The sequence below is a fragment of the Trichocoleus sp. DQ-U1 genome (assembly GCF_039961925.1).
Taxonomy (GTDB): domain Bacteria; phylum Cyanobacteriota; class Cyanobacteriia; order Cyanobacteriales; family FACHB-T130; genus FACHB-T130.
This window is the reverse complement of record NZ_JAMPKB010000029.1, coordinates 1-55,408: the sequence shown is the minus strand read 5'-3', so window position 1 is coordinate 55,408 and position 55,408 is coordinate 1. Positions and strand designations below refer to the sequence as shown.

Genomic DNA, 55,408 nt, shown 5'->3' with positions numbered 1-55,408 from the left:
TAAATCAAATTTCCCCTAACTCGTCGTCCTCTATCCCAACCCACTTGCATCAGTGCATAGCGGTTTTGCGTGTCGTCAAATACCGTGTCGAGACGAATATCACCGTGAGAAGGCTTGAACTGGGCGTATCGTTGAATTACTTGCTTTACAATGTCCCGTTCTTGAGTGGTGGTATCCATTGCTTCACCTCTTGCTCCGCTACATCTACAATAAGCAATTTCATCGGTAACTCACGCATCACCAACTCACCAATCGGTTCGCTGAAAATCCCGTCAAAAGTTGTGTCTGCAATAGCGAGATACAATTCACGATCTGGATCGACCTGTTCAAGTAGAAGTCGATAAAGAACGTATTGACCAATCGCTTGCTCCAAATCAGCAATTGCCGAGGTGCCTCGAAATTCCTTAATCTCAACTGCAATTCGACTACTACCGCGTTTCGCACCAATAAATCGCCCTGCAATACCGCTTACGGCATCTAAACTTGCTGCTAAGTCGATAAACAGAAATCGCTCACCATAGGATATAACGTAGGGATCGTCCGTGATTTCCCAACCCTCTTTGATGAGAGCTTGCCTGATGATGTTATGGATCGCATCTCGTTGAGGCATGACTTAATCGGTCACAAGCCGCATGACTAGCTTATGGTACGCTACGCGAACTGACTTGTCAGCGCAACACGATCGCATCCTTGCTAAGTTTTCGCTGCACGTAGACAGCAGTGCGATCGCATCCTCAAACAAATGCAAGCGATCGCTCTTGGTGGAAGATTTCCTGTCTTATCTTACGCTCACCTGACGCTTGAATACTGTCTCGCTTAACCAACCACTATTCGGGTATTGGTGGATTACTTCAACTTGGTACTTGCCAGGGGTAAGCTTGTTAAGAGTAGCTTCATAGCGGAAATTGCCGACCATGAGGATACATCCACCAGTCTCACGTGGACGGATGGTAACGCGCACTGTTACTTTCTTGCCTTTGCGTTCCGCCGCACCGCTGAGCTTCTGGCAAGGAGTTGAGGCAGATAAGTCTGTACGAACCGTAATATTTCCCGCACCACCTTTTGCACTCACCAAAGGACGTTCTAACACTTGTCCAGGCGTACCCGGCTGAACGATGAAACGAAACCAGTCAGCTTGAGAAGGGGTGTTCGTTGAGGACACATTTAAGGGATTGGACGCCAAAAAAGAAGCGAATACACTGGCGAGTAGCAGAGTCTTCATGGTCGGTTGCTATTAATAAAAGGAAAAAGATGGGAGCGTGCGATGCTTTAACCTTTATGACACTCAGCATCACTTCTCAGTTCCCTTCAACAGCGATCGCCTCCATCACCCGCACTTGCGATCGCAACCTCAAATAAACTTGCGCGAACTGACTTGTCAGCGCAACGCGATCGCTCTTGGTAGAAGATTTCCTGTCTTATCTTACGCTCACCTTACGCTTGAATACTGTTCCACTTGGCCAACCATTATTCACATAATCGTGGATTACTTCAACCTGGTACTTGCCAGGGGTAAGCTTGTTAAGAGTAGCTTCATAGCGAAAATTGCCGATTGTAGCGATACATCCACCCTCAGGTTGACGGATGGTAACGCGCACTGTTACTTTCTTTCCTTTGCGTTCCGCCGCACCGCTGAGCTTCTGGCAAGGATCTGATGCAGATAGGTCTGCACGAATTACAATACTACCTGCGCCACCTTTTGCACTCACCAAAGGACGTTCTAACGCTTGCCCTGAGGTACGTGGTTGAGCAATGAAACGAAACCAGTCGGCTTGAGAAGGCGTGTTCGTTGAGGACACATTCAAGGGATTAGACGCCAAAAAAGAAGCGAATACACTGGCGAGTAGCAGAGTCTTCATGGTCAAGTTGCTATTAATAAAAGAAAAAAGATTGGAGCGTGCCATGCTTTAACCTGTATGACACTCAGCACGACTTCTCAGTTCCCTTCAACAGCGATCGCCTCCATCACCCGCACTTGCGATCGCAACCTACAAATAAACTTGCGCGAACTGACTTGTCAGCGCAACGCGATCGCTCCATCACGGTGCCATCAATTTCATGCAACCATACCAAATAGGTTTCGAGTAGTTGAGCCGCATGAAATACAACTGGATCAAAATTCTGCGCTGGTTTGCGATTGGAGTTCTCATTACTTTAGCAATCTGGCTGCTCAACAAATATGGGATTGAGCAAGTTCGAGAACAGGTGGATCGGTTTGGCATCTGGGCACCCGCGATCGTGTTTGGGCTGCGCTTTACCAGTATCATCGTGCCAGTGCTTCCAGGTACTGCTTACGCGATTTTAGCAGGAGGTCTGTTTGGGTTCGCTCAAGGATTGCTAGTCGTTGCGTTGGCAGATTTAGCCTCCTGTACGTTCAATTTCTATATTGCTCGTCGTTACGGACGGGGTTTAGTAGAGCGATTTGTCGGTCAGCAATTTATGGAAAAAGTCGATCGCCTCGCTCAACAACATTTAGAAGGCAACTTTTTCCTGATGACGGGTCTTTTGATGACCGGACTGTTTGATTTTGTCGCTTATGCTGCCGGAATGACCAGAATGAGTTGGCAAAGCTATTTCTTAGCTCTCGTCGTCAGCATTCTGATTGCCAAACCGCTTTGGGTCGCTGCTGGTGCTGGAATCTTTGAAGGCAGTCAGTTACTCTTAGGCTTTGCGATCCTCGGAGCATTCGGCATCGGCATCGTCACCGCTATTGTCCAACGCCAGTCGAAGCAATGACGATCCGCTAGGTGCTGAATGGCGGCGATCCGATAAACGCGATCGCATCCTCGAACAAACTTGCGCGAACTGACTCTTTCAGCGCTAGGCTAACGCCTCGCTTCGCTGTTTTCATGCCCAAAGGGCTGTACGCGATCGCTCATAATAGAATACAGAATGTCAAGTCAGAGCAATACACTATGTCATCGGCAGCGATCGCTACACTATTAAAGATGATGGAGTCTTTGCCTGTTGATGTACAAGAGCAAGTTGCAGAGCATCTTCGGGAGTACATTTATGACTTGCAAGATGAAAATCGATGGAATGAATCGTTCCAGAGAACGGAACAAAAACTCGTTGCTGCTGCAAAACGTGCCAAACAGGAGATTGCTGAAGGGCAAGCTACTGTGATGGACTATGACCAACTATGAAGTCGGCAGTTCTTCCCTCATTTTGGGTGGAATATCGGCAGTTAAGCAATGATGTTAGGCAGAGTGCCAGGAAAGCTTATCGTCTGTGGGCAAAAAATTCATTTCACCCATCTTTGCATTTCAAGTGCATCAACAGTCAAGAGGATATTTGGTCTGTTAGAGTAACACGAGGTTATCGGGCGCTTGGAGTATTAGAAGGCGATACAGTTACATGGTTCTGGATCGGTAGCCACGACGATTATGAGCGGTTCTTCTCGTAAGTTGTATCAGGTCAATATTCGGCTATGCGAACTGACGAGTCAGCGCAACGCGATCGCATATTAACCCTAAGATCGCTTGAGAAACGTACTCGCAACTTTCCCATAGAGAAAACACATTTAAATAGTAGTGGGGCAGCGATTATATATAATCGCTGCCCCACACAGAGTATTAACTATTTCTTGCGTTACTTACGCAGGAAGCAATACTGTGTCAATGACGTGGATGACACCATTATCAGCAGCAACATCCGCTGTTGCAACTGTTGCATCATTCACTTTGACGCCACCATTGGAAGCATCAATTTTCACATCTGAACCCTGAACTGTAGTAGCTGACTTCAGCTTAACTACGTCAGCTGCCATCACTTTGCCGGAAACGACATGATAGGTCAGGATTTGCTTAAGCTTCGGAATATCTTGAAGCAAAGAATCTACTGTACCTGCGGGAAGTTTAGCGAAAGCTTCATCAGTAGGCGCAAATACAGTGAAGGGACCAGCGCCTTGTAGTGTATCAACCAAACCAGCAGCTTTGACGGCAGCAACTAGGGTGTTAAATGAACCAGCCTGAACGGCGGTATCAACGATATTAGCCAAGTTTTTTACCTAGTTTTTTGTCTCTTGTTAACAACTATAAAGTTTATTTTAATAAATTGTCTGTACCTTTAGGCATATCCCCAATTTGTTGAGTCGAGAGCCACACAAATACTAGATATCGTTTATACTAACAAAGTCATAGATTTGATTTAGGTTAAGTTGAGTTTATGCAAAAGTTATAGGATAAACTTCAACTTTATTTAAGAAGATTACTGAGCATTTTTATAACAATAATTACTGAGAGAGCCTACATTACTGCAAATGCAGTTGAGGCACCAGTCCCTCATATTTTTAATATAAATTTATGTAGTTTTATTCTACTCTTGCTAGACTAACTTGCTCGGCTGCATTTAGCAAATGTAAAACGCTGGAAACCTGAAGCAGCGATTCAGCGAAAGCAGATTTTCGGTTCTGTATTTTCTGTTCTGTAAGAGTAAGTGTGATTGGGAAAAGCCCAGCGCCTGTCTGAAGAGATGCCGAAAGTTGCTAAGCGCGATCGCACTCTTCTTAGATGAAGCCTAGATCGTTGCTTGCACTAAAGGAATCTCAAAGATTTCCGTACCCATAGAAAAGCACCGCAAGGTAAATTGCGGTGCTTTTCCTTCACTTGTCCTTATTTAGCAGATGCAAGCAGCTCTGATACCGATGCGTGTGCCAACACAACGCCCGGTTCGCGTTGGAAAGCATTGTAGTATTTCCGGGCAAATTCATTGCCTAGCTCTGACGGCGTCAGCAGCGTGCGGGCATTGGTAATCAGATTTTGGATATCATCCAGCGATACAGGTTCATCGCTAGAGAGCATTTCATCAATTTGCACAACCAGCTCAGAAAGGCGATGCAGCCACGCAAATTGTTCGTGCTCAATCACGAGTTTCAGGAGTTCTGTGTTGGATACCCGTCCGCGCACCTGTTCGTAAGTGATGCGTTCTGTGTCAAGCAACACCCGGTGGAGGTGCAACAATTTGTTCCGCAGATCGCGCAGATATTGATGTTGATGTATTCGTTGTAGCAGTGTGTTAGAAGTCAATGGAACCCATCCTCCCGTTACGATAATCTTCAATTGCTTGAACAATTTCTGCTTCGGTATTCATCACGAATGGCCCGTAGCGGACAACTGGCTCGTTTAGCGGTACGCCAGCAATGAGCAACACGTCCAATGGCGATCGCGCATCTGATGGATTTGAAATTGCTACTTCTTCACCATCTTGTGCAAACAACACCATCTGCCCATCTCCTGCACGTTCCTTGTCTGCACCAAACAAACCTTCTCCATCTAGCACGTATGTAAAGGCATTGTATTCTTTTGGCACAGGCTGAACCACTGTTCCGCCCGGTTGGAGCGTGAAGTGCAGGTACATTATCGGAGTCTGCATTGCGATCGCTGACTTCACTCCCAGCGCTTCTCCAGCGATCGCTTTTACCGTTACCAAGCCATCATCAGTCTGAGCAGTGGGAATTTGCTCCGCCGAGATTTCCTGATAACGAGGTTTCATCATCTTGTCCCGCCGAGGCAGATTCACCCAAAGTTGCAGTCCGTGAAGCCGTCCGCCAGACCGAGCAAATTCTCGCTCTGGCATTTCTGAATGGACAACACCCGCTCCTGCTGTCATCCACTGCACATCACCAGCACCCAACTGTCCTGCATGACCCTGTGAATCTTTGTGTTCCAAGCGCCCTTCAAGGACATAGGAAACCGTCTCAAAGCCCCGATGGGGATGATCCGGCGCTCCTTTTGCTTGACCCGGCTCAAAATCAACCGGCCCTAATTCATCAAGGAGGAGGAAGGGGTCGAAGTGGGAAAAGGCACTTTTAGGGAATGGGCGGCGCACAAGCATCCCTTCACCTTCCAGCGTTTCGACACTGTTAATGATGCCTGCAACCGTTCGCATCGTTCGTATTTGAGTCGTCATCAACTGTCTCCTTGATGCCTTAGTTATCAGTTTAATAAGAACCCTGGCGAAGAATATGCGGATAACCAGCACTTGCAGAGTATGAAATTCTATCTAAATGGGGTCATCAACCCCAGTCGGCAAGAAGCTGGTGCCTGGTTCAACTCAAGACCAAGCCGTTTTGTTCTTTATCAGAGCCAACCATCATTCCTCTCATTTACTTTGATTGCTCCTATATGTGATTAGTCATATATTAGCATAAGATCGTAAGTAACCAATAGAGCTTCCACTACTTCATTCTTCGGAAAACCGTCTATGTCTCTAGCACACGCAATTTTGGGTTTACTTCAGCAAGAAGAGAGGACGGGTTACGACCTGAAAACAAGCTGCTTCGATCGATGTATTGCTCACTTGTGGCCCGCAGACCAAGCACAAATCTACAGAACCCTCGATAAACTGGTTGGGCAAGGGTGGATTACCTGTACTGTAGAGATTCAGAGCGATCGCCCAAATCGCAAAGTTTACAGCGTGACGGAGGCAGGACAAGCCGAATTAATCCGATGGCTGCAATGCCCTCAGCCCTTGCCAACCGTGCGAGATCCCTTGCTCGTGCAGTTGCATTTTGCGGCGCAGTTACCGGATGAAGCTATCCTTCAACTATTAGAGGAGCAACTAACCGCACGCCGCCAAAAGCTAGCTGAGTGTGAAAATATTGACTTGCCAACCCTAAGCGATCGCTCTGCGAGCCGCGAGCAGATTCTGCAACGGCTCGGACTAGAATTAGCGATCCGCAGAGAACAAACTTACATTGATTGGCTCAAGACTGCTATAGAAGCGATCGGGAACGCATAATGAATCAACTAGAGGTAAAAACCAACGCCTCTATCTCGTCTTCCACTTCGCTAATCAGATCCTGCAATTGCCACCAATCGCAAGATTCCCTTGGTATCTGCTTTTGTTGTTCCAAAAGCTCGGAAAGCTGTGCGTTTAGCCGCTTGAATTCAGCAGTAATCCATTGAATCTTCATTTGACGGGCATCGGTCATAACTCTGAGTTCCCTTTACTGTGATTCTTCTTACAGGTTTGAATCAGTTAAACGGGAAAAATCACTCTAGTAAGTACACTATCCAAACAAGTCCACCCAAAATCGCTAAATTTCTTGATCAAAGGCAGACTCTAATCCTTTTCGGATAAGGTACGAGCTTGCCTAAACTCCTTGAAAAAGGGAGAAAATATTCTTTTTTTTAAAAACGGTAGTGAGAATCCTGATTTCTCCCCGATACTCCTTGCAAAGAGAAAAGATAGCTTCTTTTTTCAAGCGATCGCATAGGTGGATGCGCCCAGTCATTCCTGTGCGATGCGATCGCTCCCTTGGCAGAGTTTGGGGGTATCTGATGTGTAGCCTCACCAAAGGAGAAGAGGATTAGCCAAAAAACAGCAAATATTAATTTCTTTTTTCCAAACTAAAATCCTTGCTCTATAAGGATTTTAGAACTTATCGGCAAAGCATAGGCTTTCTAGCGCTTCGGGAAACACAGTAATTTGAAGTGAAGATACCTATTACTGACCCAAAAGCGTAGTTATCAAGAATGCACTCACTCAATTTTGGAAAAAACTCAAACATGAAAAATTTGACCAAGACAATTGCATTCACTATTTGCTCTCTCTGGCTTGTGAGTTGTGGTAACTCGCTTCCCAATGCTTCTCAGCAAAATCAACCAAATAACGCCCCAGAAACGAAGGCGGATTCTTCTAATAAAGTTGAACCAGATAGCGAAGTCAAAGCTAATTCTTCTAATAAATCTCAAACAAATACCGAAATTAGCACTGATTCTTCTAATAAAAGTCAAACGAATACCCAAGTTAAACGCGATAAAAATAAGCAAGTTTCAACCAAGCAGCCAACCATTGGTACCGTCACAAACATGGTACAAGGTGACCTCAAATGCTACGTCACCCTAGTAGATGAAAACAGAATCGAGAGGAATGTTGGCGCATCATTTGAAGTCTGCGAACAAGAAAAAACTTTTTTGAATAAGAAAGTTCGTAACTCTTATGAAATCCTCTCCGTTAATGATTGCGAAAGCATCGAACCTTGCGGCAAAAGCAAAAAAGAATCCCTCATCACTAAAATGGAGATTGTCGAGGATGGAAACTCTCAAGCTCCAACTGACTCACAAACTCTCAGTAATGGTGAGTGGACAATAACGGTTGGTAATGCAAAATCTTGGTCAGGAGTCAATGGAACGGGAAATCTTAGCTACCGTGGTTGTGATGCTAACGGAAAATGCATCAATTTAACTGGAGGTAAAATCACTTGTCGGGATGGAAGTTGTACCACAGGCTGGGCGAATGGGGATTATTTTTACATTCTTGAGACACCAATCAGCAATCCCGATCAGCCTGAAGGAGCTGACTCTTCAACAACCTTAACAGTAAAGAAAGGAGCTGAGGTGATTCTAACAGCTAAAGGATTGAAAGCCGTATCTCCCTAACAATTCTCCCAACCCAAAGTTGAGTTATAAACGGTTATTTCTAGCTTGAGTTTTAGGGAAAAGAACGCAAGGAGAAAGCGCTAGTATGCCAAAGATTTACCAAGGGCATTGGCATACTAGCAAGCCTTGCAGAAGGAAAGGCTTGTGGGAGCAATTATTAAATAATCGCGCTGATGATGAGCGTTACTGCAAGTGCGTAACAAAAAATAGCTGTAGCGCGATCGCCAATTCTACGCCTAATGAGGAGTGTCTTTCGGGTTTGCCAAAACCAACTAGGTTTTGTGTAGGTGACAAAGACGAGAAAAATGGCTGTAACTAAGTAAATTGGGTTCATCTCAAGCCACACTCCCTTAGTCGTGACATACAGACGCGATCGCTCTTTAAAAAAAACCATCTCAAAGACTTCAACCGTAAAATCCCAAATTCCGGAGTTCTTGTGCAATCGCCCAGAAACCGCGTTCAGCCTTCAATAGCGTGTAGTCGCAATCCTAGCATTTGAATGGTGAGCTAACCCTTCAGATACCCGACTCCGTAAGAGTTTTCGGGTATCTCGCCTTCAGGAATCATTTAGGGGCGCTATAGTACAAATAAATTGTTGTTAGTGGCTACTGGCAAGGACGCGAACTGACAAGTCAGCGTTAGGCTAACGCCTCGCTTCGCTGTTTTCATGCCCAAAGGGCTGTACGCGATCGCTGCCAGTCTTCTACCATCCAAAATTTGAAATCTAAAATCTAAAATGGTATAAGCAGGCTGAGTTTTAACAAAAATGTAGTTTATTGTGACAACAATTTGCTACACTCCAACTTCTGAAGTTCAAATAAACACAGATTGAGCGAATGCGGAAGGGGGTCGTGAAGTGGCTGATGATGAACGCACACTAAACGCAGAACAGATTCATCTGAGGGACTTTTCCTGGTCTTTCTGGTTTACTTTGCCCCTCTATCCTTTTGGCAGTCGGCGGACAATCCGCAAAGAAGTTGTTCAGGATACAATCTGGACTTTTGACCAGCTTCAGGGCATCTTCTACGTTGTCGTGCCGATTCGCATGACGGTCGTTAAGCTAGATGAAGGGGGTTTGCTCGTCTATGCGCCGGTTGCGCCGACTCCTGAGTGTATCCGGCTTGTCAAAGAATTGGTAGCAGAACACGGAGATGTCAAGTACATCATCCTACCCACGATTTCTGGACTAGAACACAAAGTCTTCGTGGGTCCCTTTGCTAGATGTTTTCCGCTTGCACAGGTTTTTGTGGCTCCTTCTCAGTGGAGTTTTCCCCTCAATCTCCCCCTCAGTTGGCTGGGTTTGCCTTCCAAACGCACTCAGGTACTTCCACAAGACAGCAGCACTACCCCCTTTGCCAACCAGTTTGACTACGCGATACTAGGTCCCATCTACCTGGGACCGGGTAAGTTCGCGGAAGTTGCATTTTTTCATGCGCGATCGCGCATGCTACTTGTAACCGACTCGGTAATTTCCATACCAGAAGATCCGCCGGCAATTGTCCAATTAGACCCCTATCCTTTGCTGTTCCATGCCAAGGAGCAAGCGTCTGATATCGTTGCCAACACTCAGGCAAATCGCCGGAAGGGATGGCAGCGCATCTCCCTATTTACTTTGTATTTCCAACCAGGCGTGCTAGAAGTACCGAAATGGGGTGAAGTGTTTCGCAATGCTCTCAAAGCACCGGAACGTTCTAAGAAAGCTTATTTCGGTTTGTTTCCCTTTAGATGGAAGCCAGATTGGAAGCGGTCGTTCGATGCGCTGCGAGGAGATGGTCGTCTGTTTGTGGCACCAATTCTACAAACTTTGATTCTCAACCGCGCACCGAAAGAAACTATCGAATGGGCAGATAAGGTAGCAAGTTGGGACTTTCAGCGAATTATTCCCTGCCATTTTGACTCGCCAATTCAAGCAGAACCGCATCAGTTTCGACAAGCATTCTCCTTCCTAGAAAAGCGCCCTTCTCAAAGTGCAGGATTGTTCACCAGTAGCACTTATCCCTTGCCAGAGCAAGATTTTCAGTTACTAAAGGTACTGGATAAAGGTTTGAATAAGCTTGGCATCGTACCACCAGCAAAGGAAAAGGTATAGGAAAAAGAGCAATGCGTAAAGTTATCCTGTTCATTGCATCCAGTTTAGACGGTTATATTGCGCGGCAGTCTGGCGACATTGATTGGTTATTTACAGACCAAGATTACGGCTATTCAGAATTCTTCGCCAGTGTTGATACTCTTCTGATGGGTAGGAAAACTTACGAGCAAGTGCTGACTTTCGGTGAGTATCCTTACAAAGGTGTAAAAAGCTATGTGTTTACAAAAAATCCTCTCTTTCCAGCAGATAGCAATGCTGAAGTTATCAGGGAAGACATCACGGAATTTGTAGAGCAATTGCGTCAGGTAGATGGAAAGAATATCTGGTTAGTTGGCGGATCTCAACTGACTCATGCCTTGATGAGTCAGAACCTAGTAGATGAGCTAATTCTTTCAATACATCCAACGATATTGGGTGAAGGAATTCCATTATTTGATAATGGAACAATTTCTCAATCTTTGAATCTTACTAAATGTCAAACTTATGATTCTGGTCTTGTGCAACTGTCTTATGATGTAGTGCATTAAAGTGAGTAAATGGCAATAGAAATCGATGCGCTGTTTCAATTCTTGCTGCAATGCAAATTGGCACAGGTTTTATCAACGCTTGATTCCTTTAAATCGTTCTTGCGCTGTTTTAAACGCTTCTTGCATCACAGACTGAATTTTCTGAGGATCGGGTTTTTTACCCCCCATTAAGTCACCAAAATAAACGCAGGCACCTTCGCCCAATGACCAGGTGTAGGCAGCTGCCCAGGAAGCAGCGATCGCGCTCCCAAAACCCGGTAAGAATTTAATTAACTCCCGTCCGATTGCCCTTGCTAGGAAACCGCTGGCGATCGCGCTAACGACCCCCCCCGCCTGCGATGGACTCAGGGTTTGCCCGTACAATTTTCCTAACAAACCGACCATTGAGACTTGCAAGGCAGTTAGGACAGGCATGGTGGCAAACGGCAACGGTACTGCCTCAATCGCAGCTGCCATGATAGAAAATGCCAACATATAACGGCGTCCAACATCCCGGTAGAGGTTGCCAATTTGTTCGCTAGCGCCCTTATCCAATAATTGATAAATCGCCCGCGCTTCCGCTTCTGGTAGGAGGTCTGCCAAGGTATCTCGCAACGCCTCTAAGCCATAAAATACCGGAGTGTAACCATCTTCTTCTAGGGTGAAGTCAATGATAACGGAGAGATCGCACACTCCGGCAAACGCTTGTTGAATGGCACCGAAAGCTCGGTTAACCTCCTCATAATCGGGTGGATAAGCGGGATGATCGTTAGTACCGGGAGGATAAACCTCATGCAAGCAGGTGACAGCTAGCAGACAGGGAATATCTGGATACTGCTGACGCAGCTGAGTCGTAATCTGTCGCAGTGTGTCGGTTGCAAAATCATTAATTTTGACCGTCAGAATCAGAATTCTGGCAGAACGGCTCTCCTGTTGCAAATCGCCAACCAACTCCTTAACGATCGCCTGAGTGTCCTGATTTACATCTCCCAGCCCGACCGTATCTGTAAAAATGAGCAAGGGCACGTCGCTAGAAGGATAAGCATACCGTTCCGTGTGTTGCGTGTGAGGACGAAATCCCTGACCGACAATCTCAGCAGAAACGCCCGTCAGCCCCCGCACAATCGAACTTTTCCCTGCTTGAGGTTTCCCAATCAAAAGGGCTTCTGTCGTGGGGAGTTCAGCTCGAACCGTCTCCAAAATCTCTGCAACCCGGTCTTCGCTGACACTAAACCACCCAACAGTCTTTTGTGCCACTTGTTCTACAGGTAGCAGTTGCCTCAAGCGTGCGGTTGCGTCGTTCCAAACACCCGCAATGCGGTTTTTGGGAGAATCATTGACCGACTCAGTCGTCACAGCATCCTTTGGTTCGCTAGGTTGCTGAGAATCCATTGACGACGAATCAGCATCACGTTGCTCAGTCATAGAGATTAAAACGGCGGATAGATTCAGATTACATCGTGTCTATCTTCTAGACTACAAGCAAGCTACTCGTCGCTCTCGCCGATCGGAAAACTAATATAAACCGATAGAAGCCTTCTGCGGACGCAGGCAGGTACAATCAGCATGCAGTGGGACGAGCAACGAGGGCACAGAGAAATCTGGGAGTAAAGCAGCTATGCAATTTGTATCCGATCCACCGATCTCGGTCAAAATCCGTAAGATGAACGAACGAGTGCGATGGCTTGCACCGAGTCTTGTGGAACGAGGAATCGATCAAACCCGGATGGTTTTAGACGATGGCGCTTCTGACACTCCGGAGTTCTCATTTTTAGTCGTGGGGGATAGTGGCTCCGGCTCCTATCGAGGATACAACCCCCAACGACAAATCGCAGAACTCATGCTTGCCCACCGCGAACAGAGCCGTTTCGTGTTGCACACCGGCGACGTGATCTATCTGGTTGGCTCCAGCGAATACTACCTAAAAAACTTTATTTCTCCCTACCGAGAGTTTTTGGTAGGAGGCGATCGCCCGGAACGCATTGCCTACGATCAAATGGTCTTCAATATGCCGTTCTTGCCGGTGCCAGGGAACCACGATTACTATGACCTACCCTTTATCTATGGTTTAATCGCCCAGGCTTCGCTGCCCTTACGCCGCCTGCTGCGCTCTCAGTTAGACTTGGACATTGGCTGGCACGGTTCGGGTCAAGGGAATGCCTATGCACGAGCGTTTCTTGACTACCTCAAAGCGTTCAATAGCGAGAGCGAATTGGCTCGTCATCTAGATCGTCATTACACTGCCAAGACGGATACAGGTCGCTGTCTTTCTTATCAACCGGGACGCTTCACCCGCTTACCTAACCGCTATTACACGTTTCGCAGCGGTGGAATTGATTTCTTTGCACTCGATTCAAATACTTTCAATGCGCCAATCCCCCTGCCAACGACTCAAGAGGGGGACGACTACCGTAGCGAATTAGAAAATCGTCGGTCTGACTTGGAACGGCAGAAACTTCAAATCATGGAAGCCTCAGCTCTACTGAGTTCCGGGCGACCTGAAGAGGCTGAACAGCTGGATGACAATCAAGCCAAGCTAGAGCAAATCGACGAACTGTTGATTGACATCAACAAGCAACTGGCAGCGGACGAAACAACAGTCACTGACGTTGAGCAGCTGGACTGGCTGCGGCAAAGGCTGATCGAATCTTGGAATACTGCCGAGGTGCGCGGGCGGGTCATTTATTTCCACCATCCCCCCTACGTCACGGAGGCGACGAAGTGGCACCAGGCGCAAACTTTAGCGGTTCGCCACCGCCTCCGCCGGGTGTTGGATGCGGTGAAGCAAGCAGTCGGAAACCAGGCGGAGGGGCGTCCGCTGGTCGATCTGATTCTAAACGGTCACGCTCACTGCCTGGAATATCTCCAAACTGGCGATACCGGATACGGGGACTCCAATATCAATTGGATTGTTTGTGGTGGCAGCGGTCACAGTCTCCGCCGTCAGCGGTCTGAGGGAGCGGAATTGACGGAGAATTTTGGGGGTATCAAGGGCGATGATACTCGGTTGGTGGCAAAATCGCTGCTTTTTGTCGGTCGTCACGGTCAGGGGTTGCAGAAGCGACGACCTTACTCATTTTTGCGAATTGATGTCTTTGACGGTTGCCCCCCGAAGTTCAAAGTCCGACCGTTTATCGCAGAGCGATCGCGGCGAGAGTGGAGTAATAGCGAGATTGAAGCGTTTTCAATCTAAGTTTTTGTAGGATAAGCGATCGCTATAGGGTCAGTGACCCTCCTTTTGTCTTGCGTCAGTGCCATCCGCCAGGGAACCATCCGCCAGGGGATAAGCGATCGCTCCCGCCCATACTACATCCTGCAATTACTTACATATATATAGATGACTTGGCAAAACGTCAGGTATAAAACTCAAGCTCAGTGAGGGTTCTGGGTGATTTTTCTGCATCTTTGCAAAATCCTCAATATATTTTTCCCCAACCCCTTGACACTTTATGTAGCATTTATGTAGTATAAGTATATTGAAAGAGGGAAAGAGACAACAACCTCTAACCCAAAAAAGTCATGGTGCTACTTTTCGTCCAACGGATTAATAAAGGCTGGCATCCGCCAGAATCCTTTAAGATGCCGCATCAGCCTACTTCCAAAAAACCTGAAGTAGACATGAAACAAGCGGATAATACACATCTCATGAAAACTAAAAATGCTGAATCTAGGCGGAATATCCAACAGGTTTATCACCTAGAAAGGCGATTGTTTCTGTAAATATTCTCAGTCTTTTTCTGAACCTTGAAAACTGAATAAGAAATCACCTATTTAACGATTTAACCTGTGCATTCTTGATTAAGCACAGACATCTCAAGTGGGGGGATAGCCTAGCAAGCAATGCCCCCACATTCCGGAGATGTAACACGTTTGTAGCAAGATTGCTGAATTGATGAGGCTGTAACTCAGTTGCGTAGAGTGCTTGTCTGTCGAACAAGATGTCGCGGGTTCAAGTCCCGTCAGCCTCGTTCAGCAAATAGAGATAAAAATTCTTAATCTCATCTCGCTACAAGGTCCCATCGTCTAAGCGGCTAGGACACAGTGCTTTCAATACTGGAATACGGGTTCAAACCCCGTTGGGACTATGGGGCGATTTAGTATCTGTTTCTTCTTGCAGATTATAAATTGCCCAAATCGTCGAGGTCGAGTCGCCAAGAGGCTTAAGGCGTCTCTCTGCAAAAGAGAAATTCGTGGGTTCAAATCCCACCTCGACCTCTCAAAGGGAGTATAGCTCAATTGGCAGAGCAGGCGGCTCTTAACCGTATGGTTGCAGGTTCAAGTCCTGCTACTCCCACTGCCCTCAAGACTGCGATCGAGGGAGTATAGCTCAGGTGGTAGAGCAGCCTTCTCATAAGGGGCTAGTCGTAGGTACCCTTCGGGAACGCTTCGCGAACAAGTCCTACTACTCCTACTCAAGCTCAAAGCCTCATCGTCTAGCGGTTTAGGACATCGCCCCCTCAAGGCGAGTACAAGGGTACCCTTCGAGAAGGCTTCGCCTACAAATCCCTTTGGGGCTATCTGGAGAGGTGGCTGAATGGTAAAAGCGCTTTTCTGCTAAAGAAGTTTGGGGCAACCCATTGCAGGTTCGAGTCCTGTCCTCTCCGCCTTTTTCATTTGGGTCGGCTCGCCTATTAGCGTGGGCAGTGGTCTGTAAAACCGCCGCTTTTATGCATTGCAGGTGCGAATCCTGCCCGACTCATTAAACTTTAGATTTTTAATTTTAGATTCAAAGTTCAAATCGTATGTGGGGATGGTGTAATTGGCAACATCTCGATCTCCAAAATCGATGATCTGAGTTCAAATCTCAGTCCCCGCGCCATTGAGAGCGTAGTTTAACTGGATAAAACATCGGTCTACGAAACCGTAGCTTGCTTCCCGGAGGGTAGACGTGGGGGTTCAAGTTCCTGCGCTCTCGTCAACTTGGAGAGGTGGTCGAGTGGCTTAAGGCGCAGACTTGGAAAGTCTGATTAGGTTTTACCTAACGCAGGTTCAAATCCTGTCCTCTCCGTTGAAACTTCCCCCGGTAGCTCAGTTGGTAGTTAGCGCCTGTTTGAAGCACAGGAGGTCGTCAGTTCGATTCTGACCTGGGGGGCTGTCGTTGCCTCATAGCTCAATGGTAGAGCCACGCGCTGTTAATGCGGGGGTTGTAGGTTCGAGTCCTACTGGGGCAGCCATTCATTGCCGGGTAGACGAATAGGCAAGTCGCAGTTCTCTGAAATCTGAGATACAGGTTCAAGCCCTGTCCCGGCATCCAATCATTGCCCTGTGGTGTAACTGGCAACATCTCGCTCTTTGAAAGCGAAGTTCTAGGTTCAAAACCTGGCGGGGCAGCCAAATCATGCTCCTGTAGCCCAATTGGAAGAGGCCGCTACCTCAAAAGTAGTTGTAATTTGTGTGTGGGTTCGACTCCCACTAGGAGCATCAAAACTCGCTCCTGTAGCCCAATCGGAAGAGGCAGCAAGCTTAAACCTTGCGCGTTGCTGGTTCAAGCCCAGCCAGGAGTATCTACGGGGTGTGGCGCAGCTTGGTAGCGCGGCAGCTTTGGGAGCTGAAGGACGCAGGTTCAAATCCTGTCACCCCGATATGCCCCTGTGACGTAATTGGAAACCGTCGCTCATTCAGGTCGAGTGTTTTGCAGGTTCGAGTCCTGTCAGGGGTACTTGGCTAACAGCCAATTTTTAACACGATGAGACAGCAAATGCTCAGCTTTAATGGAAAACTACATCTGATATGCTGGCAATATGTTTTCCAGTAAGTTTTGATGAAGTACACTAAAGAACTACTAGAACCAATAGTTCAAGAATCTGTGTCTGTTTCAGAAGTCCTAAGAAAATTAGGAAAGCGGCAATCAGGAAGTATTCATAGCTATGTATCCAAGAAGATTAAAGAGTTAGGAATAGATACATCCCATTTTCTGGGTCAAGCAGCTAACCAAGGAAAATACCACAAAGGAGTACGGAGGCAAACATGGCAAGAGATTCTGGTATTGCGCTCAAGGAATAGAAGAGAAGATGCATACCGTTTGAGAAGAGCACTGATTGAGTTCGGGAGAGAGTATAAATGTGAAAATTCTAACTGTTGTGTTCGAGATAGTTGGCTGGGTAATAAAATAGTTCTTCATGTCGATCACAAAAACGGTAATGGTCTAGATAACAGACCAGAAAACATTCGCTTCCTGTGTCCGAACTGTCACAGCCAAAGTGATAATTACGGATTTTCAAAAGGCTATACAGACACAATTAGCAATGCGAAAGGTTGTAGGGAGCGATACAGACAACGCAGAATGCGTGAAACTGGAAATCAAAATCCTGGAAAAAAGGTTCCTCACATAAAAGCCAGAAAAGTTGAACGTCCTTCTAAAGAAGATTTGCAAAAGCTAGTCTGGGAAAAACCAACTATTCACATAGCTAAAGATTTTGGTGTCAGCGATAAAGCGATAGAAAAATGGTGTAAAGCTTACGGCATTCAGAAGCCTCCTAGAGGTTATTGGGCTAAACAACAGTCTCTTCAAGCTCCCGTGGCGGAATAGGTAGACGCACTCAGTTGAGCGCTGAGTTACTTGTGTTGCAGGTTCGACCCCTGTCGGGAGTATCAAAACATCTGGGTGTGGCGCAGTTGGGAGCGCGGCGGTTTCGGGTACCGCAGGTCGCAGGTTCAAACCCTGCCACTCAGATTATTCTTGCCCCTGTAGCCCAATCGGCACGAGGCGCTTTGTTTAGGGCAAAGAGGTTACTGGTTCAAGTCCAGTCAGGGGCATTGGTGCGATGCGGGTGAAGTAGCCAGGGTAGGCTTGGAGGTCTCATAAGCCTCTTATCAGCAGGTTCAACTCCTGCCCCCGCCACCAAATTGCAGGCGTGGTGCAATGGCAAGCATAGAAGTTTCGTAATCTTCTGATGCGAGTTCGACTCTCGCCGCCTGCTTCAAGCAGATGTGGCGTAACCGGAAACATAAGGGCATGGTAAGCCCTTGATGTGTGTACCCTAGCCTTCGGTAACGGCTAACGCCGAACGGGAACGCTGACGCGAACAACCCCCGCCGTCTGCTTTCTGATTGCAGGTGTGGTGTTAATGGCAACACAGCAGCCTTGTAAACTGCCTATGCGAGTTCGAGTCTCGCCATCTGCTTGGGTGTGGCTATGCTAACAGTCTATTTTTTGAGTTTAAAGAGGAGGGAAATATGACAACGATGACGGTTACAGATGCTTTAGCTCACTTCTTCTCTATATCTTGTTGAACTGAATGGCATGGCTAAAATGCAGAGGCTAATCGTCTGTTAATTTTGTGCTAACGAATTAGAGCAGAAATCATGAGGCGGATTGCGATCGCTCAAGACACGCTAGAAATTCTCGAAGCAGGCTACTACTTCTGTCCTGAAGGTAAACAGGTCAATATTGGTCAAGAACTGGTATCCTGTCTCGCTCAGACAAAATACTACGAACCCGATACCCTCTCAACTATCAAACAAGACGTTCTCTCTAGCTCTCCTCAATTCTCAAATATAGAATTTGAGGTTAGGAATGAGACAACTCTTATGGGAGCAGAACGCATAACGCGATCGCAAAACTTTCAAAAAATTGCCGTTCTCAATTTTGCTTCTGCTAAAAACCCTGGAGGTGGATTTCTCAAAGGCGCTCAAGCCCAAGAAGAGAGTCTGGCGCGTAGTTCGGCACTTTATAAAAGCCTGTTAAAATGCCCCGAATACTACGATTTCCATCGTTCTCAGCGATCGCTCCTATACTCCGATCGCATCATCTACTCACCCGGTTGTCCAATCTTCCGAAAAGATGATGGAACGCTTTTAGAGAAACCTTTTCTGGTTGATTTCATAACAAGTCCAGCTCCTAATGCTGGTGCCATTTGGAGAAACCAACCCAAGGATGCTGAAAAAATACCCGAAGTTCTGTATAGTCGCGGTGCAAAATTGTTGAGCTTAGCTGTTTACTATGGATGCGATGCTCTAGTTTTAGGGGCTTGGGGATGTGGGGTATTTAAAAATGAGCCGTCAATGGTTGCCCAAATGTTTGCAGATTTCTTATTACCCAAGGGTCAATTTTGGGGGAGATTCAGAAGCGTCCTATTTTCTGTACTCGACTCTTCTAAAGAAAGCAGAATATTTGGAGAATTCCAAAGTCGATTTTCATCAGAAAAATAGGATTCCCTCACAACTAGAATCAACGCCTCAAGCAGTTTCAGATTTTAGATATGCGGATATGGTGCAATGGCTAGCACATTAGCCTTCCAAGCTTATGATACGGGTTCGAGTCCCGTTGTCCGCTCTGTTAAATATGCGGGTGTGATGTAGCGGCTAGCATCTGAGTGCGCCACACTCAGCGCATGGGTTCAAATCCCATCACTCGCTTTCGTAGTCCTGTAGCTCAATGGTGGAGCGTTTGCCTTACAAGCAAGGGGTTGCGGGTTCAAATCCTGCCAGGACTACCAATTTAGATTGCCTCCATAGCTCAGGGGAAAGAGCAGCACTCTTCTAAAGTGATTGTCCTAGGTTCAAATCCTAGTGGAGGCGCTGGTTTAACGCTTCTTAATTTAAGGAGGTGAATTAAGTTGGTGTGTTGATATTTTGCAATTACGGCGATCGCATCTTGCGTGACCCAATCACTAGAGCCTACATACTTTAGTACGAGAGGAAAAGTAACGCTGTTCAAACACAGCGGGCGTTTGAGAACGAGGAGTGCAAAGAACCCGGCAGGTTGGCTTCAAGGTAGCCATCCTTTAAAGAGTGTGTAACAACTCATCGGCGGAGTCCCTCTAGTAACTGAGAAAACGCAAAATGCTCTGATAACTTGCACGCGAGAATGCGATCGCATTCAACAACACAAAATACGGGTCTGTAGCTCAATTGGTAGAGCGTCTACCTTGCAAGTAGAAAGATGTCAGTTCGATTCTGACCAGTATCCACCAAATTTAGGGGTCATAGCTCAATTGGTAGAGCGCTTGCTTTGCACGCAAGAGGTCAGGAGTTCGATTCTCCTTGGCTCCATCATGGTGTCTGAAGCCAAAGCGGTAGCGGCGCTGGTTTGTGGAACCAGTCATAGCGGGTTCGATTCCCGTCAGACGCCCCTGAATGGAAGCTGCTGCCGAGAGGACGGCAACCTGTCTCGAACACAGGAGTGCAGTGAATAACTGTAGGGGTTCGACTCCTCCAGCTTCCGTTATTCAACTCGGAAGATGCCGCCGAATGGACGGCAAGCGGCCTTGAAAACCGTGGTACGGCAGTGATGTCGTAGAGGTTCGATTCCTCCATCTTCCTTTGTCCACTGGAGGCTGAAAAGCGAAGCACCGTGCTGATAACGCGGCTATAGAAGGGGCAGTACCTTCCCAGTGGATTTCCCTCTGCCAACGGAATAGGATCTGGTGCTACGAACGCCGGACTTGATGGTTCGACTCCATCCAGAGGGGTTTCCCTTGCTTGCGGGATGCAGACCTAGCCCTCCGAAGGCTGGCGACCAAGTTCGACTCTTGGGCGAGGGGTTATTCCGGGATAGCTCAATAGCAGAGTTCGCGGCTGTTAACCGCGTCGTTGTAGGTTCAAGTCCTACTCCCGGAGCCAATTCTCACCCGTGCCCTAACAGGTAAAGCATACACACTCGGCTGTTAACCGACTAAACCAACGCTTTGCAGACTTGCACGGGGTAAAACTTCCCTTGCCTGCGGGATGCAGACCTATTCCTCCTAAGAATGGTAGCCAAGTTCGACTCTTGGGTAAGGGGTTAATGCCAGATAGCTCGATGGCTGAGCGTCCGACTGTTAATCGGAGGGTTGTGGGTTCGAGTCCCACTCTGGCAGTTTCGTTTGTGCGGGTGGTTGGCATAGCGGCTGTGCAGCGGGCTTTTAATCCGCAGAGATAGGTTCAACTCCTATACCACCCATTATTTCCACTGGAGACCGAAAAGCGAGGTGCAATGCTTACAACATTGCTGTAGGAGGGGCAGTACCTTCCCGGTGGACTAACTGATATAGATTTTGGTGTTGAGTTTTAGGTTCAAGACGGCTGACACAAGTTTCTCAGAGCTGCTGATTATTCATTAGCTACTCTAGTCAGAGTATCCTTTTGGGATGACAACCAAGATGATACTCAGCATCAAGCTAGACCTTGAAGTAAAAAAGCAACGGTCGGAGATAGCTAAACAGCAAAACACCAGTCTCGATAGGCTGGTGCTGAGGTACATATACTAACGATAGGAATTTGTCTGTTTCATTCCAGTCGATTCATTGGATGATCAACAACCATAGATGATGAATGACAAAATGTTTTTACACCTTGCAATTGAAGCACTTCGTAACTATGGTTTAGAAAATGCTCAGCTAACGCGCTTAGGCGGAGCAAGTAACACTAACTTTAAAGTAGATGCTGACGATAAATCCTATGTACTACGTCTGCACACATCTGCATATCATGACCGAGTTGCTATATCTTCAGAACTAGCTTGGTTAAGCAGTTTGCAAAGCGAAACGACCTTGGTACTCCCTAAACCTATTGTTAATTTAAACGGAGAGCTAGTCACAGGCGTACCTGCTGATAGCAAGCCAGAAACGCTGTGTACGCTCATGTCCTGGGTAGAAGGGAAAATTTCACCTACTGTGGACATTTTGACCGATGATCAGCTTGCAAAAGTAGGCTCTCTGATGGCACAACTTCACATACACTCGCAACAGTTTGAGCTACCTGAAGGCTTCAAACGCCAAACGTTTAATGAAGCCCATTTTAGTGGGCGTTTAGAGGTGTTGTATACGGCTTTAAGCAACACCGAATTAGATAAAAGTGACCTGAACAGTTTGAAGGTCAATGCCAGTCACATAATCACTTATTTTGCTCATTTGGAACGCAAGCAAGACAGTTTTGGTGTTATTCATGCCGACTTTCATTCTGGTAACTACTTACTCTGTGACGAAAAGGTTTGCATCATTGACTTTGACCGTTGTGGTTTCGGCTTTTACCTTTATGACCTTGCTTTAGCGCTTATGGAACTTGACGAGCAACAACGAAAAGTCTTTTTACAGGGTTACGAAACCGTCAAACCATTGCCTTCTGATTACATAAACCTCAAGCAGGTGTTCCTGTGCTTGGCTTACCTTGATAATCTCGGCTTTCTTGTTGCCAATCCTGAGGAGCTAGCGTTTGTCGTGGGAGAATTGCCGTTTGCCGTTGAAGCATTCCGTAATGCAGTCGAGACAGTGCCTTAACAACATATTGGAGCAGATTAACAAAAGATCATGGTGCAATGCGGTCGCCTATCACCATAGATTTAGTTGACGCCAGGAAACCCAACCTATACTTCTGCTCAGCATCTATGCCACTTGTGCGATCTGCTGTAAGCAACAGCGCTTCGCCATCGCGCCTACCTTCCATCTCACTTCAAGCGTTGGGCTTCGTTTCGGGGTTATCTGTGACCGATGAGTTTAGCTGTTAGTGTTCCAAGGATGCGAGTGATCGCTATCAGCTTGTCATGTGGGATGGAAAGATGGCAGTACTCGTGTTTAGGGATGTGTGCTGAGGACGGTACTTCATTACATTAAGCACCGGAAGCTCCCTGGTGGCTTGCTTATAATTAGAGATTGCCTGCTAGCATTTAAAGACTTTGTAACTGATGCCAACTCTGATTTTGACTCCTCGCTACACTGACGATTCTCAGGCTTTATGGCGTGCAGCTAATCGTCTGGGTTGGCGAGTTGAGCGATTAATGAACTGGCGGCTACCTGATGAATTAAAACTTGTACCCGAACCAGTCTTGTATGTGGAAGCATTAATGACAGAAATGATAGCGGAGCAACTTGGACTTCGCTTACTTGACGCACCAGATGATTGGTTACCCAATTTACCTGAAGAATACCGAAAACGTTGGGTTTATCTCAGTACGCTGGGTGAAGCGCGGAGCATGGAAAAAGCAGCTTTTATCAAACCGCCAAACGACAAAAGTTTCCCTGCCCGCGTTTATCAAGGTAAGGAATTGCCAAGCGATTATCCCGATGAGATGCCAGTGCTAATAGCGGAAATTGTGGAGTGGAAAAAGGAGTTTCGTTGTTTTATTTTGAATCGCTCTCTGAAAACATTCTCAGTCTATCTCCGCGATGGAGAGTTACAGCGAGAGAATGATTTTGTACATACTGAAGAGGAAGAGTGCGAGGTTCGGGAGTTCATCGAAACTCTACTATCAGATGAACGGGTAAAGATTATTCAGGCAACAGTAATTGACGTAGGTATGATTCAAGGAAGAAGATGGGCAGTTGTTGAACAAAATGCAGCCTGGGGAGCAGGTTTGTATGGTTGCGATCCCATTGAGGTTTTAGAAGTGCTGCGGTATGCTGTTGTTGCCGCATAACATATGGTCAAGCTGCGCGTCTCACGATATTTGTAAAATGAGCAGTCAGGAAATCAACTAATAAGTTAGGTACCGGAGCGAAGGAAGTTTCACTTTGAAAACCGAATGCTCTAAAGACGTTCATCGGTTCCAGTTTCCCTTCCCCATAAGCGTGTTAAACCTCTTCGTGCAGTTGAATAAATAGTTATACCGTTAAGCTATTGGTGAGGATAATACTTGAGAATCCTATACCAGAACACAGCATCAGGCTATTCCCTTATTTATGGATTGCATCGCCACTCTCCTTTTAGTGCAATCAAGTCACCTCGTAGACTAGATTGAGTTATAAAACCAGCAATCCCAGGCTTTTGAATGCCTAACAAACGCTTAGACTAGATGGACGTGGGATATCTGATGCTCTTTGAGTTGCGAGAAGCGACAACAGTTTCCCAACAAACACGCGATCGCGCCCACATGATTCGACTTTACGATGACTGTTCTTTGACACCTCGGCAGCGTTACAGTCTGGACACTTCATTTCGGAAAAGGGGTGGACACGTTAATTGTTCCATTGTGCCTGGAAAAGCATTCCTCTTTGAGCAACGTCTATAATCAATCATGAGTAAAAAAATGATGTTGCAACCTTTTGTAAGTTTTCTAAAACTGAGTCTTGTATGCTTAGTTAGCTCCGCTATCTTAGAGCCAGCACAATCCTACGCGCAGTCAGCAGGTTCACTGTCAACCCCTGATGCTACTTTTAAAGGTGTTTTGCAGCAATCAGATGCAGTTCCTTCACAAACAAATGCACCGCTGAAAGCTCAGGTCAATCCCGAACCAGAATCTCGTCCCCGGCGCAGCTATATCGGTCTTGGAGGTGCTATCGGACTAGCGGGTGATACGACTGCCCTAGGAACGGGAGGTCTAGCAATTCTGACCAAGGTCGGATTTACGGACAACCTGTCTTTGCACGATGCCACAATCATATTTGGCGATCGCACTGCAACTTCGATGATTGCCCTAACTGGTGAGTTTCCCATTCGCGGTGCATCTGGACAAACTATTATCTCCCCTTTCCTTGGTGGAGGAGTCATGCTCAGGATTGCCGATGGTCTGAATATCAGTCCACTTATTTCTGGCGGCGTTGATGTTCCGTTATCAAGAGACTTAACGGGCACGGTACGAGCAAATGCAGGCTTCCCCGCTAATCGCAATGCTGATGTCGGACTTTTAATTGGAGTTGGTTATAATTTTTGAGTAACTGGCGTTAATTAGAATGAATTGATTAATTGGTATTGAATAATTTTAGAATAAAAGATATTTGTTTCTATTAACAAATCTTCATCATTTTAAAAGGTACAGGCAGTAACCATTACCTATTGAAATGACATCTTTTTAAAGCTAAAATAATAAGTCGATGTATGGGACGATCTGAAAAGGATGATTATCTAAATCCAAGTTGGGATTCTACAAGCTTTCAAGCTTTTTAGTCCGAGTGACAAGAAGTTTGTCGATCGCAACAAATAATTTTTTATCCAACATCAACCGACCGCGCAAATGTCACAATCCGCTCTACTTCCGCCTCCTATGTATCCGGGACTGAAATTAACGGCGCTTGCTCCCATGCAGGATGTGACGGATCTGCTGTTCATGAGCGCGATCGCTAACTATGGCAGTCCTGATTATTTCTTTACTGAGTATTTTCGCGTCCACACGAGTTCGGGTTTAGATAAAAACATTCTCAGATCAATTACAGAGAACTCTACCGGACGCCCCGTCTTTGCTCAGCTCATTGGTGAGAGCGTTTCCGATCTCGTACGCATTGCGAAAGAACTAAGTCACTATCCAGTCGCGGGTATCGACCTGAATATGGGATGTCCTGCGCCAAGAATTTATCGCAAAAATGTGGGTGGAGGACTGTTACGCGATCCCGAAAAGATTAGCCAAATCCTTGGCGAGTTGAGGGGGGCTGTCGATGGGCTTTTGACGGTCAAAATGCGAATTGGCTTTGAAGATACCGCTAATTTCGATCGTATCCTCGACTTGATTAACCTGCACAACATCGATTTGCTGAGCTTGCACGGTCGTACTGTTAAGGAGATGTATTATGGCAACGTGCATTACGATCTGATTGCCCATGCCGTACAACGGGTCAATTGCCCAGTTTTAGCCAACGGGAACGTGACATCTGCCGCAACAGCAGCAACGGTTCTAGACACGACAGGAGCAGCAGGGGTGATGGTTGGTCGTGCTGCAATCCGAAATCCTTGGATTTTTAAGCAAATTCGCCAATACCTGAGCGGTCAACCTGTTTCTATCGTAACGCTGGGTGAAGTTCGCGGTTACATTGAGCTACTGCGTCGAACGATGACAGCATGGACAGTACCGGAGAAAGCGCGGGTTAGCTATATGAAGATGTATCTAAATTACATCGGTCAGAGTGTGGATGCCGCTGGATCTTTCTTAAAAGATATGCGCCTATCCCAGACTGAAGCGGAACTATTTGGAGTATGCGATCGCTATTTATTAAGCAACCCCGACCAAGAATTTGCGTCGGAGCCGTATCCTAGACTTCTGGCTCGTCCTAGCTGCGAGACTGCCCGCGAATTGATCGCAAACTGAAAATAGAGAATCCAGTGCGATCGCAATCCTAAATCATTTGTGAAGGCGAGAACCCCGACTTTTTAGAAAAGTCGGGGTTCTGAAAGGTAGGCATCTCACAACTACAATCGGATTGCGATCGTTGTTGCGTGTTTGTTTCGCTTACCGAGCAGCGGTACAACCAGTAAGGACTGAGGCAGGAACGGGTACATTAGAATTTTCCAAACCTCGTAATTGCTGTCGATAGGCTACTAACTGACTTTGAGTGTTTGGATCGCGGACAACTTTTCTCATTCGATCGATTACTTTGATCGCTTGCGTCCAATTTTGAGCGCAGACTGCCTTTTGTAAAGAGGCGTTGAGGTTTTCTTTGGGGACGTTTCGGGCTGCCGATGGATTTTTAGTAAGTTTGAAAGAAGTCAAAAAACCATCAATACTTTTAACTAAGTCTTGTTCTTTATCTGTTACTACGAAGACCTGATAAAATCGTCTCCGGTCTACCAAATAAAATCTACTTTTAACGATTACTCCTTGAGAGAGTTGCAGTTTAAATTCTCTTCCGGGGTAACTTCCTAAATTAATATTTCGTTGGCTTAAAAGCTTCCCTTTTGAACTATTTGCAAATCCAGTAATTGCCCCAGCCAAGAAACTGTTAACATCACTAGGAGTCTTGATCAGATTAGCCGGGAGGTCGGAATAACCAACGACATAACCGGCTTGATTCGGTCGGAAACTCTGGAAGAGTTGGACTTTAATTGGCCCACCTTTAGTCTGAATCGTTTCCTGACTTTGGTTCGGTGCACCGGGCATCAACACGGTGAAGCCGCCTGCGCGTGAAGCGAAGGGCTTCCATACCGACTGAGCGAGTAGAATCGGTTGCTCAGCTTGCACTGCATTAATGATAGGAGCGCCACCCGCTAGGAAGGTGGTTAGGAAAAGAGAACAAATAAGTGGATTTTTCATTTCAGGTAGAGTGCAATCAAGCGATCGCAATGAGATATCGAGCGAAAATGGATCTGTAGCTTCTTCTAATCTAGCCTTGAGCCATCCTCAATTATCCCAAACCAATGCCGCTGCTGGGGGTCACACATCCTCTGCACGCAGCACTCTGCAAGAAACTCACTTCAATCGCGCTCGCGCCAGTCTGCGGCAAGCGCTGTCTTGGTATTCCCACACTCGCAGCCAACGGCACCCTTCAAAATTAGAAGCAACCGCAGCGCTGCAAACTGAACTGGATTTTTTGAAGTCTACGCTTGATAAGTTAGACCAGGGTGTGATTCGGATAGCCGCTTTTGGTTTGGTCAGTCGCGGCAAATCAGCGGTGTTAAATGCCTTAGTAGGGCAGAAAATTCTGCAAACTGGGCCGCTGAATGGGGTGACTCAGTGGCCCCGTTCCGTGCGCTGGACGCCTAACGCGGCGGGTAAGGTGCAGGTGGAATTGATTGATACGCCTGGATTGGATGAAATTCAGGGGCAAGCGCGAGCAGAAATGGCGCGGGAAGTAGCGCGTCAATCTGACCTGATTTTGTTTGTGGTGGCAGGTGATATCACGCGAACGGAGTATCAAGCGCTGTGCGAATTGCGATTGAGCCAGAAGCCTTTGATTTTAGTATTTAACAAAATTGACCTATATCCGGAGCAAGACCGACAAGCAATTTATCAACAGTTGCAAATTCTGGGTGCTGGAAGCAGAGAGACGCGATCGCTCACCGCTTTACAAGAGGATGAAATCGTCATGGTGGCGGCGGAACCTGCACCACTGGAGGTGCGAGTAGAGTGGCCCGATGGTCGCGTCACGCAGGAATGGGAGACGCCGCCGCCGCAGGTGGATGAGTTGAAGCAGAAGATTTTGGGGATTCTCAATCGAGAAGGGCGATCGCTTTTAGCGCTCAATGCCTTAGTTCAGGCGCGAGAAGCTGAAGAAAGCATTGCTCAGAAGGTGGTGGCGGCTCGTGAAACTGAGGCGGAGCAGCTAATTTGGAGCTATGTGAGATACAAAGCGATCGCGGTTGCGCTCAATCCGATTGCTGTTTTGGATGTCTTGGCAGGAACGGTGGCGGATTTGGCGCTGATTCGCTCCTTGTCGCGGCTGTATGGGTTGCCGATGACTGGTTATGAAGTTGGAAAGCTTTGGAAAACCATTGTGTTTAGTTCGGGCGGCTTGCTGCTGGGTGAATTCGGCAGTAGTTTAGTTTTCGGTTTGGGCAAGAGTGCGGCGGCGATTGGGGCTGGGGAGAGTCCAACCAATATTACGGCTTATGGCGGTGCAGCGATCGCCCAAGCTGGTATCGCTGGATATGGAGCTTATGCAGTCGGTCGGGCAGCGCAGGTGTATCTAGAACAAGGCTGTACCTGGGGACAGTTGGGAGCGAATACGGTCATTCAAGAGATTCTCAATCAGGTAGAACCGAATACAATTCTTTATCGCTTGCGGCAGGAATTGTTGCAATTCGGTGGGCCATCTCAAAGCAAATCTCCAAGCAAATAGATGAACGCAAAACTTAACCCCCAACCCCTTCCCTCACAGGGAAGGGGTGCAAGAGAAGTTCTCAGTCTGATTCGACTTTTAAATTCAGATCAAGATTGTACTTGGGAAGAATCAGCAGCACGATCGGCAGCGCCTAATTCTGATTCTGCACGGCTTCGCATGGACTCTTGTAAGTGTTCGTCGTGGTGACGGTGCTGCGACATCAATTCCCGTGCCTGTTCTTGGGTATGGGCGTCAGCAGGGTGGGTTTGATGTACCTCAGCCTCTGCACGGCTTCGCATCGACTCGTGTAAGTGTTCGTCGTGGTGACGGTGCTGCGCCATCAATTCCCGTGCTTGGTCTTGGGTACTCATGCTTTGACCCTCTACTTTTAAGGCTTGCTTCTGTCTCAATTTGACCTGAATAGAGCTAAACGGTATCAAAACTGACAGAAAAATTTACGATTTAAGATTATCTCGAAAGTGAGATGCAGCGGATTCGGTAATCTGTTTAATGGCTTGCAAACTCGGCGGTAGTGTGGCGCTATCCATATCCAACCACAACAGATACTCGATATTACCAGCAGGCCCGGTCACTGGCGACCAACTTAAGCCGCGATATTGCCATCCCAACGGTTGCGCGGCTTGTAATACTTGGAAAATAGCATCTGCTTGATCGTCAGGATCTCGCACCACACCTTTTTTACCAACACGCGATCGCCCAACTTCAAATTGCGGCTTTACTAGCAACACCGCTTCTCTGGGAGGTTGTGTTAATTTCCACAAAGCATCAAGAATTTTAGTTAGGGAAATAAACGAAACATCTACAACTGTTAAATCTGCTGGCTGTTCATCACCGTACAATTCCTCTGGTGTGAGATAGCGCAGATTCGTCCGTTCTTTCAATACTACCCGCGTATCATTGCGTAATTTCCAGTCAGCTTGTCCATAACCGACATCAACGCCATAAACTTTTTTTGCTCCAGCTTGTAGCAAACAATCGGTGAATCCGCCAGTAGAAATTCCGCCATCTAAGCAAATTCGATCTTGTACGGAAATGCCAAATTCTTCAAGTGCTTTGGAGAGTTTTTCACCGCCTCTGGAAACAAAACGCGATCGCTCTTTAATTTTAATTTGCGCCTCGGATTCTACCTCAGTTCCCGGCTTATCAATGACTTGCTGATTGACCATTACTTCCCCAGCCCGGATTAGCCGTTGTGCTAACTGCCGGGAGGTGCATAAATCAAGTTCTACTAATAAGGTGTCAAGTCGTTGTTTCGCCATTAATTATATATATTAGGGATTGCTTGCGTGCAAGTTAATAGAGCAAAGCGATCGCAATCGAAAAGGAACTCCGCTGGTTAGTTATTACACACTATTTAAAGGATAGCTACTTAATCGCTTACCTCCCAGGTTCTTCGCCCCTTCCTCCCACGTTCGCTGCTTCGATCGAGTCGAAGCCACGGATACTTATCCTCTCGTAAACAGTATGTATGCTCTAAAAGTTAGGGCACGCAAGCATTACCTAGACAATTAATGCATCCAAAAAACCACGCTTTCCAAGTCGTGCGATCGCAGATGCAACTTGCAGTCTTGGACAAGCGAGAGTTTCAGCAGTAGCGCTGACATCTAGAGAACCAAGACGCTGTACGGTATCTAATACTTTACCGTCAAATTCCAAGTTGCGGAATTCGCTAGTTAGCATAGCTACCATCTGACTGATAACATCTTTAGCATTGCGGACAGAGGCACATTGTCCACTCGTGCCAGTTGCGATCGCGGTAAACGACTGCAACGTAGTGCGATCGCTTCCCATGCACAGTGCATGAACCGTTACCCGCTGATTTTCCGCCGCCGCCGTTACCGACTGCACCGTTAAACCATTAGGATATCGCGCCGGATCGGTATGCGTGAAGCCATCGCTGTCTCGATCTGCGTGAAAACCGTGTGGCGGTGCATCACCCACCAACAGAATGAAACGACAACTGTTGCGTCTCCACTTCATTTGGTTAGCCGCATCCTGAACACCATCATAAACAGCTTCCGGATGATCTCCACCCCCATTCGCTTCTAGTTGGTTGATGTTCTTCTGCATCTCCTGCAACTTTGCAGTCAGCGGATAGATGCGAGTTACAAAAGTCGTATCTTGTGGAGGATGATCGCGGTATTCTACTAAACCAACTTGCAAATCGATATCACTATCAGCAGACAACAGGCGAATTGTATCCAACAATTGTTGTTTTGCTTCTTGGATGAAACCACCCATACTGCCAGTTGTATCAATTACAAAGCAAACATCAACATGATTGAGAGCTTTTGTCATCAGTCTCACCACCTTTAAAATTAGATAATCGTTAAATACTTAAATGCGTAAGCGTTGCAGCGCCTAAGCGCCAAGCACTACACAAATCAAACCGCTTAGTCAGCAATTCCCCAAAGCAGCGCTGCTTTTTTGTAATACGCATACTACAATATTGCCCTACTCTCCTGCGATCGTCAAGGCATCATCATATAGCCGTTGACTAATGCGTGTGCCGTTGGCTATCAAGTCATCTAGCACTTCTTTAACGCTAGAGATATGCGATCTCGCGTTCCAGTTCTTCCTTAGCGAGCATGTCATCAAAAGGCGAGATGTCATAGACAAACATCAGATCGGCTAGCCGCCACCGATCTATATCTAACAGTTTTGCTGCCCTTCCTGCACTGATGGCACCTTGCCTCAGCAGTTCCATCACAAACGCCTCATGCGCTTTGCGTTGAGCTTGGGCTAGATGTTCTTCAGACACTTTAGGGACTGCTACAGTAAACTTAACCTCAATCTTTGATTCTGTCATTTTTTCCTGAAAGCGCGATCGCAATACGCCACATTTTATCTATTATTTAAAAAGTCTGCTCGTTTCTTGTTTTGGTTTTAAGACGCGATTCCTCTGTCTGAATCAACCTTACTATTTGCAAGTCATCATCTATGATAAGTTTCAGCGATTCTAAGCAAACCTATTATTTAAGAAATTATCATCCTTATAAAGATGGGAAAAATACTTGTTTTGATGATTGGAGTGGAAAAATACTACAATTAAAGGAACAAAAGCAAGAAATTGTTAACTTTTGGTGTGAGGAATTAAAAGAGCATTTAAATTTTAATGATATTTTTGCAATCGCAGTAGTTCCTTCACATTCAGCTAATCATCGGATGTCAGGCATTCATAGGGTAGCTATAGAACTAGCTAAATGTGGAGCATTAGACGCAACTTCTTGCTTAAGAAGATATCGAACTATTGATAAATTATCTTCAGGAGGAGACCGAAGTTTAGACACTCATAAAAAATCTATAGAATTGACAAACTATTCAATAATCAATCAACAAAATGTTATTTTAATTGATGATATTTCAACATCTGGTAATTCGCTACTTGCTTGCAAAGAACTGCTTCTGGAAGCTGGCGCTAGCCAGGTAAAATGTGTGGTTTTAGGAAAAACAGTTACATATTATTTAGAAGAAAATATTGAAGCTTTTGCCAAGTCTGCTTACGACGAAATTGAGCGGAAAGTTTATGATGCTCACTATTATATACTTAGCGTGGCTCAACATGAACACAAAGAAATAGAAAAGAGTGCAAATAACAGCTACTATGAGATATATATGACTGCTGAATATAAATATGAAGAAATAGAAAGCTATGCAGCCTATGCTCACGAACAGGTAGATATGGACGCTGATTATGCCTATTGTTCAGAAGATGATATCGCAGCTTTTACGTTTGCTCACAAAGAAATTGAGAGGAAAAAAGCCGAGGCTCATGAACATATAGATAGAATGGCTGAATATGAACATATAGAAGTAGAAAATAATGCAATCGATGACCATTATTATATAGTTAGAATTACTGAATATGAACACAAAGCAATAGAGAACGATGCAGCCTATGCTCGCGATCAGGTAGATATAGGTGCTGATTATGCCCACCTCGAATTAAAGTTTTGATTTATGTTTGTACTCATACTCAGCAGTATTTTTAGATTTGAGCAAAATCCCACCTTACAATAGACCAATTATTAAAGAAACTCGTGCTGGCATAGGTATTCTCCTAATTTACACGACTCAAATCGAAAAGCGCGATCGCATCCTCACCGAACCTCTTTTTCCCGCAGCTTCTCCCTTATCCACTTACGCCAAGTACGAATAAAAGTAGTATCATCCTGGGTTTCTGCTTGCTGTAAAAATTGATTAATAATTTCTACAGATACAAATGGAAACGTTGGACTATTCTCGCAGAGATTGTATATTCCTGCCTGTAACTGGTAAATTTCTACTCGCTGCCCAACATAACGCCAAACTTCAGAAACTCCTAATTGACTGTAAATTTGCAATCTTCTACTAGAGGGACTGGTAATATCAACCTCAATTACTAAATCAGGTGCAGGATCTTTGGTAAGGTCTATCGTTCTACCTTGGATGTGTTCAACATTTTGGATGTAATAGCAAGAATCTGGTTCTGCACCACGCTGTAAATCTTCTCGATTTAGAGTTGTTGAACGAAATCCTTTTATCGGTAAATTTAACTCTTCAGTTAATGCCTCGATCATCCGTTCCAAAAGCTTCGTATTGGTTTCGTGGCGGTCGGACGGCATTGTGATTTCTAATACACCTCGATCGTAGGCAAGACGAGAAGAACGATTATCCCCCATCTCAGTTAACAATGCTTGATAAGTTTGCCAACTAACTCCTTGCAGGATAACTCGATGGGTACGTTCTATAGGTATATCTTGAACTGGCAGGGAAGAGCTTGCCATCGTTTTAACTTTTTATGATAGAGACTATCTTATCTTGGAAGTGCTGAGTAGAAGTAGCTTAACGATTCCGAAGAAAGTAGGGCAGACAAGATGTCTACCCCACAAGTATAAACTGTCAGCTTTATTCCCTACCGCCCATTTGTGCAGCGACTTCTTCGGCAAAGTTACTTTTTGGCTTTGCAATGCCTTCGCCTAAGTTAAAGCGGACAAAGCGACGCACTTGGATATTTTCGCGCAGTTGAGCTACGTTTTGCTTAACCAGTTCTTCCACCACGATACTTTGGTCGCGAATGTAGGGCTGATCCATCAAAGACATTTCTTTCAGGCGTTTTTCAATTCGTCCTTGAAGAATTTTTTCTTTGATGTTTGCTGGTTTGGAAGTTAAGTCATCGCATCCCATTTCGATTTGTGTTTCTTTCTGGACAATTGCAGCCGGAATGTCTGCTACCTTTATATACTCCACGTTCGGACAAGCGGCAATTTGCATGGCGATGTTCCGCACCAGGGTTTGAAATACTTCACTGCGACTTACAAAATCAGTTTCGCAGTTCACTTCTACTAGCACGCCAACTTTACTGCCAGTATGAATGTAGCTGTCAATAATTCCTTCTGCCGAAATACGACGGCTTCCGCCGCATGTTCTACTCATACTTTTTTGGCGCAACCATGCGATCGCTTTGGTCATATCGCCATTGGTTTCATTCAGTGCCCTTTTACAATCCATCATGCCTGCGCCTGTTTTCACGCGCAGTTCGTGGACAGTTTTTGCAGTTATTGCCACCATGTTTTATTCCTCGTTGACTAATAATTTTGTTGACCTCTCCCCAACCCCTCGCATTGCAGGAGAGGGGCTTTTTTCTTCCCCTTTTTTCCAAGGAAAAGGGGCTAGAGGTTAGGCTTTCTATGTTTCGATTGAGCTACAAGTTAGCCTATCTAGTTATCAACTCGCACTGGTAACGGTGTCTCTAGAATTTCCATCAACAATTCAAGTCGAGATGGACGAGACAATAATGGCACCAAGTTTGGCAGTGAGTAGTAATCACCTGCGAAGGTGAATGTCTCCAGCGAAACTTGAGATTGCTGCAACTGCTTTTCTAAGTGGTTGCTATGATTGCCGACTTTGACAATAATTACATTCGGCAAAACCTTCAATTCTTCGCAGTATTGGGGATAAACTGTGTTGAAGAAAGGAGCGTTGTTTTCGCCTTCATCGGTAACGATGATGATTTGTTCTGCCGACTGTTTGTTTTGCCGCATCTTTTCCAGTGATGCACCAATGCTAGTGCAACCATCCGGAAACAATTTCTGGAAAGCTTTCTCCCAATCTGACAGCGCTTTACCTTGTGCTTTTACTTCAACAGCTTTGGTGTCGAAGGCATAAACAAATAAGTTACCTTCGCTGATGCCAGAAATCAAAGCTGCAATTTGCTTTCCGACTTCCAGCGCTTCAGTCATGCTGCTGCTTTTGTCTACAAACAAGGCAGTAGACTTGGTAATCTTACCCCGCTTTTTCACCTGTTCGTTGACAACTTGCTCTAGCTGCGCCACAGTTGCATCATCGACATTGGCGACACCCGCCGCTTTCATCGCCTTGAATGCAGACACGCGATCGCTTGTTGCAGCTTCTGTCAGTTTTGCATCAATCAACACCTTCACCTCAGCGTTTTCCATCGCACCTCGCGCTTGGAGTGACTTGAGGTTGTTAATTACCTCCTGCGGTGACATGGCGTTAACTAGCGCCATCAGCACTTCTGGCGTCACTTCCTTCACCGCACCAATAGCGACAGTGTAGGGAATTTTGTGTTCTGCAATCAGTTGTGCTTGTACTTGTGGTGTCTCTGCTTTTGCAAGCTGCTTGAGTGCAAACGCAAGACTATCTTCAGGCGGTGCATCTTTGAATAGTACGGCGTTAGCGCGATCGCTAGGGCGTATGTGCAAACTTGCATAAAGATGCTTCATAGCCTTGCGTCCCCGCACCGCTGCGCGATCAAAGAACGTAGCATTCTTCTCCCGTTCCTGCAAATATCGCCGTACCGCAGTCCGCGCCGAACGCGGTAACTTTTGCTGATGCTGCTTCATAAAGTCTACAATTCGCGCCACCTGGTAAGGCGGAAACTCTTGTAACATCATGAAACCCGCACCCCGATGTTCGTTCAAGCTGCTAGTCAGCAAATTACCAACAAAAACTTCCTTGTGGTCGCGGACATCCCCGTGACGCTGATACCATACAGCCAGGTGTCCGTAAAAGATGGGGTCAAGTTCGACCATCATCTTATGCACTTCTGCTACCTTACCGAGTTCCCGGTGTGGCGTAGTCAGCAGACTATTGAGAATTTCTAAACGCAAGTCGAGTTCTAGCGTATTCATTGCAACTACCTCCATTGCATCTTGAAGTGTTGAGGAGGCAGATGTCGCACGCAAGTAATTTGGTGCCGCGCAAGTCGAGAAAGCTGTTTTTTTACCTTAAAAGGGTATGTAAGCTTTTTCTGTTGGGGCGCGGCGACAACTGCCATTATAATTTGCCAAGCAAGAGACTGTCATCCCTGCTAATCTAAAGGTTTCAAATCCGGTTCAAGCCAAGTTATTCGAGCTTGCCAAGACATTAAGCGATCGCGGTTGTAGTATGTCAGAGGAAGATTTTTATCTGCGTAACTATCGATAAGTTCGTTGGCAAGATATACGATAGAGCGAGTTCGATCTGCAACCGATAGATAGTGACTAACAATCCGAATCCAAAACAGTGTCATCGTTTCGTGATAGCCACTGTTTTTAGTAGTTTTAATCCCATTAGCCAAGTTGTAACGCTGGATGCGATCGCGTATGCAATTCGTCGCTTCTGCCTTCGAGTAACGAGTGAGATACCATAATGCAACGGTTAAGTGTGCGCGATGATTCCACTCGTCTCGTGGCAGGGTGCAATTCTCGAATGCCGCAATTAGACTTTCTATCTCACCGACCGACTGATATTTCACAACTGCGAGAGTGCAAACTACTTGAGAGAAACTTTAGCGCCTGCTGCTTCTAGCTGTTGCTTGATTTCTTCTGCATCGGAGAGTGCGATCGCTTCCTTCACCACTTTTGGCGCTGACTCAACAAAGTCTTTTGCTGCCTTCAGATCCAATCCTGTTAAAGTCCGTACAACTTTGAGGATTGCAATCTTCTTATCAGCAGGAACTTCCTCCAGAACTACATCAAACTCAGTTTTTACAGAAAGCTCTTCACCTTTTTCCTCGATTATTTCAATAATACTTGTCCGCTGGCGAGGCGAAGCATCAACTCGAAAAGTATCTTCAACTTGCTTAACTAATTCTGCCGCTTCGGTTAGTGTTAAAGATTTTAATTGCTCTAGAATCTCAATTGTTTTTACAGACATCTTTATACTCCTCCTCATCATAAAAAATGAAATATTATCATTCCACGCAAGTCGAGAAAGCTGTTGTTTCACACGCAGGGGTTGAACCTGCATAATCTTGAGCTTAAATCAAGCGCCTGTACCAATTCGGCTAGTATGTAAGCTTTTTCTATCAGGGCGCGGAATGAAAAGTTTAACTATTTGCAAGCTGCTGCATAATGAACTTTATTTCCTTCTTGTTACACTGACGTTTATCGACAGCGTAACTTTTTCTGTAGATTCTTCTACCTTGCTTCTCCCGTACACTCCAACCGTCAGCAATTTCTTTTAAGACAATATCTGTTACTGGCTTTGCTGGTGGTGTATTTTGAAGCTTTATTGCATACCACAAATTGTTAATTTTATGATATTCTAGGCAGTCATTAACAACTACTAGATTGTCTGGCTTTTCGGGAGGTTTATTGGGTGCTTTCTTAGCTAGGCAGAGAACTTTAGTATCGGGATGTATATAAAGTTGCTCTCTCCAATAATTCAGCGGGTTTCTGGGTAAATACTTGCACGATTTAGTAGAATAAGGAACTCCATCAATTAGTTCAACATCCTTTTCTACAAAACCCCATACATGGGAGAGAATATGTTGTCCTGATAACGTTCTCGTTTCAAGCTGCTGGCATAATTCGCTGTAAACATTATCCCAAGATTCGCCCACTTTAGAACGCAACCAGCGACGTAATGGACCTAGATGGTCTGAAAAGTACTTTGTGCGTTTTCTTGTCTTGATTAAATAAGGACTCAGCAACCCATCTTCACTTGCTTCATTAGTAATTTTTTGCAGAGCTTTTTTATAGCCTTTAAGCTTTTTTACACTTATCCTCATGCCTCCACGAGGACGTTCAATGACAATTTCTCCCAAACGGTGTTCGCTCATTACTTAGTATCGTCCCTAAATATCTATTAATTTTGATGAATTGCCATTCAGTTATGGCTAGGTTTGTTGTAATTAGGGAAGAACTGCATAACATTGGAAAACCCTCCAGTAAATATCAAAAATAACGATAAATTTATTCGTATTTAGATTGCTCCGCGCAAGTCGAAAAAGCTGTTTGAATATACACGGGAATTGAACCCGTCACGGCTTGATTATGAGTCAAGTGCTCTAACCAACTGAGCTAGTATGTAAGCTTTATCTATTAGGGCGCGAAGCGATTATTGCAGTCTCGAAAGTATTGGGTCTTCCGCGCAAGTTAAAAAAGCGATTCACTGGAGAGTTACCGTTACTCTACACTGCCAAATAATGGCAGCGGTAGGAATTGAACCTACATCTCCCGCTTATCAGGCGGATGTGTGTATGCTTTTCAGGTTAGGGCGCGGAACACAAAATTTAAAGCTGAGTATCCATAAAACGCACTATTTAGTTTGCAATCTGTTCTAGAAAAAATTGTCACTTCGTACAAGTTAAGAAAGCTATAGTTAACGGGAGTTGAACCCGACCTATCGATTAATCAGTCGATTGCTCTACCACAGAGCTAGTATGTAAGCTTTTTAAGTTTGGGTACGAAGTGGAAGCTTTATTTTTTATTTCCAGTTGGGATAAAGAGTAGTAGCTACGCGCAAGTTTAAGAAGCTTTTTTGACACCTCTCCATGCAGCGGAGAGGGTAGGAATCGAACCTACAATTCGGTTTCCCGAACGTTACCAGTTTGTATGCTTCTTACATCGGGGCGCGTGCCATTGTTTTCAGATTAAATCAACAAGAAAATTGATTTTTATCCCGCGCAAGTCAGCAAAGCTGTTATCACTTGGCGCTCTATCCGTTGAGCTACGACTGCATTAAGAAGCAGTCGGTGGGAGTCGAACCCACTACCTCCCCGTCCGAAGCGGGAATGTGTGTATGCTTCACAAATTAGGGCGCGGGAAAAAGCTTTGAAAGTGACCCCGTGCAAGTTGAAAAAGCTTTATTACAATTTACGACCGTTCTTACTAAGCAATGCTTAGCAGTGGACGCGCAAACCGTATCTGACGAGAGATTTGGAATGCTTCGCTAGTTCGGTCGCCCGAACTTCACTACCTTAGGATCGTTATCAATAGTGTGTATGCTTTTTCTGTCGGGGCGCGGGGCTTGAATAATTTTGAATTTTAGGTGTTGAATTTAATTTTATAATTCAACATTCAAAATTATTTAGCCGTAAACTGCTTCTGGACGTACAATTAAATCCCCACTGGGACGGCGATCGACAACGTATGATTGGAAGCGATCGCTTCTAACATCAAAATGCTGTGCAAGGCGTTCCTTAACGGATTTGTCGTTCATGCCATCCGTTACACCTAGTTGCTTTTCTTCAATGTCGTAAGAACGACCTTCAAAACGAATGTGAACCATTTTGAACACCTCCTTAAAGTTGGAAGCAAGATGATGTATGAACTTGTCGTTCTCTTGCTTCACTACTTTATACTACATAAACACTACAAAAGTTGTCAAGAGTTCGGCAGCAAGATTTTTTAGCAAGAGTCTAACTACACATCCTTGACGTAGAAAATGCGGGTGTGAAGTGTGGCATAACCGACAGATTCGTAGAGTTGCAGCGCACCTGAAGGATTTTGAGCATCGACGCCAAGCTTGGCTGTCTCTACGCCAGCAGCCTTCAAACGCTGCATCCCGCTTAGTAACATAGCTCGTCCCAGCCCAATCTTACGGAAGCCGCGCCGCGTGCCTAGTACAGCAATCCAGCCTTCGTTGCGATCGCTGCGTGCATTTTCCTCTGTATAGATCCTGCTGTGGCAAAAAGCAGCAAAAGTCCCATCAGGAGCGATCGCAATCAAGTTTAATTCCGGCTTGTAATCCCGGTCGCTTAGATAATACTTAAGCATCTCCACAGTTAAAGGGTGATGATTCCAATGGTCGATAAACGATTGGTTAAACATCTCCACCCACGCTTCTGCGTCTTGTTCAACTTCTACTTGGCGAATGGTGAAACCTGCTGGAAACTGCGGTTGTGGTATTGGTTCATCCAGCGATCGCCTCATGGTGAAAAAGTACCGATCGGCAGTGAAACCGCAACTTTCTAAGAAAGCAATGCGTTCGGCTTGGTCTTCGCGAGCGCCAGAGCGCAGCTTAACACTCATGCAGCGTTCTTTGCTAACTTCGCGCATCCGTTCCTCACCCCAGGCGACGATCTGTTTTTCCAGATAACCGCCTCGATCGCTTGGGTGGACGTGGAAACCAATGTAGCCTTCGATGATTTCGCCATCAGGGGGAATCCACATTCGTCCGAAGCCAATCAGCTTACCGTCAGAGTTTTCCCAGAGGCAAAGATCGCGTGCTTTGTCTAATGAAGGTGCTTTAAATTCCTGTCGCAGTTCAGAGACAGATATGCCTTCGTCAAGTTTATCGACCGCTTCGCAGGAATTGATCAAGTGAGCGATCGCTTCTAAATCCGCTTCCCCTGCATAAGGACGCATTGTTAAAGTAATCATAAAATTAGCTGAGATGCCTACGTTGCCGTAATTCCGGAAATTTAAGTTGCGCTTCACTACAGGGATACTACAAAAACTTGCGGAAAGAACACCTCACCCGATTGGGTGACAAGCAGACATTGCAGATCGTAGTTTGCGATCGCGATGAATTCCTGCACTGCTTAAAGCGATCGCGATTTTTCAAAATAAAGAAGGGGATGCCCGTTGACTACTGCACGACCCGTTTGCCTCATACCTAGCTTCTCAAGCACCCGCAAAGAGGCAATATTCGGTTCGTCCACATCCGCCCTCACCTGGGAAATAACAAGATTCTCCAAGGCATATTTCAACACAACGTTGGCTGCTTCTGTGGCGTAACCAAACCCCCAGCGATTGGGATCAACTCCATAGATTAAACTGGGAATCCCTCCCTCTGAACGCAAGAAGCCAGCAAAGCCGACAAAAAGGTCGATGTCGCGCATAAAGACTAGCCAGAGTCCGTATCCATGCTGTTCAAAGTTCGCGATGCTGTCCTCAACGAAAGATTCTGCCTCGTCAGACGAGATTACCCGGTTGTCGAATAAGAAAGACCGGACGCGATCGCTCGTCCAAAGCGTGTGAATGAGTTGAATATCCTCGATCTGGCAGGGTCGAAGCTGTAATCTACTTGTTTCGAGTACGCAACTCATCGTTATTCGGTGTCTAATGATCCAAACGGTTTAGCATCTTCTAAGTCAAAGATTTCAATAGCATCCTCACGGCGAAACATGCGTTTTCCAAGGCGCGGGAAATCGGCAATTTCTATATCGAGGTTTTCTCCTCCCGCTAGATAAACTAAGTCTTCCTCACCTGCATTCCTCAGATGATGAGCTACCGAAGGAGTCGGGAATGCCATGAAGTCTCCTGCACCAACTTCAAATTCTTCGCCGTCAATTTCCGCAATTCCGCAGCCCGATAGGATGTAAATCCATTCTTCCTCGCGGTAATGGGAATGATAGACAAAGGATTCCTTTCCGGGAGGGACTGTTACAAAGTTGACTCCGGTGCGCTTTAGTCCGAGCGATCGCCCCATTTGTGTCCCTGAGATTTCGGATTTCGGATTCCAGGGGTGTGAGAATGTTTGCATATTGTCTTCAATTTGTTGACGCCGCAAAATCAAAGATTTCTTCTCTGCCATGTTCGTAACCCTCAGATGGTTTACTGGATACCTAATAGCTAAATTCAGCGATCGCAATATGGGATTTCATAGAGGTTTCTCCTCGCAAGCAAAATATAAGTTTGGATAGGGACACTGTTACTCATTGACTGAAGACACACCACTCTGCCGCTTTTTGGTCAATGGTTTTGATAAAGTCGTCTTTCCCGTCCATATATCCCTCTATATCATCGGGATACATCTCGGCTAATTTCCGCTTAAGGTTACTGTATTGCTGTGCATCGTCAGGATGAGCAATCATGTAATCTCGAAATGCTAAGTGACGCTTTACCTGTGCTGAACCAATCTCGAATGTATGAATGTGATGTGTTCTGATACCTGCTTGGCTATTCTTAAGGAAGAATCGCCGACCGGGAATTCCATATTCACCCATCACTTCATAACCCAGTGACTCCATTGCTGCACTCTGCTCATCTACACGAGAAATATCTTTCACTTCAACCAACAGATCGATAATGGGCTTTGCGTAAATATTGGGAATTGCCGTGCTACCAATATGATGTATTGCAACCATATTTTCACCCATTGCCTCAGCAACTTGCTGCGACTCAGCCTCGAACGCATCTCGCCACTGTAGATTGTGTGGAACTACTTCAACTTTGAACGGCATGACTGGCACCTGTAGTAATGCAAGATTCTGGGAATGAGGAGCGATTCTTGGCTACACTCGCAAATTCTCTAATTGTGAAATTCTTGATTAGTAGATAAGTGCTGTTTGAGGTCATTAATCTTGTATCAATTTGAGAGGGTCTGGCATTTCGGTGTATTCAGTTGGGGAACCGCTGATTTTAAGCCAGGAATTTGGAAGCAACAAAGAGGCAGACATAGCGATCGCAATTAACCTGGATTTTGTGCAACTTTACTGGCAAATCGACAGGCTGTTTGTTTGCAGATAATCCCGCATCCAGGCACAGTTTAGAACCAGTAGGGCATCCAGATCCAAATTCCATAAAATAATTGTGCGATCGCTACTAGCTGAAGCGATTGTTTGACCATCTGGGCTAAAACTTATCCCCAAAACGCTATCAGTATGCCCACGGAGGGTTTTGAGCAATTTCCCACTCAGGCTCCAGAGTTTCACCGTTCCGTCAGAACTGGCAGAAGCGAGAGTTTGACCATTCGGGCTGAAGCTGATGCTATTGACTCGATTGGTATGTCCGGTTAAGGTTTGGAGCAACTGACCGTTGCTCCAAAGTTTTACGATTCCATCAGCACTGGCAGAAGCGAAGGTACTACCATTGGGACTGAAGCTGACATCTAAGATACCAGCACTATGTCCCGGTAGAGTGCTGAGCAAACTTCCGTTATGCCAAAGCTTCACCGTTTCGTCAGCACTCACAGAAGCTAAAGTCTGTCCATCCGGGCTAAAACTCACGCTTGTTACCGATTCCTGATGTCCGATTAAGGTATCCAGCAGAGTTCCATCCCGATTCCAGAGTTTCACAGTTCTGTCAGCACTCGCTGAGGCTAAAGTCTGACCATCTGGACTGAAACGAACACTCAAGACACTAGCAGTATGTCCCTGGAAGGTCTTCAGAAGCGTGCCGTCTTTGTGCCACAATTTTATCGTTTTGTCAGCACTCGCTGAAGCAAACGTCTGTCCATCCGGACTGAAACTGATGCTGTAAATCTCCCCATTGTGTCCTTTGAGAATTTTTAGCAGCTTCCCGTCTTGATGCCAAAGCCTCACTGTTTTGTCGGCGCTGGCAGAAACCAAAGTCTGACCATCTGGACTAAAACTTACACCCCGCACCTCAGAATCATGCTTCTGCAAAGTGGGAAGTTTCTCAGCGTTAGGGTGCCAAAGTTTAACTGTAGTATCGGCGCTGGCAGAAGCCAAACTCTGACCATCGGGGCTGAAACTCACACTGTAAATCGAAGCGCTGTGTCCTTTGAGGGTAGAAACAAGCGTGCCATCCAGACGCCAGAGTTGCACCGTTTTGTCCGCACCGGCAGAAGCCACGGTTTGACCGTCTGGGCTAAAACTAACCGCCCAAACGAGATCCTTGTGTTCGGTGAAAGTTCTGTAGGGACGAGTTTCAAAACCTCCCAGACTCCGATTCTGACGCCAGAGTTTCACTGTAGTATCTGCGCTGGCAGAAGCCAAAGTCTGACCGTCGGGGCTGAAACTGACGCTATTAACTGAAGCGGTGTGCCCTTTTAGAATCCCTAGCAATTTACCATTGCGGTGCCACAGTCTAATTGTTTTGTCGGTGCTAGCTGTCGCTAAGGTTTGGCTGTCTGGGCTGAAGTGAATACTTGTTACCCAAGAGCGATGACCCTTTAAGGTGACAATTAGGCTGCCGTTCCGCCGCCAAAGTTTCACCGTTTTATCCGCACTGGCAGAGGCGAGAAACTGACCATCTGGGCTAAAAGCAACGCTATTGACTTTGCCAGCGTGCCCTTTGAGAGTAGTTATGAGTGTACCGTCCCGGTGCCAGAGTTTCACCGTTTTGTCATAACTTGCAGAAGCCACCATTTGGCTGTCTGGGCTGAAGCTGACGCTTTTTACTTTGTCTCGATGTCCTTCCAGCGTCGTCAACAGCCTGCCATCCCGTTGCCAAAGTTTAACTGTACCGTCATCACTCGCAGACGCGATGGTTTGACCATCCGGGCTAAAACTGAGGCTAATGACCGTTCTTTGATGTCCCTCTAGACGGTTATACTCTCTGACGCCGTAGACGGCTTGCTGTAGAACCGTTACCACTCGAATGCGGGTATCGGGTTTGGCTTCGATAGATTGTTGTAGCTGTCTACCTGCCTTTAAACTTTCCAGCAATGCTTCTAGTTCTTTATTTGAGGCTAAAAGTTCATCGGAGGAGGCACTTAAAGCATTGAGTTGAGCATCAATTTCACCCGTTTCGGCTCGCTGCCATTGCTTTGTAGCAATTCCCACTAGCAATCCTAGTCCTATCAAACCGCTCGTGAGTCCCAGGATAACTTGTCTTCGTTGGCGATCGCGTACTCTCTGCTCTCGTGCTTGCAGTGCCAAACTTGCCTGTATAAAAGTTTGCTCCGCTGAACTCAGATCCGCCGAACGTTCGGCGTACCAATGTTGGGCTTCTAATAACGGCGCACCTCGCCACAGTACACCCTCATCTTGCTGGCTATCCCATTGTCGCAAAGCTATCCGCAATCGCTCCTGCCAAGTCCGGAAGCTGCGGTCATCTTCTAGCCACTGGCGTAAGCGTTGCCACTCTCGAATCAGCGCTTCATGGACGATTTCGACGGTTTCAACCCTGGTTGCCTCATCTTGTCTGCTAACAACTAAACGTGCATCTGCTAAGCGCGTAACTAAGTTCCAATTGTCTTGTCCTACGTCGGTACGGGTGGCGATGCGGCGAGTATCGGCGGTGCCTTCACCGGGATGCACCAATTGGAGAAAGATACGCTTTGCCTGTTGCTGTTCTTCCGGTTTGAGTGCTGCATATACCTGTTCGGCATAACTAGCGAGTGCTTGTTCAACACCTCCAATGGCATCATAAGCAGCATGGGTGAGGATACCATTGGATTGTTGTTCCCACAGCAAGGTTAGGGCAAACTCCAGTAAAGGCAAAGAACCGGGTTCGCAGCTAACGGCATCTAGTATGCGCGATCGCAATCCTTCCTCGATCTGTACGCCTAAATTCTGGGCTGGTTTTGCGATCGCGGCTTGCAGTTCTAAGCGGCTCATTTGCCCTAAAAATTCTGGGGGGAAGCGTTGCAACGCAGAGGCAAAGGGGTGGTAAGAAAGGGCGTATTCGCAGAAATCCGCTCGTAAAGTGAGAATTAGGGTAAAACTGGGTATCTGGTTGACAGCAGTTAATAATTCATCTTGAAAGCGTTGACGGATTTCAGCTTCCTGACAAAGTGCGTACAATTCCTCAAACTGATCGGCAAATAAAAGCAGGTGGTCAGTTGTGGGATTTTTATCTAAAATTCGCTCTAACACAGCAATTAATGGCAAGTCACCCTGCTGAATTGCTGTTGCTAGTTTGTTGATTTCAACCAAACGATCCGTTTCACGCAACTGCGGTTCTAGTAGGGGAATCAGTTGTTCTGCCAGTTTTAAAAAAGGACGATTCCCTGGACGAAAGCTAACAATTAGCCAGTTTTCTATCTGACGCAGACGCGGAATTAAGCCTGCAAAGACTGCGGAAGATTTACCGCTACCGGAAGGGCCAATCGCAGCAACGAGTGGCTGATTATATACCGCTTTCAACAGTTTTTCAGTGAAAGCCTCCCTGCCAAAGAAAAACGGTGCATCGGCTTCTTGAAATGCAGACAAACCCCGATAGGGACAGGGGAAATCTTGCCCAGTTTGTACGGGCACGGCACTGCCGTGTCCGTACCCCTCAAGAGACCCTTTTCCTCTATCATGTAATCCTTGCCAAATTATGGGCACCGCTGTGGGATTTTGGCATATTACTGGCAACCAACTGGCGCAAGGACATCGATCCTCTAAAGCTTGCAACTGTTCTCGTGCTTCTCGCACAGAGGTATAAAAAGACTCACCCCTAGAAAAGGCAGTGAGAAAATACTTGAGAAATTCCTGAGCAACCAAGTCAGGGACTGGTTCCCGCATGACGACGATTTGGGGAATGTGGAGGCTTTCGAGGGAACGTGCTAAGCCTAGTCCATCGCAGGAGTTGAAAACTGCCAGTTGTAAGCCGCGTTCTATGGCTCTTTTCAGAGCATAGGTTAACTCGGTGATGGATAAGCGATCGCTACCATTAATTTCGATCTCGCCCGTTTCGCCACAAGCAAGGCTGGAACTATGTCCGGCAAAAAATAAGATATCCCACCCCGATGAGTCCCAAAGTTGTTGATATAACTGACGGCGTTGCGGTTCTACTAAAAAGACAATTTCTGCATCCTCAAGTAAACTTGAAAGCAACTGTCGATCTGCTTCAATATCAATCCCGTTCCCATTCCCCAAAATCGCTAAAATTCTGGGTTTTTCCCGGAATGGGGCATCAGTTTTCACCCGTTCGTAAGCAGTTGCTCCCAGCGCTACTTCTGCCTTAGGATAACGCTCGAAAAAATCCCAAAAATGCCAAGGGAGTCGTCGCAGTTGGTTGTTTTCTATTTGCAGAATCAACCGCACTGTATCGGTTGGTAATAATTTTTCGAGTAATTTTTCTCGAATGGGGCGAAATGACTCAGCTTTGAGCCAGATTGTCAAACTATCTGCTAAGGTTTGAGCAGACTGGCGGCAAGCGTCAAGTAAATCTTTTGGAGAACCCTGAATAATTTGTCCTCCTCTGTCTTCCAAGCGAAACAGGAACGACAGACTGCGATAAATAGACTGCCAGTGTTCGTATTGTTCCAGTAACTGAGGTGCTGGGGGCAATTTACCTTTGGCACGGGTGGTAACAGCATGGTTGCCTTCTCCCCGAATTTCCAGCGTTGCTATTGCTCCCTGATGCAAGTCACCATCGATATCCAAGATGACTAACTTTTCCATTGCTGCCTGCTAGATGACAAAGGCTTCTGTGATGCTAATATCTCCTAACGCTACTTTGATACTAAATTGTTCCCCCACTTGTCCGCTGAACTCATATTGCATAAAGGTATCAGTCCTGCTAGCAATAATTTCTCGGAACACTTCCCCAGATTCTGTAAGTACCATCAATTTCAGTTGAGGTGGCAGCGCCATTTGTGGATTGACAGAACGAAGTTGCAGATGAATGCCCAACCTTTCCTGATTTTCTGGCTGGATGGTGACAATTAAAACAACTGTTTTTGTTTGTAACTCAATTTGCTTTGCCCGTCTTACAGTCGATCTGCGTAATGCTAAAAGGGGCGTTTGTGGCGTCAATACCTCTTCTACTGTCTGCCAACCTGACTCGAAGAGATTTTGTAACCAGTTGTTTAAGTGCGATCGCGTCTTGTCGGGTGCATCTGACAGCGCCGATTCGAGTTGATCTAGATACTCCATCAGTGCATCCAAAGATTGCAAGTCAGCCAGTTGCAGTTCCTCTGGCGGATCGATAGTAGCAACAGCGGGAGCAAATCCAATCAGCTGTGCTTCCTGCAAGTAGACTGGTTCTGTGGGAGTAGAACGCGATCCAAACTGAACTGCCACATAGCCAACTCGATCTTGCATCACTTCTGGCGGTAGCGTAACTGATGTCTCCCCAGGCAGGACGGGACGGCACTCCAATCTACCTAAGTTAGGCAACACCAGATCCGCCACATCAAACATGGCTCGCATACCAGGATGCCAGCTGTCGCTTGAGGTGAGATCCGGCTCGTATCTCAGCCATTTTAGATAGCGGTGAACCGCCCACACAGCCAGGGTATTGAGATATACCCGTACCCCTTTTTCAGGAGTCGCTTGCTCTTGTGCAAATTGTCGCGCCAGCTGATGGGCGGTGTCGCTGAGGGGAACGTTAAGAGAAACAGGTGCGGTGCTATTCATAAGTCTTCTTCTACATTTGGTTGATAGCCCAAACTTCTAGCGATCGCTTGGAGAAGCGGGACTCCCTTGTTTTTCCAATGCCAGTTCAGGGTGTTGTAATTAATGTTGAGATCCCGTGCTACAAGAGCGAGTTTGTCGGGTGGATACTTTAAGAGCAAGCGCTGGCTGAGGATTTGGCAGTTACACTCTGGATAAGCTTGGGGATGGCAACGCCGAAGTTTGCCTTCCGGATCTCGGTCAATATATTGCTTTAGCTGAACCCCAATTCTTTGATTTTTCCGCTGTTCCTGTTCTCGCCGGGTTTGTGCTTCTATTTCTAAAAGCGTACAGGGAACTGAAGCCGCCAAGCGATCGCCAAAAGTTTCGCTCCCCTCATCCCCCAAGGGCACATCAAGCGAGAGGGGTGGTTTCCTCAGTTGTTCTTGAAATTCCGCTTGAGGATTCTTGGGATTTTTGGCGCGAGTCTGCTGGGAGGAATGCAAGTCGCGCACTTCATATTTCAGGCGTAATTTCAGGTTAATCCAAGCCACCAAACTCTTCTCTAAAGAAGGCTGTCTGGGTTCAAATTCGTGTATTTCATCAGCCAATTTCAGCAATGTATCATCCAAAGCTTCCAAGTAATCCGGGTGAGCGGATCTCGCCAATCCTGGCAATTGCTGAATTTCTATCAACAGCTGATTCATCGCTTTTCGCCAGCTAAGGCTCCCAGATGGATGCTGACGGACTGCTTCAATTAGTTTGCCTAGCCGCTCATCCCGTTCGTTCATAGCAGGGAATTAAGTAAGATTCTCTCCTCTTGCTGTCGGGTCAGCCTATCCAAACCATCTTCGCTCTTCACGGTTTTTGTAAAGTTTTGTAACAAATTTTGGGTATATCCCCACAACTTTGAGGCAGGTGCCTGAGAGATCCGTAGAGCGATACCTGAATTGATAGGAGAAGATGTCATGAATCACTTCGCAATCCTAATGTACTTTTTGCGCGATCGCCAGGAATTTCTGGAAGAGATTAGTAAAGGGATAAGAATTGAAACCAAAATTGTTTCCTTGTTAATTAGTAGTTCAGTCTTTTTTGCACTTTATGGAGCAATCATCGGCTCGTTTAGTGGCGGATTGCAAATGGTTGCTTCAGCCATTAAGCTACCAGCCTTATATTTAATCACTCTAGCTGTTTGTTTACCTAATTTATATTTCTTTGATGTAATTTCAGGCTCTAGGCGCAGCTTTGGACAATACCTGGTTTTACTATTAGCTTCAATGTCAATCATTGGGGTAATGCTTTTCAGTTTTGCACCAATCACCCTGTTTTTTCGTCTTTCCATTAACGATTATCAATTTTTTAAACTCTTGAATGTACTGGTCTTTACCATTACAGGTTTGATTGGGATTAATGTTTTTTATCGAAGCCTGATATATATCAACGAGAAAGATTCTGACAAGCCAAGTAACCGCACGGCGATGATTCGAGGCTGGTTAGTGTTATATGGCTTTGTCGGAAGCCAACTAGGATGGACGCTCAGACCCTTTTTTGGCAATCCTGGTAGCCCCTTCGAGCTATTTCGCCCTCTAGAAAGTAACTTTTACTTTCATCTTTTGAAAATAGTTTCTGACGCACTAGGTCTTCGTTAAGCACGTAACAGGAACCAACTGATATGCAAGCTGACTTAGAAAATTTACAGATGACAAAAGAAGAGCTGGAGACTTTGGTTGATTTAGATCCTAGCACTGCTCTAGCCATTGATGCTTATAGAGGGTTTATCCTCAAAAATCCCAAGCAGATGCTATCAGTTCTCCTGACGGAACTATTTCTACTCATGCTGGTCTTAATTTTTGTTATGCCAGTGAGTCTAATTTTACTTCGCAACGCTGGAAGTTTACCGGGAAATACAGATGGTGTTACCAGATTATTAATCATCATTTCTAGTATTTCTCTGTTGGGTGTCTTGATTTGGAATGCTTATTTTTGGCAACAAGTTAAACAAGTCAAATCTTTATCGAGGTTACTAGATAAAGTCGATAAGTACAATCGCGTAATTCAAGCGATCGCTCTCATCGATGAACTAGAATCAGCAAGTCGTTCACCCTCTCGCTGTAATAACCTCAGCACTAGAAAAGAAGTCATCCAAGCTTTGAGCATTACTAAAGAAACCTTGAGCAGCGCTTTACAAGCGGAAATGCTCATGAGGAAACATCGTCAATTTCTGAGCAATCATTATGAGTTATTTGCAAATCTTGAAGAAAATCTCACTTCGTTGATGTCATTTAGTCTGAACGATCGCGTAGATGAATATAGTTGTTTGCTCAATGAATCTTTGCAAATTGGGATTAGCGTACATAAGGAATTGAAGAATTAAAGAAACGCCTTAGCAAAGCATAGGCATTAGCGCTTTAGGAGGCTAAAAAAAAGAAAATGAAGATAGTTTTACGAAATATCCAGAATCGCAGTTGAAGAAATCATGGTTAATGAGAATTTAATTTCGGGTTGATTGAAACCAAAATTATCAATGGTTTATCAATCATTTTCTAAATAATCGAAAATTTGTTCCTAGGTGTACTTGCATTATGAAGAATCTGCTTCATGCCACATATCACGGCATATTTTGGTTCTGTAATATTACATTTTTGCTGGTTGTCTGCGCTGGGTATTGGCCTGCATATACAGGCGAAATCATTAAGGCTGCGTCGAATAGTCCGATCGAAAGAGAATTTTTCATTACCCTTGCAGTTCTGATTGTGATATCGATTATCTGTACGGTGCTGGGACTGCGGCGTTTCCGTAAGCAACCTTTACAGCTGATGCGTTTGTTTTATGGCGTGGAAGCACCCCTGTTTCTCCTGTGCCTACTCTTCTTTTTCCTCAGACAGGGACTCCGCCTCCGGCTTGCGGAACTCACCCCCGCTAGCGCTTTGATTTTGGGCACAGTGGGCGTTTGTATCGTTGCTTTTTACCTCGAAGTGCTATACGGCTATGCAAAACGTCATCGAGCGATCGCATGGTTGCAAATGATGGCTCACAGTCTGATGCCGGGGGTTGGTGTGTACCTAGGGTTACTGCTGCTATTTTATGCCGCACCCGCAGCCGCCTTTCTCGTGTACAACTTCTTCCAATTTCAGTGGATAAGAGACTTTTCGTATATATGGACTGCCAAAAACTGGTGGATGCCTGTCTCTTTTATGCTCTTTTGTGTGAGCGTTGTCCTATCCCTGTTCATGCCGTGGATATTGGCAAGCTACTACATTCAATCTGGGCAGCGAATCTTACGTGCTTTTGCGGCTCAGCATGGGCGAAACCGCACTGTTATTGGTTCGGGGACGGTGGTGACTGCTTGGATGATTCTGTGCCTCTCATTCAATGCCCAGCCTCAGATTCAGGCATTTAAACTGTTAGAGAACCCAGCACCATCAGACAGCGAAAAGGCAGCACTTGTAGCCAAGTCCGACTTGATTCGGGATGGACTCCTGAACGCTTACTTTTCTTCTTATCGGTATCTTGGCACTTCAGAAGAAAACAATCATATCCGCGTTATGTATGAGAGCGTTTTTGGCTTACCAGAGCTGCTTTCCCAGTTCTTCCAAGACAGCTACAATCACTTGATGTCGCCGTTCTTATACAACGGTTCCCTAAGAGATATGGAAAAAGCTGGAAAGCTGTACGCCCAGTTTTTTGACAAGCCAATTCAAAAAGCAGAACGACAAGCAATTCAACACGCTTTGCAATCTAGTGGAAATTTGGACGATGCAAAGGCAGGGTTGCTGAATATTAACCAGGAAAAGGTGTGGTTGCGATCGCAACAAGTCACCGTTAAACCACAGGGCGATTGGGCAGATGTGGAACTCTACGAAGTATATGCCAACAAAACCACTGATGTTGAGGAAATTTTCTATTCCTTTTCTTTGCCAGAAAGCGCTGCAATTACAGGAGTATGGCTGGGCGACAGCGAGAACTTAGCCAAGCGCTTCCCCTTTAAGGTTTCGCCACGCGGTGCCGCTCAGAAAGTTTATACTTCACAGGTAAGGCGCTGGCGTCCCGTCGATCCAGCTTTACTTGAGCAAGTTGGGCCACTTCAATATCGCTTGCGAGCCTTTCCCATTCCTCCCCGTTTATCACCGCAGGAACAAGCGGAGTCAGAAGATCGACCAACCGAAATGCATCTGTGGCTGACCTATAAAGTCATGCGACAACAGAAGGGGTGGGCGTTACCTCAGCTAGGCGAGAAGCGTAACATTTTTTGGAATCAGGACACCCAGCGTATCCGCAATGGAGAAGTTTTAGCACGGGTTGGTGATGAATGGTTGGAACCTTTTTTACCAGCAACTGGGCAATATCAGCCAAGTCTGCATCAGGTTAACTTGCCAGATGGCTACCAAATCTTAGCCAAGCCGTTAGCTGCAAAAAATTACTTGATGCCCCAAGGGAAGCGGTTTGCAGTCATTGTCGATGCTTCCCGGAGTATGGCAGTACACACCAAAGAACTGACGGAAACATTGAGCTGGTTGGAACAACACGGCTTTGCTGACAACATCTTCGCGAATAATGATGCTGATTTGTACATCAGTGCGTCCCCTGGTGCAAAACCGCAGCGCATCGATGATATCAGTCGCTTCAATGCCAGGAAGATGACATTCTACGGCAGCATACAACCCAAGGAAATGCTGCGGCAGTTTACGCAACTGCGAGGGAATACGTCTTACGACGGCATCTTATTGGTGACGGATGAAAGCGGTTACGAGTTATCAGACAATCGTAAAGATGTGCCAGTAATGCCTGCACCGTTGTGGATGGTGCATCTAGGATCGCTGCCACCTGCTTACGACGATGCAACTCTTAAAGCCATTCAAGACAGTGGTGGCGGTGTGTGTACTAAAATTTCCGAAGTTTTGCAGCGACAGGCAACGAAGGCAGCGTTAGGGTCATCTGTCGTCAGCGTAGTGGATGGCTATGCTTGGGTTCTGGAAAAAGCCCCGGAGAACAGTCAGAGTGCTGATACAACTCAAAAGCCCGACAGTAAAGGTTTTGAAGCTCTGGCGGCGCGGCAAATGGTTTTGGGGCTGAGCAAACAGATAAAGGGAAAGCAGATTGCTCAACTGGATGCCATTCATGCGATCGCTAAAACTTACAAAATTGTCACGCCTTACTCGTCCATGATTGTACTGGTCAATGACGAGCAACGACAGGCTCTTAAAATTGCGGAAGCTCAGAAAGACCGTTTTAATCGTTCGGTTGAAGATGGAAAAGAGCAGCTGAGGCAACAGAACAATCGTTTTAACGCTAGTGTACCCGAACCGTCTGCGATTATCGGGTTGGTAGCGATCGCCTTGTTCCTGATTCGCACTCGTCAACGTGGTATCAAACTGCAATAGATGCACGTTTCGACTGCGAGAAACAGAAGGCTCATAAGTATAGCAATTCAAGGGTTAGGTGCGATACATCAGTAAGGGCTTTTTGAATGCCATGCTTCTACAATGACATTCAAAAAGCCGCTACTGAACGTTAGAACCGCAATCTATTCCACCCAACCGAGAAACGCTCTATGCTCTATCGTAATTTCTCAACGCAAGCCGAGCTGGATGCTGAATATAACGTAGAAAAGTCAGTACCAGATTTCACTGTGTACGCAGATTTCTACGTGAAAACAAGCGCTAGCGTACGCTCTGCGTTGTACTGCAAACTCCAGGTTCCCTTTGGTCCCACCCTAGCCGAACATCTGGATATCTTTCCAGCCGCTCAACCGGATGCCCCCATCTTGGTGTTTATTCACGGTGGCTACTGGCGACTGCTCAGCAGCCAGGAATTTAGTTTAGTTGCCAAAGCACCTGTCGAAGCGGGAGTGACAGTAGTTGTTACCAACTATGCTTTGTGTCCTGCCGTAACAATGGATGAAATCGTGCGCCAGAGTCGAGCAGCGGTTGCCTGGATTTACAAAAATGCTTCTAGTTTTGGAGGCGATCGCGATCGAATTTATGTCTCTGGTCACTCGGCTGGCGGTCAACTAACAGCAATGCTGATGGCAACTGACTGGGAAGGAACCTACGGTTTACCCGCCGATATCATTAAAGGAGGCTGCGCGATTAGTGGTTTATTTGACCTGATGCCCTTTCCCTACACCTGGCTGCAACCCGCTTTACAATTAACTTGGGGAGAAGTTCTCCGCAACAGCCCCATCCTGCATATTCCCGACAAAGTTGGATCGCTGATTGTCACCTACGGCGGGGATGAATCCAAAGAATTTCAACGCCAGTCCGATGAGTTTCTAGCAGCCTGGAAAGCAAAAGGTTTACACGGCGAATATCTACCCCAACCTGGTAAAAACCACTTTACTGCCATTGATGGTTTTCTCGATGTTAATAGCGATCTGTGTACTGCTATCCTGCGACAGATGGGCGGGCGTTAAGGCGTAGCGCTTATTGAGGGTTGGTTTATGAGCGGATCTCCTCTGCTAACAAAAATGCCCTCTCTGGTGAGAGGGCAGCATTGCTTTTATGATTTGAGGAGTTTCATTGATACAAATAAAAGCGTAAGCCGTGGATGTGACGCGGGAGTGGCAATCAGATATCAATGTTGCGATCGCCTTCGAGTCTTGCCGAGGTTTCTGTTCTTTTATCCTGCGAAGGGAGTTTAGTTTGTAGAGATGAGATTGCCTTTGTCTCTCCGTCTGACGGATTTTCTTATTCAAGCGCGATCGCGTCTACCCAATCTTGATAATCGGGATCTCGATTTTCCGTAATCGCGATGAGTTTTTCTCGCAGTTTTGTAGTAATCGGTTTGCTCTCTGGTAATTGATAATTTTCAATTTTTTTGATGGGCGCAACCTTGGCAGCCGTCCCGCTCAAGAAAACTTCGTCAGCGATAAAAAGCTCTGATTTATCTACGGGTCTTTCTATCGTTTTAATTCCTAGATTTCTGGCAATTGTTAGGACGCTATCTCTGGTAATTCCTTCTAAAATATCCTGTTCAAATCCAGGGGTAATCAGTTGCCCATTTCTCACTAAAAATATATTCATCCCAGAGGCTTCGCAAATTTTTCCCTGCGAATTCATCATAATCGCCTCATCAAAGCCGGACTCTACCGCCTCAGTTTTCGCTAAGGCAGAAGTAATATATGCGGCGCTGATTTTGCCTCTAAGCGGCAAGCTGCGATCTTCTTGTCGATACCAGGAACTAATTCGACAGCTGACTCCTTCGGGAGATAAATAATCTGCTAACTCAATTCCATAAACTAAAAAGTCTTTTTCAACATTATGGAGCCTAGGAGCAATTCCTAACCCCGAAGTATATACGAGAGGGCGTATATAAAAAGACTTGCTTGGTTGATTTTTTCTAATAAAATCAACGATAGTTTCTCGAATTTTAGAGGCTGGTATATCGTAGTGTAAATACTTAGCACTATCACTTAGCCTTTGGCAATGACGGTCTAATCTAAATAGTAAAATTTGCTTGTCATTTTGAGGATCGGGAATCCCTCTTAATCCGCCAATCGCACCCGTTCCATAGTGCAAAGCTTGGGTAGCAATAGAAACTTTGGCTTCGTTGAAAGGGACAAATTTGTTCTGAAAGTAAGCAATGGGTAAAAAATTATTCATAAGCTTAAAGAAGTTTTTCCTGATGTTTTTCAATTTGCCGATTGCGCTTCTACACATTCGGCTTCCTGAACTTTCTTTCAAAATTCAAAAGGAATGTGTGTTCCGACTAAATTAGGAAATTCAAGAACGTTAGTGACTATATACTATATAAGTGCTTAAGCAAAATTAATTACATATTCGGTTCCGACTTTTTTTAGCACATTTTTGACATACTTTACTAAACTTTTCCAGTCCCGATAAGCCTCTATCTCTATCCATTCA

Annotated in this window: 54 protein-coding genes, 35 tRNA genes and 1 pseudogene (1 of these 90 cut by a window edge); 57 read left to right on the top strand and 33 right to left on the bottom strand. The window is 45.9% G+C overall.

What is annotated here, in order from left to right; all coding sequences use genetic code 11:
* Both NDI34_RS14330 and NDI34_RS14325 read right to left on the bottom strand, forming a co-directional pair.
* Positions 1–179, bottom strand: the 5' portion of a protein-coding gene (locus NDI34_RS14330) for a XisI protein (RefSeq protein ID WP_190433059.1). The gene continues 145 nt to the left of window position 1, outside the view; 179 of the gene's 324 nt are visible here — the first part of the coding sequence; it begins with the start codon at positions 177–179; its stop codon lies beyond the left edge, outside the window.
* The gene (locus tag NDI34_RS14325) at positions 146–610 is read right to left on the bottom strand and encodes a XisH family protein (RefSeq protein WP_348232978.1); all 465 of its coding nucleotides are present in this window, start codon (positions 608–610) and stop codon (positions 146–148) included. Before NDI34_RS14325 ends, NDI34_RS14330 begins: the two co-directional genes overlap by 34 nt.
* Positions 611–632: 22 nt before the next feature.
* Here NDI34_RS14325 and NDI34_RS14320 point away from each other — a divergent pair, with 22 nt between their 5' ends.
* Positions 633–797 carry a hypothetical protein gene (locus NDI34_RS14320; protein ID WP_348232977.1) on the top strand — a complete coding sequence of 55 codons (165 nt, stop codon included), beginning with the start codon at positions 633–635 and terminating at the stop codon, positions 795–797.
* On the opposite strand, the gene NDI34_RS14315 is transcribed toward NDI34_RS14320, so the two are convergent.
* Together NDI34_RS14315 and NDI34_RS14310 are read right to left on the bottom strand one after the other, a co-directional pair.
* Positions 779–1,222: a hypothetical protein gene (locus NDI34_RS14315; protein ID WP_348232976.1), complete on the bottom strand. Its 444-nt coding sequence runs from the start codon at positions 1,220–1,222 to the stop codon at positions 779–781. The two genes, NDI34_RS14320 and NDI34_RS14315, sit on opposite strands and share 19 nt — an antisense overlap.
* A gap of 196 nt (positions 1,223–1,418) precedes the next feature.
* Positions 1,419–1,859 carry a hypothetical protein gene (locus NDI34_RS14310; RefSeq protein ID WP_348232975.1) on the bottom strand — a complete coding sequence of 147 codons (441 nt, stop codon included), beginning with the start codon at positions 1,857–1,859 and terminating at the stop codon, positions 1,419–1,421.
* Positions 1,860–1,897: 38 nt separating this feature from the next.
* On the opposite strand from NDI34_RS14310, the gene NDI34_RS14305 reads away from it, so the two are divergent.
* From NDI34_RS14305 to NDI34_RS14290, 4 genes are all read left to right on the top strand, one after another.
* On the top strand, positions 1,898–2,077 hold the full coding sequence (locus NDI34_RS14305; RefSeq protein ID WP_190531074.1) for a hypothetical protein: 180 nt from the start codon (positions 1,898–1,900) through the stop codon (positions 2,075–2,077).
* A gap of 20 nt (positions 2,078–2,097) precedes the next feature.
* Positions 2,098–2,736 carry a VTT domain-containing protein gene (locus NDI34_RS14300; protein ID WP_348232974.1) on the top strand — a complete coding sequence of 213 codons (639 nt, stop codon included), beginning with the start codon at positions 2,098–2,100 and terminating at the stop codon, positions 2,734–2,736.
* Between the two features lie 179 nt (positions 2,737–2,915).
* Positions 2,916–3,146 carry a hypothetical protein gene (locus tag NDI34_RS14295; protein ID WP_348232991.1) on the top strand — a complete coding sequence of 77 codons (231 nt, stop codon included), beginning with the start codon at positions 2,916–2,918 and terminating at the stop codon, positions 3,144–3,146.
* Complete coding sequence (locus NDI34_RS14290; RefSeq protein ID WP_348232973.1) at positions 3,143–3,406, top strand: hypothetical protein; 264 nt, start codon at positions 3,143–3,145, stop codon at positions 3,404–3,406. Before NDI34_RS14295 ends, NDI34_RS14290 begins: the two co-directional genes overlap by 4 nt.
* Positions 3,407–3,595: 189 nt before the next feature.
* Here the strand turns inward: NDI34_RS14290 and NDI34_RS14285 are convergent, their stop codons facing one another.
* From NDI34_RS14285 to NDI34_RS14275, 3 genes are all read right to left on the bottom strand, one after another.
* A complete protein-coding gene (locus tag NDI34_RS14285) occupies positions 3,596–4,000 on the bottom strand; it encodes a fasciclin domain-containing protein (RefSeq protein WP_190444781.1) in 405 nt (134 codons plus the stop codon).
* A gap of 613 nt (positions 4,001–4,613) precedes the next feature.
* Entirely contained in the window at positions 4,614–5,027 is a 414-nt protein-coding gene (locus NDI34_RS14280; RefSeq protein WP_199302948.1) for a hypothetical protein, read from the bottom strand.
* Positions 5,017–5,910 (bottom strand): pirin family protein, encoded by an 894-nt coding sequence (locus NDI34_RS14275; RefSeq protein ID WP_348232972.1) that lies wholly within the window; start codon positions 5,908–5,910, stop codon positions 5,017–5,019. The genes NDI34_RS14280 and NDI34_RS14275 overlap by 11 nt, the downstream gene beginning before the upstream one ends.
* 294 nt (positions 5,911–6,204) lie before the next feature.
* On the opposite strand from NDI34_RS14275, the gene NDI34_RS14270 reads away from it, so the two are divergent.
* On the top strand, positions 6,205–6,741 hold the full coding sequence (locus NDI34_RS14270) for a PadR family transcriptional regulator (RefSeq protein WP_348232971.1): 537 nt from the start codon (positions 6,205–6,207) through the stop codon (positions 6,739–6,741).
* Positions 6,742–6,745: 4 nt separating this feature from the next.
* On the opposite strand, the gene NDI34_RS14265 is transcribed toward NDI34_RS14270, so the two are convergent.
* On the bottom strand, positions 6,746–6,934 hold the full coding sequence (locus NDI34_RS14265) for a hypothetical protein (protein ID WP_190412516.1): 189 nt from the start codon (positions 6,932–6,934) through the stop codon (positions 6,746–6,748).
* 577 nt (positions 6,935–7,511) lie between these two features.
* Here NDI34_RS14265 and NDI34_RS14260 point away from each other — a divergent pair.
* Positions 7,512–8,384, top strand: coding sequence for a hypothetical protein (locus tag NDI34_RS14260; RefSeq protein WP_348232970.1), 873 nt, complete (start codon positions 7,512–7,514; stop codon positions 8,382–8,384).
* 157 nt (positions 8,385–8,541) lie between these two features.
* Here NDI34_RS14260 and NDI34_RS14255 read toward each other — a convergent pair whose 3' ends face one another.
* Positions 8,542–8,778, bottom strand: a complete 237-nt coding sequence (locus NDI34_RS14255) for a hypothetical protein (protein WP_190428006.1) — start codon at positions 8,776–8,778, stop codon at positions 8,542–8,544.
* 462 nt (positions 8,779–9,240) lie between these two features.
* Here NDI34_RS14255 and NDI34_RS14250 point away from each other — a divergent pair, with 462 nt between their 5' ends.
* Both NDI34_RS14250 and NDI34_RS14245 read left to right on the top strand, forming a co-directional pair.
* Entirely contained in the window at positions 9,241–10,473 is a 1,233-nt protein-coding gene (locus tag NDI34_RS14250; RefSeq protein WP_348232969.1) for a DUF4336 domain-containing protein, read from the top strand.
* Between the two features lie 11 nt (positions 10,474–10,484).
* Positions 10,485–11,000: a dihydrofolate reductase family protein gene (locus NDI34_RS14245; protein ID WP_190412520.1), complete on the top strand. Its 516-nt coding sequence runs from the start codon at positions 10,485–10,487 to the stop codon at positions 10,998–11,000.
* A gap of 72 nt (positions 11,001–11,072) precedes the next feature.
* Here NDI34_RS14245 and NDI34_RS14240 read toward each other — a convergent pair whose 3' ends face one another.
* Positions 11,073–12,404 (bottom strand): GTPase, encoded by a 1,332-nt coding sequence (locus NDI34_RS14240; RefSeq protein WP_348232968.1) that lies wholly within the window; start codon positions 12,402–12,404, stop codon positions 11,073–11,075.
* 193 nt (positions 12,405–12,597) lie between these two features.
* Here NDI34_RS14240 and NDI34_RS14235 point away from each other — a divergent pair, with 193 nt between their 5' ends.
* The 42 genes from NDI34_RS14235 to NDI34_RS14030 all read left to right on the top strand — a co-directional run bounded on the left by NDI34_RS14235 (position 12,598) and on the right by NDI34_RS14030 (position 25,911).
* The gene (locus tag NDI34_RS14235) at positions 12,598–14,172 is read left to right on the top strand and encodes a metallophosphoesterase (protein WP_190412522.1); all 1,575 of its coding nucleotides are present in this window, start codon (positions 12,598–12,600) and stop codon (positions 14,170–14,172) included.
* A gap of 326 nt (positions 14,173–14,498) precedes the next feature.
* Positions 14,499–14,699, top strand: a complete 201-nt coding sequence (locus NDI34_RS14230; protein WP_348232967.1) for a hypothetical protein — start codon at positions 14,499–14,501, stop codon at positions 14,697–14,699.
* 174 nt (positions 14,700–14,873) lie between these two features.
* A tRNA-Asp gene (locus NDI34_RS14225) sits at positions 14,874–14,947 on the top strand.
* Positions 14,948–14,991: 44 nt separating this feature from the next.
* Positions 14,992–15,064: transfer RNA gene (locus NDI34_RS14220), tRNA-Glu, on the top strand.
* Between the two features lie 56 nt (positions 15,065–15,120).
* Positions 15,121–15,194, top strand: a tRNA-Cys gene (locus NDI34_RS14215).
* Positions 15,195–15,200: 6 nt separating this feature from the next.
* Positions 15,201–15,273: transfer RNA gene (locus NDI34_RS14210), tRNA-Lys, on the top strand.
* Positions 15,274–15,295: 22 nt separating this feature from the next.
* Positions 15,296–15,390: transfer RNA gene (locus tag NDI34_RS14205), tRNA-Met, on the top strand.
* A gap of 109 nt (positions 15,391–15,499) precedes the next feature.
* Positions 15,500–15,583, top strand: a tRNA-Ser gene (locus tag NDI34_RS14200).
* Positions 15,584–15,595: 12 nt separating this feature from the next.
* A tRNA-Tyr gene (locus NDI34_RS14195) sits at positions 15,596–15,678 on the top strand.
* A gap of 45 nt (positions 15,679–15,723) precedes the next feature.
* Positions 15,724–15,798, top strand: a tRNA-Trp gene (locus NDI34_RS14190).
* Between the two features lie 2 nt (positions 15,799–15,800).
* Positions 15,801–15,894, top strand: a tRNA-Arg gene (locus NDI34_RS14185).
* Positions 15,895–15,901: 7 nt separating this feature from the next.
* A tRNA-Ser gene (locus NDI34_RS14180) sits at positions 15,902–15,987 on the top strand.
* Between the two features lie 9 nt (positions 15,988–15,996).
* Positions 15,997–16,071 (top strand) — tRNA-Phe (locus tag NDI34_RS14175).
* Between the two features lie 7 nt (positions 16,072–16,078).
* Positions 16,079–16,153, top strand: a tRNA-Asn gene (locus NDI34_RS14170).
* Positions 16,154–16,158: 5 nt separating this feature from the next.
* Positions 16,159–16,233: transfer RNA gene (locus tag NDI34_RS14165), tRNA-Gln, on the top strand.
* A gap of 5 nt (positions 16,234–16,238) precedes the next feature.
* Positions 16,239–16,313 (top strand) — tRNA-Gln (locus tag NDI34_RS14160).
* A gap of 6 nt (positions 16,314–16,319) precedes the next feature.
* Positions 16,320–16,400, top strand: a tRNA-Leu gene (locus NDI34_RS14155).
* A gap of 9 nt (positions 16,401–16,409) precedes the next feature.
* A tRNA-Leu gene (locus tag NDI34_RS14150) sits at positions 16,410–16,483 on the top strand.
* 4 nt (positions 16,484–16,487) lie between these two features.
* Positions 16,488–16,561, top strand: a tRNA-Pro gene (locus NDI34_RS14145).
* Positions 16,562–16,564: 3 nt separating this feature from the next.
* Positions 16,565–16,638 (top strand) — tRNA-Leu (locus NDI34_RS14140).
* A 102-nt stretch (positions 16,639–16,740) separates the two neighbouring features.
* Positions 16,741–17,508 (top strand): HNH endonuclease signature motif containing protein, encoded by a 768-nt coding sequence (locus tag NDI34_RS14135; RefSeq protein ID WP_242047377.1) that lies wholly within the window; start codon positions 16,741–16,743, stop codon positions 17,506–17,508.
* Positions 17,491–17,570, top strand: a tRNA-Leu gene (locus NDI34_RS14130). Before NDI34_RS14135 ends, NDI34_RS14130 begins: the two co-directional genes overlap by 18 nt.
* Before the next feature lie 9 nt (positions 17,571–17,579).
* Positions 17,580–17,652 (top strand) — tRNA-Pro (locus NDI34_RS14125).
* A gap of 8 nt (positions 17,653–17,660) precedes the next feature.
* Positions 17,661–17,735, top strand: a tRNA-Leu gene (locus tag NDI34_RS14120).
* 92 nt (positions 17,736–17,827) lie between these two features.
* Positions 17,828–17,899: transfer RNA gene (locus NDI34_RS14115), tRNA-Thr, on the top strand.
* Between the two features lie 132 nt (positions 17,900–18,031).
* Positions 18,032–18,103, top strand: a tRNA-Thr gene (locus NDI34_RS14110).
* Between the two features lie 181 nt (positions 18,104–18,284).
* Positions 18,285–19,130 (top strand): TIGR02452 family protein, encoded by an 846-nt coding sequence (locus NDI34_RS14105; RefSeq protein WP_348232966.1) that lies wholly within the window; start codon positions 18,285–18,287, stop codon positions 19,128–19,130.
* Positions 19,131–19,182: 52 nt separating this feature from the next.
* Positions 19,183–19,254: transfer RNA gene (locus NDI34_RS14100), tRNA-Gly, on the top strand.
* Between the two features lie 88 nt (positions 19,255–19,342).
* Positions 19,343–19,417: transfer RNA gene (locus NDI34_RS14095), tRNA-Val, on the top strand.
* 9 nt (positions 19,418–19,426) lie between these two features.
* A tRNA-Arg gene (locus NDI34_RS14090) sits at positions 19,427–19,499 on the top strand.
* A 318-nt stretch (positions 19,500–19,817) separates the two neighbouring features.
* A tRNA-Ala gene (locus NDI34_RS14085) sits at positions 19,818–19,894 on the top strand.
* Positions 19,895–19,900: 6 nt separating this feature from the next.
* A tRNA-Ala gene (locus NDI34_RS14080) sits at positions 19,901–19,973 on the top strand.
* A gap of 5 nt (positions 19,974–19,978) precedes the next feature.
* Positions 19,979–20,052, top strand: a tRNA-His gene (locus NDI34_RS14075).
* A 7-nt stretch (positions 20,053–20,059) separates the two neighbouring features.
* Positions 20,060–20,145 (top strand) — tRNA-Ser (locus NDI34_RS14070).
* A gap of 323 nt (positions 20,146–20,468) precedes the next feature.
* Positions 20,469–20,543: transfer RNA gene (locus tag NDI34_RS14065), tRNA-Asn, on the top strand.
* A 164-nt stretch (positions 20,544–20,707) separates the two neighbouring features.
* Positions 20,708–20,779 (top strand) — tRNA-Asn (locus NDI34_RS14060).
* A 12-nt stretch (positions 20,780–20,791) separates the two neighbouring features.
* Positions 20,792–20,862: transfer RNA gene (locus NDI34_RS14055), tRNA-Lys, on the top strand.
* 364 nt (positions 20,863–21,226) lie between these two features.
* Positions 21,227–22,177 carry a phosphotransferase gene (locus NDI34_RS14050; RefSeq protein WP_348232965.1) on the top strand — a complete coding sequence of 317 codons (951 nt, stop codon included), beginning with the start codon at positions 21,227–21,229 and terminating at the stop codon, positions 22,175–22,177.
* A gap of 404 nt (positions 22,178–22,581) precedes the next feature.
* Positions 22,582–23,313 (top strand): ATP-grasp domain-containing protein, encoded by a 732-nt coding sequence (locus NDI34_RS14045; protein ID WP_348232964.1) that lies wholly within the window; start codon positions 22,582–22,584, stop codon positions 23,311–23,313.
* A gap of 393 nt (positions 23,314–23,706) precedes the next feature.
* On the top strand, positions 23,707–23,904 hold the full coding sequence (locus tag NDI34_RS14040; RefSeq protein WP_348232963.1) for a hypothetical protein: 198 nt from the start codon (positions 23,707–23,709) through the stop codon (positions 23,902–23,904).
* An 18-nt stretch (positions 23,905–23,922) separates the two neighbouring features.
* Positions 23,923–24,546 carry a hypothetical protein gene (locus NDI34_RS14035; RefSeq protein WP_348232962.1) on the top strand — a complete coding sequence of 208 codons (624 nt, stop codon included), beginning with the start codon at positions 23,923–23,925 and terminating at the stop codon, positions 24,544–24,546.
* A gap of 300 nt (positions 24,547–24,846) precedes the next feature.
* Positions 24,847–25,911 (top strand): tRNA-dihydrouridine synthase family protein, encoded by a 1,065-nt coding sequence (locus tag NDI34_RS14030; RefSeq protein ID WP_348232961.1) that lies wholly within the window; start codon positions 24,847–24,849, stop codon positions 25,909–25,911.
* A 141-nt stretch (positions 25,912–26,052) separates the two neighbouring features.
* On the opposite strand, the gene NDI34_RS14025 is transcribed toward NDI34_RS14030, so the two are convergent.
* Positions 26,053–26,853 carry a hypothetical protein gene (locus NDI34_RS14025; RefSeq protein WP_190675879.1) on the bottom strand — a complete coding sequence of 267 codons (801 nt, stop codon included), beginning with the start codon at positions 26,851–26,853 and terminating at the stop codon, positions 26,053–26,055.
* 145 nt (positions 26,854–26,998) lie between these two features.
* Between NDI34_RS14025 and NDI34_RS14020 the strand changes: the two genes are divergently transcribed.
* Positions 26,999–28,378 (top strand): GTP-binding protein, encoded by a 1,380-nt coding sequence (locus NDI34_RS14020; protein WP_348232990.1) that lies wholly within the window; start codon positions 26,999–27,001, stop codon positions 28,376–28,378.
* Between the two features lie 89 nt (positions 28,379–28,467).
* Here NDI34_RS14020 and NDI34_RS14015 read toward each other — a convergent pair whose 3' ends face one another.
* The 4 genes from NDI34_RS14015 to NDI34_RS14000 form a co-directional block, all read right to left on the bottom strand.
* Complete coding sequence (locus NDI34_RS14015; protein WP_190688062.1) at positions 28,468–28,731, bottom strand: hypothetical protein; 264 nt, start codon at positions 28,729–28,731, stop codon at positions 28,468–28,470.
* Between the two features lie 84 nt (positions 28,732–28,815).
* On the bottom strand, positions 28,816–29,640 hold the full coding sequence (locus NDI34_RS14010) for a TlyA family RNA methyltransferase (protein WP_348232960.1): 825 nt from the start codon (positions 29,638–29,640) through the stop codon (positions 28,816–28,818).
* Positions 29,641–29,881: 241 nt separating this feature from the next.
* The gene (locus NDI34_RS14005; protein ID WP_348232959.1) at positions 29,882–30,679 is read right to left on the bottom strand and encodes a vWA domain-containing protein; all 798 of its coding nucleotides are present in this window, start codon (positions 30,677–30,679) and stop codon (positions 29,882–29,884) included.
* A 247-nt stretch (positions 30,680–30,926) separates the two neighbouring features.
* On the bottom strand, positions 30,927–31,190 hold the full coding sequence (locus NDI34_RS14000) for a UPF0175 family protein (RefSeq protein ID WP_348232958.1): 264 nt from the start codon (positions 31,188–31,190) through the stop codon (positions 30,927–30,929).
* A gap of 131 nt (positions 31,191–31,321) precedes the next feature.
* Between NDI34_RS14000 and NDI34_RS13995 the strand changes: the two genes are divergently transcribed.
* On the top strand, positions 31,322–32,338 hold the full coding sequence (locus NDI34_RS13995; RefSeq protein WP_348232957.1) for a phosphoribosyltransferase family protein: 1,017 nt from the start codon (positions 31,322–31,324) through the stop codon (positions 32,336–32,338).
* A 143-nt stretch (positions 32,339–32,481) separates the two neighbouring features.
* On the opposite strand, the gene NDI34_RS13990 is transcribed toward NDI34_RS13995, so the two are convergent.
* The 16 genes from NDI34_RS13990 to NDI34_RS13915 all read right to left on the bottom strand — a co-directional run bounded on the left by NDI34_RS13990 (position 32,482) and on the right by NDI34_RS13915 (position 48,337).
* A complete protein-coding gene (locus NDI34_RS13990) occupies positions 32,482–33,147 on the bottom strand; it encodes a Uma2 family endonuclease (RefSeq protein ID WP_348232956.1) in 666 nt (221 codons plus the stop codon).
* A 121-nt stretch (positions 33,148–33,268) separates the two neighbouring features.
* On the bottom strand, positions 33,269–33,931 hold the full coding sequence (tsf, locus tag NDI34_RS13985) for a translation elongation factor Ts (protein WP_348232955.1): 663 nt from the start codon (positions 33,929–33,931) through the stop codon (positions 33,269–33,271).
* A 149-nt stretch (positions 33,932–34,080) separates the two neighbouring features.
* A complete protein-coding gene (locus NDI34_RS13980) occupies positions 34,081–35,514 on the bottom strand; it encodes a hypothetical protein (RefSeq protein ID WP_348232954.1) in 1,434 nt (477 codons plus the stop codon).
* A 179-nt stretch (positions 35,515–35,693) separates the two neighbouring features.
* Positions 35,694–36,119 carry a hypothetical protein gene (locus tag NDI34_RS13975; protein WP_348232953.1) on the bottom strand — a complete coding sequence of 142 codons (426 nt, stop codon included), beginning with the start codon at positions 36,117–36,119 and terminating at the stop codon, positions 35,694–35,696.
* A 17-nt stretch (positions 36,120–36,136) separates the two neighbouring features.
* A complete protein-coding gene (gene rplL, locus NDI34_RS13970; RefSeq protein ID WP_348232952.1) occupies positions 36,137–36,520 on the bottom strand; it encodes a 50S ribosomal protein L7/L12 in 384 nt (127 codons plus the stop codon).
* A gap of 66 nt (positions 36,521–36,586) precedes the next feature.
* Positions 36,587–36,661, bottom strand: a tRNA-Leu gene (locus NDI34_RS13965).
* 31 nt (positions 36,662–36,692) lie between these two features.
* Positions 36,693–37,427: a hypothetical protein gene (locus tag NDI34_RS13960; RefSeq protein WP_348232951.1), complete on the bottom strand. Its 735-nt coding sequence runs from the start codon at positions 37,425–37,427 to the stop codon at positions 36,693–36,695.
* Positions 37,428–37,606: 179 nt separating this feature from the next.
* Positions 37,607–37,673 (bottom strand) — tRNA-Met (locus NDI34_RS13955).
* Between the two features lie 1,004 nt (positions 37,674–38,677).
* The gene (locus NDI34_RS13950) at positions 38,678–38,878 is read right to left on the bottom strand and encodes a hypothetical protein (RefSeq protein WP_190428392.1); all 201 of its coding nucleotides are present in this window, start codon (positions 38,876–38,878) and stop codon (positions 38,678–38,680) included.
* Between the two features lie 134 nt (positions 38,879–39,012).
* Complete coding sequence (locus tag NDI34_RS13945; protein WP_348232950.1) at positions 39,013–39,972, bottom strand: GNAT family N-acetyltransferase; 960 nt, start codon at positions 39,970–39,972, stop codon at positions 39,013–39,015.
* Positions 39,973–40,133: 161 nt separating this feature from the next.
* Complete coding sequence (locus tag NDI34_RS13940; protein ID WP_348232949.1) at positions 40,134–40,640, bottom strand: GNAT family N-acetyltransferase; 507 nt, start codon at positions 40,638–40,640, stop codon at positions 40,134–40,136.
* 2 nt (positions 40,641–40,642) lie between these two features.
* Entirely contained in the window at positions 40,643–41,128 is a 486-nt protein-coding gene (locus NDI34_RS13935; protein ID WP_348232948.1) for a cupin domain-containing protein, read from the bottom strand.
* A 121-nt stretch (positions 41,129–41,249) separates the two neighbouring features.
* Complete coding sequence (locus NDI34_RS13930; RefSeq protein ID WP_348232947.1) at positions 41,250–41,777, bottom strand: GrpB family protein; 528 nt, start codon at positions 41,775–41,777, stop codon at positions 41,250–41,252.
* A 249-nt stretch (positions 41,778–42,026) separates the two neighbouring features.
* Positions 42,027–46,613: a CHAT domain-containing protein gene (locus NDI34_RS13925; RefSeq protein ID WP_348232946.1), complete on the bottom strand. Its 4,587-nt coding sequence runs from the start codon at positions 46,611–46,613 to the stop codon at positions 42,027–42,029.
* A gap of 9 nt (positions 46,614–46,622) precedes the next feature.
* On the bottom strand, positions 46,623–47,570 hold the full coding sequence (locus NDI34_RS13920) for a DUF1822 family protein (RefSeq protein WP_348232945.1): 948 nt from the start codon (positions 47,568–47,570) through the stop codon (positions 46,623–46,625).
* Positions 47,567–48,337, bottom strand: a complete 771-nt coding sequence (locus NDI34_RS13915; protein WP_190412545.1) for a hypothetical protein — start codon at positions 48,335–48,337, stop codon at positions 47,567–47,569. The genes NDI34_RS13920 and NDI34_RS13915 overlap by 4 nt, the downstream gene beginning before the upstream one ends.
* A 177-nt stretch (positions 48,338–48,514) precedes the next feature.
* Here NDI34_RS13915 and NDI34_RS13910 point away from each other — a divergent pair, with 177 nt between their 5' ends.
* The 4 genes from NDI34_RS13910 (at position 48,515) to NDI34_RS13895 (ending at position 53,958) form a co-directional block, all read left to right on the top strand.
* On the top strand, positions 48,515–49,195 hold the full coding sequence (locus NDI34_RS13910; RefSeq protein ID WP_190437145.1) for an actin-binding WH2 domain-containing protein: 681 nt from the start codon (positions 48,515–48,517) through the stop codon (positions 49,193–49,195).
* Between the two features lie 50 nt (positions 49,196–49,245).
* A complete protein-coding gene (locus NDI34_RS13905; protein ID WP_348232944.1) occupies positions 49,246–49,920 on the top strand; it encodes a hypothetical protein in 675 nt (224 codons plus the stop codon).
* Positions 49,921–50,128: 208 nt separating this feature from the next.
* Positions 50,129–52,927, top strand: a complete 2,799-nt coding sequence (locus tag NDI34_RS13900) for a TIGR02921 family PEP-CTERM protein (protein ID WP_348232943.1) — start codon at positions 50,129–50,131, stop codon at positions 52,925–52,927.
* 170 nt (positions 52,928–53,097) lie between these two features.
* On the top strand, positions 53,098–53,958 hold the full coding sequence (locus NDI34_RS13895; RefSeq protein ID WP_348232942.1) for an alpha/beta hydrolase: 861 nt from the start codon (positions 53,098–53,100) through the stop codon (positions 53,956–53,958).
* A 274-nt stretch (positions 53,959–54,232) separates the two neighbouring features.
* Here the strand turns inward: NDI34_RS13895 and NDI34_RS13890 are convergent, their stop codons facing one another.
* Positions 54,233–55,147 (bottom strand): branched-chain amino acid transaminase, encoded by a 915-nt coding sequence (locus tag NDI34_RS13890; protein ID WP_348232941.1) that lies wholly within the window; start codon positions 55,145–55,147, stop codon positions 54,233–54,235.
* Between the two features lie 155 nt (positions 55,148–55,302).
* Positions 55,303–55,408, bottom strand: a pseudogene (locus NDI34_RS13885) (IS630 family transposase); the annotation flags it as partial.

Coding starts and splice junctions, on each gene's coding strand:
- NDI34_RS14325 (WP_348232978.1), bottom strand. CDS start 610: ATGCCTCAACGAGATGCGATCCATAACATCATCAGGCAAGCTCTCATC.
- NDI34_RS14320 (WP_348232977.1), top strand. CDS start 633: ATGACTAGCTTATGGTACGCTACGCGAACTGACTTGTCAGCGCAACAC.
- NDI34_RS14315 (WP_348232976.1), bottom strand. CDS start 1,222: ATGAAGACTCTGCTACTCGCCAGTGTATTCGCTTCTTTTTTGGCGTCC.
- NDI34_RS14310 (WP_348232975.1), bottom strand. CDS start 1,859: ATGAAGACTCTGCTACTCGCCAGTGTATTCGCTTCTTTTTTGGCGTCT.
- NDI34_RS14300 (WP_348232974.1), top strand. CDS start 2,098: ATGAAATACAACTGGATCAAAATTCTGCGCTGGTTTGCGATTGGAGTT.
- NDI34_RS14295 (WP_348232991.1), top strand. CDS start 2,916: ATGTCATCGGCAGCGATCGCTACACTATTAAAGATGATGGAGTCTTTG.
- NDI34_RS14290 (WP_348232973.1), top strand. CDS start 3,143: ATGAAGTCGGCAGTTCTTCCCTCATTTTGGGTGGAATATCGGCAGTTA.
- NDI34_RS14275 (WP_348232972.1), bottom strand. CDS start 5,910: ATGACGACTCAAATACGAACGATGCGAACGGTTGCAGGCATCATTAAC.
- NDI34_RS14270 (WP_348232971.1), top strand. CDS start 6,205: ATGTCTCTAGCACACGCAATTTTGGGTTTACTTCAGCAAGAAGAGAGG.
- NDI34_RS14265 (WP_190412516.1), bottom strand. CDS start 6,934: ATGACCGATGCCCGTCAAATGAAGATTCAATGGATTACTGCTGAATTC.
- NDI34_RS14260 (WP_348232970.1), top strand. CDS start 7,512: ATGAAAAATTTGACCAAGACAATTGCATTCACTATTTGCTCTCTCTGG.
- NDI34_RS14255 (WP_190428006.1), bottom strand. CDS start 8,778: ATGGTTTTTTTTAAAGAGCGATCGCGTCTGTATGTCACGACTAAGGGA.
- NDI34_RS14245 (WP_190412520.1), top strand. CDS start 10,485: ATGCGTAAAGTTATCCTGTTCATTGCATCCAGTTTAGACGGTTATATT.
- NDI34_RS14240 (WP_348232968.1), bottom strand. CDS start 12,404: ATGACTGAGCAACGTGATGCTGATTCGTCGTCAATGGATTCTCAGCAA.
- NDI34_RS14235 (WP_190412522.1), top strand. CDS start 12,598: ATGCAATTTGTATCCGATCCACCGATCTCGGTCAAAATCCGTAAGATG.
- NDI34_RS14230 (WP_348232967.1), top strand. CDS start 14,499: ATGGTGCTACTTTTCGTCCAACGGATTAATAAAGGCTGGCATCCGCCA.
- NDI34_RS14135 (WP_242047377.1), top strand. CDS start 16,741: ATGAAGTACACTAAAGAACTACTAGAACCAATAGTTCAAGAATCTGTG.
- NDI34_RS14105 (WP_348232966.1), top strand. CDS start 18,285: ATGAGGCGGATTGCGATCGCTCAAGACACGCTAGAAATTCTCGAAGCA.
- NDI34_RS14050 (WP_348232965.1), top strand. CDS start 21,227: ATGATGAATGACAAAATGTTTTTACACCTTGCAATTGAAGCACTTCGT.
- NDI34_RS14045 (WP_348232964.1), top strand. CDS start 22,582: ATGCCAACTCTGATTTTGACTCCTCGCTACACTGACGATTCTCAGGCT.
- NDI34_RS14040 (WP_348232963.1), top strand. CDS start 23,707: ATGCTCTTTGAGTTGCGAGAAGCGACAACAGTTTCCCAACAAACACGC.
- NDI34_RS14035 (WP_348232962.1), top strand. CDS start 23,923: ATGATGTTGCAACCTTTTGTAAGTTTTCTAAAACTGAGTCTTGTATGC.
- NDI34_RS14030 (WP_348232961.1), top strand. CDS start 24,847: ATGTCACAATCCGCTCTACTTCCGCCTCCTATGTATCCGGGACTGAAA.
- NDI34_RS14025 (WP_190675879.1), bottom strand. CDS start 26,853: ATGAAAAATCCACTTATTTGTTCTCTTTTCCTAACCACCTTCCTAGCG.
- NDI34_RS14015 (WP_190688062.1), bottom strand. CDS start 28,731: ATGAGTACCCAAGACCAAGCACGGGAATTGATGGCGCAGCACCGTCAC.
- NDI34_RS14010 (WP_348232960.1), bottom strand. CDS start 29,640: ATGGCGAAACAACGACTTGACACCTTATTAGTAGAACTTGATTTATGC.
- NDI34_RS14005 (WP_348232959.1), bottom strand. CDS start 30,679: ATGACAAAAGCTCTCAATCATGTTGATGTTTGCTTTGTAATTGATACA.
- NDI34_RS14000 (WP_348232958.1), bottom strand. CDS start 31,190: ATGACAGAATCAAAGATTGAGGTTAAGTTTACTGTAGCAGTCCCTAAA.
- NDI34_RS13995 (WP_348232957.1), top strand. CDS start 31,322: ATGATAAGTTTCAGCGATTCTAAGCAAACCTATTATTTAAGAAATTAT.
- NDI34_RS13990 (WP_348232956.1), bottom strand. CDS start 33,147: ATGGCAAGCTCTTCCCTGCCAGTTCAAGATATACCTATAGAACGTACC.
- tsf (WP_348232955.1), bottom strand. CDS start 33,931: ATGGTGGCAATAACTGCAAAAACTGTCCACGAACTGCGCGTGAAAACA.
- NDI34_RS13980 (WP_348232954.1), bottom strand. CDS start 35,514: ATGAATACGCTAGAACTCGACTTGCGTTTAGAAATTCTCAATAGTCTG.
- rplL (WP_348232952.1), bottom strand. CDS start 36,520: ATGTCTGTAAAAACAATTGAGATTCTAGAGCAATTAAAATCTTTAACA.
- NDI34_RS13960 (WP_348232951.1), bottom strand. CDS start 37,427: ATGAGCGAACACCGTTTGGGAGAAATTGTCATTGAACGTCCTCGTGGA.
- NDI34_RS13950 (WP_190428392.1), bottom strand. CDS start 38,878: ATGGTTCACATTCGTTTTGAAGGTCGTTCTTACGACATTGAAGAAAAG.
- NDI34_RS13945 (WP_348232950.1), bottom strand. CDS start 39,972: ATGATTACTTTAACAATGCGTCCTTATGCAGGGGAAGCGGATTTAGAA.
- NDI34_RS13940 (WP_348232949.1), bottom strand. CDS start 40,640: ATGAGTTGCGTACTCGAAACAAGTAGATTACAGCTTCGACCCTGCCAG.
- NDI34_RS13935 (WP_348232948.1), bottom strand. CDS start 41,128: ATGGCAGAGAAGAAATCTTTGATTTTGCGGCGTCAACAAATTGAAGAC.
- NDI34_RS13930 (WP_348232947.1), bottom strand. CDS start 41,777: ATGCCGTTCAAAGTTGAAGTAGTTCCACACAATCTACAGTGGCGAGAT.
- NDI34_RS13925 (WP_348232946.1), bottom strand. CDS start 46,613: ATGGAAAAGTTAGTCATCTTGGATATCGATGGTGACTTGCATCAGGGA.
- NDI34_RS13920 (WP_348232945.1), bottom strand. CDS start 47,570: ATGAATAGCACCGCACCTGTTTCTCTTAACGTTCCCCTCAGCGACACC.
- NDI34_RS13915 (WP_190412545.1), bottom strand. CDS start 48,337: ATGAACGAACGGGATGAGCGGCTAGGCAAACTAATTGAAGCAGTCCGT.
- NDI34_RS13910 (WP_190437145.1), top strand. CDS start 48,515: ATGAATCACTTCGCAATCCTAATGTACTTTTTGCGCGATCGCCAGGAA.
- NDI34_RS13905 (WP_348232944.1), top strand. CDS start 49,246: ATGACAAAAGAAGAGCTGGAGACTTTGGTTGATTTAGATCCTAGCACT.
- NDI34_RS13900 (WP_348232943.1), top strand. CDS start 50,129: ATGAAGAATCTGCTTCATGCCACATATCACGGCATATTTTGGTTCTGT.
- NDI34_RS13895 (WP_348232942.1), top strand. CDS start 53,098: ATGCTCTATCGTAATTTCTCAACGCAAGCCGAGCTGGATGCTGAATAT.
- NDI34_RS13890 (WP_348232941.1), bottom strand. CDS start 55,147: ATGAATAATTTTTTACCCATTGCTTACTTTCAGAACAAATTTGTCCCT.